Annotated in this window: 53 protein-coding genes (1 of these 53 running past the window's edge); 28 read left to right on the top strand and 25 right to left on the bottom strand. The window is 64.6% G+C overall.

Annotated elements, in window-relative coordinates; all coding sequences use genetic code 11:
• From folD to mtnN, 3 genes are all read left to right on the top strand, one after another.
• Window positions 1-432: the 3' portion of a bifunctional methylenetetrahydrofolate dehydrogenase/methenyltetrahydrofolate cyclohydrolase FolD gene (folD, locus tag LY622_RS02305; protein ID WP_234289414.1), read on the top strand. Its footprint begins 447 nt before the window's first position; the window shows 432 of its 879 coding nt (coding positions 448-879); its start codon lies off the left edge, out of view; it ends in the stop codon at window positions 430-432.
• A gap of 78 nt (window positions 433-510) precedes the next feature.
• Window positions 511-984 (top strand): S-ribosylhomocysteine lyase, encoded by a 474-nt coding sequence (locus LY622_RS02300; protein ID WP_234282585.1) that lies wholly within the window; start codon window positions 511-513, stop codon window positions 982-984.
• Window positions 985-1047: 63 nt separating this feature from the next.
• The gene (gene mtnN / locus LY622_RS02295; RefSeq protein ID WP_234289413.1) at window positions 1048-1779 is read left to right on the top strand and encodes a 5'-methylthioadenosine/S-adenosylhomocysteine nucleosidase; all 732 of its coding nucleotides are present in this window, start codon (window positions 1048-1050) and stop codon (window positions 1777-1779) included.
• A 79-nt stretch (window positions 1780-1858) separates the two neighbouring features.
• Here the strand turns inward: mtnN and LY622_RS02290 are convergent, their stop codons facing one another.
• The 3 genes from LY622_RS02290 to pyrC form a co-directional block, all read right to left on the bottom strand.
• Complete coding sequence (locus LY622_RS02290; RefSeq protein ID WP_234289412.1) at window positions 1859-2830, bottom strand: glycosyltransferase family 2 protein; 972 nt, start codon at window positions 2828-2830, stop codon at window positions 1859-1861.
• Complete coding sequence (locus tag LY622_RS02285) at window positions 2823-3707, bottom strand: polysaccharide pyruvyl transferase family protein (protein WP_234289411.1); 885 nt, start codon at window positions 3705-3707, stop codon at window positions 2823-2825. The genes LY622_RS02290 and LY622_RS02285 overlap by 8 nt, the downstream gene beginning before the upstream one ends.
• 233 nt (window positions 3708-3940) lie before the next feature.
• On the bottom strand, window positions 3941-4978 hold the full coding sequence (gene pyrC, locus LY622_RS02280) for a dihydroorotase (RefSeq protein WP_234289410.1): 1038 nt from the start codon (window positions 4976-4978) through the stop codon (window positions 3941-3943).
• Between the two features lie 226 nt (window positions 4979-5204).
• Here pyrC and LY622_RS02275 point away from each other — a divergent pair, with 226 nt between their 5' ends.
• Window positions 5205-5636 carry a hypothetical protein gene (locus LY622_RS02275; protein WP_234289409.1) on the top strand — a complete coding sequence of 144 codons (432 nt, stop codon included), beginning with the start codon at window positions 5205-5207 and terminating at the stop codon, window positions 5634-5636.
• A gap of 13 nt (window positions 5637-5649) precedes the next feature.
• On the opposite strand, the gene LY622_RS02270 is transcribed toward LY622_RS02275, so the two are convergent.
• The 5 genes from LY622_RS02270 to LY622_RS02250 form a co-directional block, all read right to left on the bottom strand.
• Window positions 5650-6897: an NAD(P)/FAD-dependent oxidoreductase gene (locus tag LY622_RS02270; protein WP_234289408.1), complete on the bottom strand. Its 1248-nt coding sequence runs from the start codon at window positions 6895-6897 to the stop codon at window positions 5650-5652.
• 192 nt (window positions 6898-7089) lie between these two features.
• Window positions 7090-7551, bottom strand: a complete 462-nt coding sequence (locus LY622_RS02265) for a tellurite resistance TerB family protein (RefSeq protein ID WP_234289407.1) — start codon at window positions 7549-7551, stop codon at window positions 7090-7092.
• 61 nt (window positions 7552-7612) lie between these two features.
• Entirely contained in the window at window positions 7613-8908 is a 1296-nt protein-coding gene (locus LY622_RS02260; RefSeq protein WP_234289406.1) for a TRAP transporter large permease, read from the bottom strand.
• On the bottom strand, window positions 8908-9447 hold the full coding sequence (locus LY622_RS02255; RefSeq protein ID WP_255761853.1) for a TRAP transporter small permease: 540 nt from the start codon (window positions 9445-9447) through the stop codon (window positions 8908-8910). The genes LY622_RS02260 and LY622_RS02255 overlap by 1 nt, the downstream gene beginning before the upstream one ends.
• Before the next feature lie 224 nt (window positions 9448-9671).
• A complete protein-coding gene (locus LY622_RS02250) occupies window positions 9672-10655 on the bottom strand; it encodes a TRAP transporter substrate-binding protein (protein WP_234289405.1) in 984 nt (327 codons plus the stop codon).
• Window positions 10656-10916: 261 nt separating this feature from the next.
• Here LY622_RS02250 and LY622_RS02245 point away from each other — a divergent pair, with 261 nt between their 5' ends.
• Window positions 10917-11687, top strand: coding sequence for an SDR family NAD(P)-dependent oxidoreductase (locus tag LY622_RS02245; protein ID WP_234289404.1), 771 nt, complete (start codon window positions 10917-10919; stop codon window positions 11685-11687).
• 6 nt (window positions 11688-11693) lie between these two features.
• Here LY622_RS02245 and LY622_RS02240 read toward each other — a convergent pair whose 3' ends face one another.
• Window positions 11694-12584 carry a LysR family transcriptional regulator gene (locus tag LY622_RS02240; protein ID WP_234289403.1) on the bottom strand — a complete coding sequence of 297 codons (891 nt, stop codon included), beginning with the start codon at window positions 12582-12584 and terminating at the stop codon, window positions 11694-11696.
• Between the two features lie 150 nt (window positions 12585-12734).
• On the opposite strand from LY622_RS02240, the gene LY622_RS02235 reads away from it, so the two are divergent.
• Together LY622_RS02235 and LY622_RS02230 are read left to right on the top strand one after the other, a co-directional pair.
• Window positions 12735-13940, top strand: coding sequence for a CaiB/BaiF CoA transferase family protein (locus tag LY622_RS02235; RefSeq protein ID WP_234289402.1), 1206 nt, complete (start codon window positions 12735-12737; stop codon window positions 13938-13940).
• A 19-nt stretch (window positions 13941-13959) separates the two neighbouring features.
• Window positions 13960-14895 (top strand): hydroxymethylglutaryl-CoA lyase, encoded by a 936-nt coding sequence (locus LY622_RS02230; protein ID WP_234282568.1) that lies wholly within the window; start codon window positions 13960-13962, stop codon window positions 14893-14895.
• Here LY622_RS02230 and LY622_RS02225 read toward each other — a convergent pair.
• Window positions 14892-15578, bottom strand: coding sequence for a GntR family transcriptional regulator (locus LY622_RS02225; RefSeq protein ID WP_234289401.1), 687 nt, complete (start codon window positions 15576-15578; stop codon window positions 14892-14894). The genes LY622_RS02230 and LY622_RS02225 overlap by 4 nt on opposite strands.
• A 183-nt stretch (window positions 15579-15761) precedes the next feature.
• Between LY622_RS02225 and LY622_RS02220 the strand changes: the two genes are divergently transcribed.
• From LY622_RS02220 to LY622_RS02190, 7 genes are all read left to right on the top strand, one after another.
• Window positions 15762-17315 (top strand): ABC transporter substrate-binding protein, encoded by a 1554-nt coding sequence (locus LY622_RS02220; RefSeq protein WP_234289667.1) that lies wholly within the window; start codon window positions 15762-15764, stop codon window positions 17313-17315.
• A 142-nt stretch (window positions 17316-17457) separates the two neighbouring features.
• Window positions 17458-18435 (top strand): ABC transporter permease, encoded by a 978-nt coding sequence (locus tag LY622_RS02215; RefSeq protein ID WP_234282565.1) that lies wholly within the window; start codon window positions 17458-17460, stop codon window positions 18433-18435.
• Entirely contained in the window at window positions 18432-19265 is an 834-nt protein-coding gene (locus LY622_RS02210) for an ABC transporter permease (protein ID WP_234282563.1), read from the top strand. Before LY622_RS02215 ends, LY622_RS02210 begins: the two co-directional genes overlap by 4 nt.
• 178 nt (window positions 19266-19443) lie before the next feature.
• Complete coding sequence (locus LY622_RS02205; RefSeq protein WP_234289400.1) at window positions 19444-21060, top strand: ABC transporter ATP-binding protein; 1617 nt, start codon at window positions 19444-19446, stop codon at window positions 21058-21060.
• A gap of 17 nt (window positions 21061-21077) precedes the next feature.
• On the top strand, window positions 21078-22469 hold the full coding sequence (locus tag LY622_RS02200; RefSeq protein ID WP_234289399.1) for an FAD-binding oxidoreductase: 1392 nt from the start codon (window positions 21078-21080) through the stop codon (window positions 22467-22469).
• 5 nt (window positions 22470-22474) lie between these two features.
• Window positions 22475-23395 carry a DMT family transporter gene (locus LY622_RS02195; protein ID WP_234289398.1) on the top strand — a complete coding sequence of 307 codons (921 nt, stop codon included), beginning with the start codon at window positions 22475-22477 and terminating at the stop codon, window positions 23393-23395.
• Between the two features lie 43 nt (window positions 23396-23438).
• Entirely contained in the window at window positions 23439-24551 is a 1113-nt protein-coding gene (locus LY622_RS02190; RefSeq protein WP_234289397.1) for a pyridoxal phosphate-dependent aminotransferase, read from the top strand.
• On the opposite strand, the gene LY622_RS02185 is transcribed toward LY622_RS02190, so the two are convergent.
• The gene (locus LY622_RS02185; protein WP_234289396.1) at window positions 24548-25972 is read right to left on the bottom strand and encodes a sigma-54 interaction domain-containing protein; all 1425 of its coding nucleotides are present in this window, start codon (window positions 25970-25972) and stop codon (window positions 24548-24550) included. The two genes, LY622_RS02190 and LY622_RS02185, sit on opposite strands and share 4 nt — an antisense overlap.
• Before the next feature lie 215 nt (window positions 25973-26187).
• Here LY622_RS02185 and speB point away from each other — a divergent pair, with 215 nt between their 5' ends.
• The 9 genes from speB to LY622_RS02140 all read left to right on the top strand — a co-directional run bounded on the left by speB (window position 26188) and on the right by LY622_RS02140 (window position 35474).
• A complete protein-coding gene (gene speB, locus LY622_RS02180) occupies window positions 26188-27138 on the top strand; it encodes an agmatinase (protein WP_234289395.1) in 951 nt (316 codons plus the stop codon).
• Between the two features lie 59 nt (window positions 27139-27197).
• Window positions 27198-28595 carry a YjiH family protein gene (locus LY622_RS02175; RefSeq protein WP_234289394.1) on the top strand — a complete coding sequence of 466 codons (1398 nt, stop codon included), beginning with the start codon at window positions 27198-27200 and terminating at the stop codon, window positions 28593-28595.
• Between the two features lie 9 nt (window positions 28596-28604).
• The gene (locus tag LY622_RS02170) at window positions 28605-30221 is read left to right on the top strand and encodes a 5-guanidino-2-oxopentanoate decarboxylase (protein ID WP_234289393.1); all 1617 of its coding nucleotides are present in this window, start codon (window positions 28605-28607) and stop codon (window positions 30219-30221) included.
• Between the two features lie 21 nt (window positions 30222-30242).
• Window positions 30243-31706 (top strand): aldehyde dehydrogenase family protein, encoded by a 1464-nt coding sequence (locus LY622_RS02165; protein ID WP_234289392.1) that lies wholly within the window; start codon window positions 30243-30245, stop codon window positions 31704-31706.
• A gap of 67 nt (window positions 31707-31773) precedes the next feature.
• Window positions 31774-32262, top strand: coding sequence for a GNAT family N-acetyltransferase (locus LY622_RS02160; RefSeq protein WP_234289391.1), 489 nt, complete (start codon window positions 31774-31776; stop codon window positions 32260-32262).
• Window positions 32263-32372: 110 nt separating this feature from the next.
• Window positions 32373-33368 (top strand): TRAP transporter substrate-binding protein, encoded by a 996-nt coding sequence (locus LY622_RS02155; protein WP_234289390.1) that lies wholly within the window; start codon window positions 32373-32375, stop codon window positions 33366-33368.
• Window positions 33369-33914 carry a TRAP transporter small permease gene (locus LY622_RS02150; RefSeq protein ID WP_234289389.1) on the top strand — a complete coding sequence of 182 codons (546 nt, stop codon included), beginning with the start codon at window positions 33369-33371 and terminating at the stop codon, window positions 33912-33914.
• Window positions 33911-35170 (top strand): TRAP transporter large permease, encoded by a 1260-nt coding sequence (locus tag LY622_RS02145; RefSeq protein WP_234289388.1) that lies wholly within the window; start codon window positions 33911-33913, stop codon window positions 35168-35170. The genes LY622_RS02150 and LY622_RS02145 overlap by 4 nt, the downstream gene beginning before the upstream one ends.
• Before the next feature lie 76 nt (window positions 35171-35246).
• On the top strand, window positions 35247-35474 hold the full coding sequence (locus LY622_RS02140) for a hypothetical protein (RefSeq protein ID WP_234289387.1): 228 nt from the start codon (window positions 35247-35249) through the stop codon (window positions 35472-35474).
• 57 nt (window positions 35475-35531) lie between these two features.
• Here the strand turns inward: LY622_RS02140 and LY622_RS02135 are convergent, their stop codons facing one another.
• The 9 genes from LY622_RS02135 to LY622_RS02095 all read right to left on the bottom strand — a co-directional run bounded on the left by LY622_RS02135 (window position 35532) and on the right by LY622_RS02095 (window position 44142).
• Window positions 35532-36134 (bottom strand): DUF938 domain-containing protein, encoded by a 603-nt coding sequence (locus LY622_RS02135; RefSeq protein WP_234289386.1) that lies wholly within the window; start codon window positions 36132-36134, stop codon window positions 35532-35534.
• 90 nt (window positions 36135-36224) lie between these two features.
• Entirely contained in the window at window positions 36225-37463 is a 1239-nt protein-coding gene (locus tag LY622_RS22610; protein WP_234289385.1) for a DUF418 domain-containing protein, read from the bottom strand.
• A gap of 40 nt (window positions 37464-37503) precedes the next feature.
• The gene (gene rluF, locus LY622_RS02125; protein WP_234289384.1) at window positions 37504-38529 is read right to left on the bottom strand and encodes a 23S rRNA pseudouridine(2604) synthase RluF; all 1026 of its coding nucleotides are present in this window, start codon (window positions 38527-38529) and stop codon (window positions 37504-37506) included.
• 132 nt (window positions 38530-38661) lie between these two features.
• Window positions 38662-38982, bottom strand: coding sequence for a cytochrome C oxidase subunit IV family protein (locus tag LY622_RS02120; RefSeq protein ID WP_234282541.1), 321 nt, complete (start codon window positions 38980-38982; stop codon window positions 38662-38664).
• A gap of 9 nt (window positions 38983-38991) precedes the next feature.
• On the bottom strand, window positions 38992-39699 hold the full coding sequence (locus LY622_RS02115) for a heme-copper oxidase subunit III family protein (protein WP_234289383.1): 708 nt from the start codon (window positions 39697-39699) through the stop codon (window positions 38992-38994).
• A gap of 10 nt (window positions 39700-39709) precedes the next feature.
• Window positions 39710-40375, bottom strand: a complete 666-nt coding sequence (locus LY622_RS02110; protein WP_234289382.1) for a cytochrome c oxidase subunit 3 — start codon at window positions 40373-40375, stop codon at window positions 39710-39712.
• A complete protein-coding gene (locus LY622_RS02105; RefSeq protein WP_234289381.1) occupies window positions 40372-42171 on the bottom strand; it encodes a cytochrome c oxidase subunit I in 1800 nt (599 codons plus the stop codon). Before LY622_RS02105 ends, LY622_RS02110 begins: the two co-directional genes overlap by 4 nt.
• A gap of 3 nt (window positions 42172-42174) precedes the next feature.
• Window positions 42175-43578: a c-type cytochrome gene (locus tag LY622_RS02100; protein WP_234289380.1), complete on the bottom strand. Its 1404-nt coding sequence runs from the start codon at window positions 43576-43578 to the stop codon at window positions 42175-42177.
• Window positions 43579-43605: 27 nt separating this feature from the next.
• Window positions 43606-44142, bottom strand: coding sequence for a DUF1269 domain-containing protein (locus tag LY622_RS02095; RefSeq protein WP_234289379.1), 537 nt, complete (start codon window positions 44140-44142; stop codon window positions 43606-43608).
• Window positions 44143-44462: 320 nt separating this feature from the next.
• Between LY622_RS02095 and hutC the strand changes: the two genes are divergently transcribed.
• Entirely contained in the window at window positions 44463-45179 is a 717-nt protein-coding gene (gene hutC, locus LY622_RS02090) for a histidine utilization transcriptional repressor HutC (protein ID WP_234289378.1), read from the top strand.
• An 82-nt stretch (window positions 45180-45261) separates the two neighbouring features.
• Here the strand turns inward: hutC and LY622_RS02085 are convergent, their stop codons facing one another.
• From LY622_RS02085 to LY622_RS02075, 3 genes are all read right to left on the bottom strand, one after another.
• Window positions 45262-46641, bottom strand: a complete 1380-nt coding sequence (locus LY622_RS02085; protein ID WP_234289377.1) for an FAD-binding oxidoreductase — start codon at window positions 46639-46641, stop codon at window positions 45262-45264.
• 15 nt (window positions 46642-46656) lie between these two features.
• Window positions 46657-47559, bottom strand: a complete 903-nt coding sequence (locus LY622_RS02080) for an alpha/beta fold hydrolase (protein WP_234289376.1) — start codon at window positions 47557-47559, stop codon at window positions 46657-46659.
• Window positions 47560-47763: 204 nt separating this feature from the next.
• Entirely contained in the window at window positions 47764-48252 is a 489-nt protein-coding gene (locus tag LY622_RS02075) for a hypothetical protein (protein WP_234289375.1), read from the bottom strand.
• A gap of 266 nt (window positions 48253-48518) precedes the next feature.
• Here LY622_RS02075 and LY622_RS02070 point away from each other — a divergent pair, with 266 nt between their 5' ends.
• Complete coding sequence (locus LY622_RS02070) at window positions 48519-48776, top strand: DUF4242 domain-containing protein (protein WP_234289374.1); 258 nt, start codon at window positions 48519-48521, stop codon at window positions 48774-48776.
• Between the two features lie 12 nt (window positions 48777-48788).
• On the opposite strand, the gene LY622_RS02065 is transcribed toward LY622_RS02070, so the two are convergent.
• Window positions 48789-51737, bottom strand: coding sequence for a helix-turn-helix transcriptional regulator (locus LY622_RS02065; protein ID WP_234289373.1), 2949 nt, complete (start codon window positions 51735-51737; stop codon window positions 48789-48791).
• 260 nt (window positions 51738-51997) lie between these two features.
• Window positions 51998-53326: a YjiH family protein gene (locus LY622_RS02060; protein WP_234289372.1), complete on the bottom strand. Its 1329-nt coding sequence runs from the start codon at window positions 53324-53326 to the stop codon at window positions 51998-52000.
• Window positions 53327-53675: 349 nt separating this feature from the next.
• On the opposite strand from LY622_RS02060, the gene hutI reads away from it, so the two are divergent.
• The 3 genes from hutI to hutU form a co-directional block, all read left to right on the top strand.
• Window positions 53676-54926 (top strand): imidazolonepropionase, encoded by a 1251-nt coding sequence (gene hutI / locus LY622_RS02055; protein ID WP_234289371.1) that lies wholly within the window; start codon window positions 53676-53678, stop codon window positions 54924-54926.
• The gene (hutG, locus tag LY622_RS02050) at window positions 54919-55908 is read left to right on the top strand and encodes a formimidoylglutamase (RefSeq protein ID WP_234289370.1); all 990 of its coding nucleotides are present in this window, start codon (window positions 54919-54921) and stop codon (window positions 55906-55908) included. Before hutI ends, hutG begins: the two co-directional genes overlap by 8 nt.
• Window positions 55909-55983: 75 nt before the next feature.
• On the top strand, window positions 55984-57671 hold a 1688-nt coding region (hutU, locus tag LY622_RS02045; RefSeq protein ID WP_234289369.1), incomplete at its 3' end, for a urocanate hydratase.

Raw genomic sequence — 57671 nt, 5'->3', positions numbered from 1 at the left:
CTGCAGGCCAGTGGCCTCACGGTACGCGGCCTCGATGCCACCGTCGTCGGCGCCTCCAACATCGTCGGCCGCCCCATGGCGCTGGAACTGATGCTGGCCGGCTGCACCACGACGGTATGCCACCGCTTCACCCGCAACCTCGAGGAGCACGTCAGGCGTGCCGAACTGCTGGTGGTGGCGGTTGGCAACCCCGGCCTGGTCAAGGGCGAGTGGGTGCGGGATGGCGCCATCGTCATCGACGTGGGCATCAACCGCGAGGAGGACGGCCGCCTGGTCGGAGACGTCGACTTCACCAGTGCGGCCGAGCGCGCCTCCTGGATCACCCCCGTGCCCGGCGGTGTCGGCCCCATGACCATTGCCTCGCTGCTGGAGAACACCCTGTTCGCCGCCGAGATGCATGACGCCATGGAACATGAGGCGCTGTCTGTCTGAGTCGAGCCTGCGCCTGACACGGGCGCGCACCTCGGGTAGAATACGCCCCTTTCCATTTTCCCAGCCCCGAGGCCGCCCATGAGCGACAAGATGAACGTCGAAAGCTTCAACCTGGACCACACCAAGGTGAAGGCTCCCTACGTGCGCCTGGCCGATATCAAGACGGGACTCAACGGCGACACGATCCACAAGTACGACATGCGCATCTGCCAGCCCAACCAGGAGCACATGGAGATGCCTTCGCTGCACTCCCTGGAGCACCTGATGGCGGAGCTGTCGCGCAATCACTCGGACCGTATCGTCGATATCAGCCCCATGGGCTGCCAGACCGGTTTCTATGTCGCGCTGATCAATCACGACGACTATGAGGACGTGCTGAACCTGCTGCAGAAGACCCTTGAGGACGTGCTTGAAGCCGACGAGGTGCCCGCCTGCAACGAGATGCAGTGCGGCTGGGCAGCGAGCCACAGCCTGGAAGGCGCCAAGCAGATCGCACGCGGCTTCCTTGCCAAGCGCGGCGAATGGACCCAGGTCTTCGCAGCCGAGGCCTGATAACGGCCCGACGGCTTCGGCCACGCCCCCTCCGACTCAGTGACACGGGAGACACCCCCTCAGATGAAACGCATCGGCATCATCGGCGCCATGGCCCAGGAGGTCGACCACCTCGCCTCGCTGCTGGAAGGTCGCCGCACCCGCACTCACGTGGGCTGCACCTTCCACCATGGCATGCTGCATGGCGTCGATGTGGTGATTCTGCAGTCAGGCATCGGCAAGGTGAATGCCGCCATCGGCACCACCCTGCTGCTGGATGTCTACAAGCCGGAAGCGATCATCAACACCGGCTCGGCGGGAGGCTTCGGTGAAGGCCTGGAAATCGGCGATGTGGTGGTATCCAGCGAGGTGCGCCATCACGACGTCGATGCCGTGGTATTCGGCTACGAGCATGGCCAGGTGCCCATGATGCCCGCGGCCTACCTGCCCGACGAGCGCCTGGTGAAGGTCGCCCGGGAGTGCGTCGAGGCGCTGGGTGAAGTGCGCGTGGCAGAGGGCCTCATCGCCACCGGCGATGTCTTCATGGCCTGCCCCGAACTGGTCCTGAAGACGCGCACGCGCTTTCCCACCATGCTGGCGGCCGAGATGGAGGCCGCTGCCATCGCCCAGACCTGCCACCTCTATGGCTGCCCCTTCGTGGTCATCCGCTCGCTGTCGGATATCGCCGGCGGCGGCGACAACCACCTCTCCTTCGAGGAGTTCCTGGAAAAAGCGGCTGCCCACTCCGCACGCATGGTCGAGGCCATGGTCTTGCATCTCGCCCGACACGTCGAACCCGAACCCGCCATCGGCTGAGCAATAGTGTCGACACCCAAGGATGGGCCGTTCTTGCCTCTTGTGGGTGCAACACTGGCAAGAGCATGCTGCACCCACTTCAGTGGCTAAGCAGCCTGCTCTTGCCTATATAACGCTTGATCATGACGCGCAGAGAACTGCTTAAGGCATGGAAGGCGATCTTCACCAACATCCACCGATTCCTGAAGCCCAGCATCATCGTCATAAGCAGCGATAGATCATAACGCACACCAGCCTTGCGACAGATACTCATGTACTTACCCGTAAAAAAGATCGCCCGTCGCCTGATATAATGCCGACAGTCACGATATGACGGGTTTCGGTACAGCATCAGCAGCGACTCGAGCAGTTGATGCAAGCCCTTCACGTGTTTCATGTTCTTGGGTATGGTCATGGTTGAACCATGACGAATTCTGCGCTGGAAGAAAACATCGTCAGTTACCACGTAACGTCTGGCAGAGAAAATCAATGGATAGAATATCTCTTCATCCTCGTGATAGTGCTCCTTGAATCTTAACTTTTCCGACCATATCGTGCGCCTGCTGATATAGAGGCAGGGGCTGCAGGTGCCACCACCATGCTTCTCAAACGCCGCAAGGAGGTCAACAGCTCTCACGTATTCGCCGTCGAAACCACGCTGGTAGCTACCAACGACGTCCAGTCTCTCCGCCCCCTCATCGAAAAACGTAGCGCCCGAAAAGAAGATAATGTCCGGATAGTTTCGAGTTTCTATGACAGACTGCATCCTCTCGATGAAATTGGGCTCCAGCAAATCATCGGCATCGAAGAAATAGATGTAAGTGCCGGTGGCTCGGGTTATTCCCAGGTTCCTGGCCCTACCCTGCCCCCGGTTTTCGGTCGAAATCAGCTCCGTCCGATAGGGATGAGGGTAGGCGCGAATCCGCTCCCAGGTCTCGTCCACACTTCCATCGTCAACGATGATGACCTGATACGGTCTCACCGTCTGGCTGGCTAGTGTATCGAACGCAGCATCGATATAAGGCGCCACATTGTACGCCGGAATTACAATGCTGATGGTCGGCTCACGCATGGGTATGCCCTCGCTCGAACCTGTTGAAGGGAAACGCGGCAATCAGATCCTCGGGATCGCCAAGATACCTTGCCACCCCGGCCTGCTTTGGTAATGCCGCTATGCATTCATCGGCCGCTACCTGATCCGTGATCAGCGTAATGCGGGAGTCTGGTGCGTCCGTGGTGCTGTAATAGTCATGAAACTTGAACTCACCCCCAACAAGGCCATCTGAGAACCGCACCCAGAGATTGGGGACTCGGTAGGAATCCGCAAGAATCAATCCATGCAGGGAGGAGGAAACGACCAATTCACATTGGCATATGTCATCGATGAACGGCTCGGGCTGCTGCCTCACATCGATCAGGCTGATACCGGGCAGGCTTGCCATGTAGCGGACAAGCGGCGTTTCCCGGTCCACATAGTGGGGCACCAGACCGATGCGATACGCTTGATCCGATCGTTTCGGTTCATAAAAGAGCGGCATTACAACCGCGGGATCCCCGATGGCCGCGGCTGCCACGTCGGCCCCGCTGGCCGCAAGCAACTGCTGCGTCAGCCTACCTCTCACGGCCAGAAATCTGGCACGTTCAAGAGTGTCACGCCCAGGCAGCCGCTCAGCATCGAGGATGCCGCTACCCCATACCAGGCTGCGACACCTCACCTCATGAATGATGCTACCCACTGCGAGCAAATGAACGACCACGTTGGAGCGAACCCGGTAGACCGGCCTGCCGGTAAGCTTTTGCACAAGATAGGGCGTAATCGCATCACCGACGTTCAACTGCCTGTCAAAATAAACGACCGGTACACTCCCCCTCGCCACGGTCAAAAGCAAGATCAGGTCACGGAGGCTCCTCAATGACCTACGCGCTTGCTTGGCAATCAATCGTCTCATGGCTTGTCACTTCCTTGACACAACCTCCTGGCTCCAGCGGTTTGACCGACTGGTATCTCGATGTGGACGAAAGATACGAAGAGTGAGGAAGAGCGCCTCCTGCGCTCAATCCTAACCATAGTCTACCCAGTCATACCCTGCAGGAAGAATGTCGACGACGAGACTCATGAAAAAAAATGACGCAGCGCCGCTACCTGGGCGACGCTTACGTCATCGTGGGAAGGCGATATCGATCACTCCTGCAAATGCCAGTCCAACGTCTCACCCGCCTTGAGCGGCACGATCCGGTGGCCCGTGACATAGGGCAGCGACGAGGGCAGCTGCCAGGCTTCACGCACCAGGGTGACCGTGTCGGCGTTGCGCGGCAGGCCATAGAAATCGGGGCCGTGGTGACTGGCAAACCCTTCCAGCCTGTCCAGGGCGCCAGCCTGCTCGAACGCCATGGCATACAGCTCGATGGCGGCCGGTGCCGTGTAGGCCCCGGCACAGCCACAGGCCGACTCCTTGTCACCCTGGGCATGGGGGGCACTGTCGGTGCCGAGGAAGAACTTGCTGCTGCCGGACGTCGCCGCCGCCAGCAGCGCTTCGCGATGGCGCTCGCGCTTGAGAATCGGCAGGCAGTAGTAGTGCGGGCGGATTCCCCCCACCAGCATATGGTTGCGATTGAACAGCAGGTGGTGGGCGGTGATGGTGGCCGCCACGTTGGCCGGCGCCTGGGCCACGAAGGCCGCGGCATCGGCGGTGGTAATGTGCTCGAAGACCACCTTGAGCGTCGGGTGCCGCTCGAGCAGCGGCTTCATGACCCGCTCGATGAAGACCGCCTCGCGGTCGAAGATATCGATCTCGCTGTCGGTGACCTCGCCGTGAACCAGCAGCGGCATGCCCAGCCGCGCCATGGCTTCGATTGCCTCGTCGCAATGCGCCAGGTCCGTCACACCGGAAGCCGAGTTGGTGGTCGCTCCGGCCGGATAGAGCTTGACGGCATGAATCATGCCACTGGCATGGGCGCGCTCGATCTCCTCCGCCGGCGTATCGTCGGTGAGATAGAGGGTCATCAGCGGCTCGAAACCGGAGCCCTGGGGCCGGGCCGCCAGGATGCGCTCGCGATAGGCCTGCGCCTGGGCCGTGGTGGTCACCGGGGGCGTCAGGTTGGGCATGATGATGGCACGGCCCATCTGCCGGGCAGTTGCGGGCACCACGGCCTGCAACGCCTCTCCATCGCGCAGGTGGAGGTGCCAGTCGTCGGGGCGGGTCAGGGTAATTGCGTTCACGGCATATCCTGTAGTCGGCTGTGATCGGCAGGGAATAGCGAGCGACAGTATATCGTAAGCCGCCGCTGGCTTGGCGCTCCAATGGCCAAGCGCTGCTGCAGCCGGCATGACCAATGGCATCCGGCCGTGGCGGCTGAACAATCTTCCGGGGTGAGGCCTCAAACCGCAGCAAGCCGAGTGGAATTGCCGTATCATCGACGCCGTTTTCACCGCAAGAGACGTTGCCATGCCCAGGGTTCGCCACTACGCCGATATCGTCGCCATTCTGGCCGGCCTGATGTGGATTCTGGTCTTCTGGTCGATCAGTGTTTCCGCCCGCCTCGACAGCATCGAGCCCACCCTGGCCGCCCTGCTCGCCCTGGGTGCGATGATACTGGTCAGCTTCGTCCACCGCCCCTTTCGCGTCCACCTCAGCCGCTATCACGTGCGCAAGCGCCGCACCGAAATGTGGATGCACATCCTGGCCCTGCCCATGGCCCTTACCCTGGTGCTCGGCGGTCTGATCGAATCGCTGATCGCCCCGCTGAGCGGACAGCAGAAGATGCTGCTGTTCAACGTTCTCGCCACCGCGGGCTGGGTTGTCTATGTCATGACCCTGGTGATCAAGTTCGTTCATCACCTGCTGAGAAGGCGCCGCCACCGTTCCGGCGGCACCTGAGAGGCGGCGACCTTCAGTTGCCGAAGCGATCGGCGCGGAATGGCGACATCTCCACCGCCGGCACCTCAGCCTCCATCATTTCGGCCAACACCCGGCCGGTGACCGGCCCCAGCGTGAATCCCTGATGGCCATGACCGAAGGCAAACCACAGACCCTCGTGCCGCGGGGCCGGACCGATGACCGGCTTCATGTCCGACAGACAGGGGCGCGCACCCTTCCAGGGCTCGGGGTCCAGGCGATCCCCCAGCGATGGATAGATCCTTCGAGCCTCCCGCTCGGCGGCGTCGAGCTGACCGTAGTGGGGCGGCGCATCGAGGGGCTTGAGCTCGGCACCGGTGGTCAGCCGGATGCCGGCACGCATCGGCGCCAGGATATAGCCGACTTCGGCATCGGCGATCCAATACCGCAGCCGGCGGGCCTCATCGACGGCGTAGTGCATGTGATAGCCCCGCTTGACGAAGGTCGGCATACGGTAGCCCAGGCGCTTCATCCAGCCGCCGACCCAGGGGCCCAATGCCATGACCACCTCCTGCGCCTCATGCACGCCCCCGTCGGTCTCCACCCGCCAACCCCGGCCATTCCGGCTGACATCCTGGATCTCGGCCTGGACGAAGCGGCCTCCCTCGCGCTCGAAGCTGCGCGCATAGGCCGCCACCAGGCCGCCCGGATCTTCGACACCCCATGAATTCGTCCAGTGGATCGCGCCGATGGCTCGATCGGCGAGCTGGGGTTCTCGCCGGTTCAGGCCGGCCCGGTCGAGCGCTTCATGGGTCACCCCGAAGCGCTCGGCCTCAAGGGCCTCCTGCCGGCGCGCATCCAGCCCGGCCTGGCTGCGATAGACCTCGAGCCAGCCGTCCTTCCTGATCATGTCCCCGGCATCCGCCGCCTCGATCATCGGCTCGTGCTCCTGGGTCGACAGCATGATCAGCGAGGCATATTCGGGAATGATGCGCGCATGACGCCGAGGCATGGAGTGGCGCCAATAGCCGAACAGTGGCCCGGCGGCTTCCAGCATGCCTCGGAGGTTATAGCGGATATCCACCCGGCGATTGGGCAGAACGGAAAGGAGCTTGCCCACCCCCTGGGGAAAGGGGTAGGGGCGGACGGCCTCGCGTTGAATCAGACCACCGTTGCCGAATGAGGTCTCCTGTCCCGGCGGGCGGCGGTCGACCAGCAGCACCGAGCGGCCGCGACGGGCCAGATGCCAGGCAATGGAAACACCGACCATGCCGGCGCCCAGTACGATGGTTTCGCGAGACATGCCTCTCCTCCAGGTTTGCGCAGACGGTGCCCCCGACTCCCGACCGAAGGCGAGGGCTCATTCTATCAGCGCCGCCGGCCCGGCGCCGACGCTTTCCCGCGCGCCCTGAGGCGGATCAAGGTATCGATCGAAGGCCGGGCTCAGGGGCCCGGTTCGCGTGGACAACGCATTGACTGGACAACCCGGGAGTGCCTAGGAGCGGCCCGCAGCGTTCTGAACCTGGAGCTTGGTGCGGATGAAGTCGGAGTGGCTGACGTGCAGCAGGTCGGCCAGCCCGCGGATACGGTGCTCCTCCAGGGCATTATGTCCCGCATCCGCGTAGGCCAGTACCCACATCATCCGGACCAGTTCACGGCGCTGGGCATAGGAGTAGTGCTGCTTGACCAGGCTGACGAACTGATAGTGATCCACCGACGTCTCGACCTCTTCCCTGGCCATCTCCATCAGCTCTTCGACGGCGGCGTCCTGCAGGTGAAAATGATGCTGCAGCAGCTGTCGCAGGGCATCGAGCTGCGCCTGGTCGGTGTGGTAGTCGGCGCGCATCACCTCGCACAGCAGCGCGGCGGCGGCCAGCTCCAGGGTCGGCGCAGGATCGGAGCTGGACTCCGGCTCGGCTAGGGCTTCCTGAAAGAACCGCGTGATGCTGGCAAGCATATCGATCTCCCGGCTGTATTCGGACATCAGACAGGCGTTTTAGGCTCGGCGTTCCCGCAGGTCAGTAGCCCATCACCCCCGGCAGCCAGGTAACCAGCCCAGGCAGGGCAATCAGGATCAGGATGGTCGCAAGTATCGGGATCAGGAACGGCAAGATCGAGATCACGATCTGGGAGTAGCGAAGTCGCGTGATACCCACCATCAGGAACAGCACCGTGCCGAACGGCGGCGTAATGACCCCCACCGAGAGGGTGATGACCATGACGATGCCGAAGTGGATCGGATCCAGGCCGGCGGCCAGCGCCGCTGGCACGACGATCGGCGTGAAGATGAGAATGCTCTCGATCACCGACATGAAGCAGCCCACCACCAGGAAGAACAGTGCAAAGGCGAGCAGCAGCATGATCGTCGGCATGTCGACGCCCGCCACCTGCCCGGCCAGCGCCTGGGGGATACCGATGCGCACCAGGATCCAGCCGTAGAAGCTGGAAACCGCGATGATCAGCAGAATGGCGGCGCTGAACATCAGGGTACGAACGAAGGAGGCATAGAGATCGCCAAGCTTGAGATCACGATAGACCAGCGTGCCCAGGATGATCGCATAGAGCGAAGCCACCGCCCCCGCCTCGGTGGGCGTGAAGAAGCCGGTCCAGATGCCGCCGACGATGATCGCCGGCATCATCAGCGGCAGTATGGCCCGCCTGCCGGTTCGGATGACCTCCTTGCCATCGAAGGGTGTCGCCGGCGGCATGGCCACCCGCTTGCCGGCACCCAGCACCAGCGTCATGCTCATCAGCAACAGTGCCATCAGGATCCCGGGCACCAGGCCCGCCATGAACAGGGCGCCGATACTGACATTGGCCAGCCAGCCGTAGACCACCAGCGCAATGCTCGGCGGCAGGATGGGGCCGATCACGCTCGATGCCGCCGTGATGCCGGCCGAATAGCCCAGGTCGTAGCCACGCTCCTTCATGGCCTTGATCTCGATGCTGCCGAGGCCGGCCGCATCGGCTACCGCCGTCCCGGACATGGTGGCGAAGATCGAGCTGGCCACCACATTGGCATGCCCCAGGCCACCCTTGGTAAAGCCGACCAGCGCCGTGGCGAAGTCGAAGATACGAGTGGTGGTCGAGCCGGTGTTCATGATGTTGGCCGCCAGGATGAACAGCGGAATTGCCAGCAGGGTGAAGTTGTTCAGCGTCTGCACCATGCGCAGCGAGAGCAGCTCCACCGGCAGGCCACTGGCGCCAGTGACACCCAGCGCGATGAAGGAGGTGATACCGATCGCCACCACCACCGGCAGGCCGATGGCCATCAGCAACAGCAGCCCGCCCACGAAAATCATCAGTTCCTGCATCAGTCCGCCTCCTGGGATGAACTCGCCACGGCGTTCCATTCCACCGGGCCACGCAGGGCCTGCCAGGTCGCCAGCAGCGTCATGCCGGCGAAGCCGATGAAGATGCCGTAATAGAGGTAGGTGAAGCTGATGCCCAGGGAAACGGTACGGTTATGGGCACTGGCCAGCGACATGGTCAGGGAGCCGTAGGCCGCCAGGCCGAAGAAGCCTGCCGAGAGCAGCGCCACGAGGCGGTACTGGATGTGCCGGGCCAGGCCCCCCATCCGATGGCTGAACAGGTCGACCAGCAGGTGCTCACCTCTCACCCAGGCGGAGAGTGAGCCGAAACCCACCGCGTAGATGGCCAGCAGGGTCGCGACCTCCTCCGTCCAGGGCATGCTGAGCCCGATGATGTCACGCACCACGATGGCGGCAACGATCAACACCAGCACCCCGGCCAACAGCAACACGCCCAGGGCGTCGCAGGTTCGCGTGATGACCTTGAGCAGGTGATAGGCCAGCCGGTCGACACCGCTGGTGGGGGGTGGGGATGTCGTCAAGATGGTGTCCTCCAGGCAGGAAACGCCAGCGGCGTCCCGTAGGGCGCCGCTGGCAGGATCGGTCAGTGACGGGAACGATCAGGGAAACACAGTACAAATGCCTACACGAGCGAATCGCTGCGTTGCGCGGTGCTCGGAATCCTCACATATACCCCATATGCTCCGGTTCCTGTGCTCCGGGCGCCTTGTGCTTCATCTCGCTCGGCAATTTGTTCAGCGATTCCCTAGTCGTCGCCGGCACCACCCAGGGCATCGTCCATCACCCCTTCGGCCATCTCGGAGAGGATGCGCTCGATGGCCGGCAGGCCAGCCTGACGGAACGGCTCGACATCGGGTTCGATGATGGTCATGCCGTTGGCTTGAAGCTGCTCGAGATAGTACTCGTCGAGCTCACGCTCCACCTCGGTGCCGTGCTGGCGAGCGACATGGATGGCCTCGGCGATCACGTCCTGGTCCTCGGCATCCAGGCCCTCCCACCATTGCTTGCTGGCCACCCAGTTCCACGGGAACATCACATGGCTGGTCATGATGATATGGTCCTGCACTTCCCACAGGCGGCGCGTATAGGGCGAAGAGAGCGAGTTCTCGTGACCGTCGACCTGGCCGGTCTGCATGGCGAGATAGATCTCGGGAGCCGGCACGTTGACCACCTGGGCACCGATCTCCTCCCAGACCTCGAGCCACACCGGCAGCGACGGCAGGCGCAGCCGGAAGCCGGAAAGATCGTCGGGGCTGTGAATGGCCTTGTTGGCGGTCATCTGCCGCGGGCCGCGGTGCTGGGTGCCGAAATACTTGATGCCGCCCTTCTCCTCGGCAATCTCGACCAGCCGCTGGCCGGAAGGGCTCTCCATGTAGGCGTCGACCTCGTCCCAGGTCGAGAACACGAAGGGAACGGTGATGGCGTCATACTCGGGGGCATACTGCTGACGCCAGTTGCCGCCGGTAATGGAAATCTGGGTCTGCCCCAGGTTGAGAAGCTCGAGGACGGAATTCTCGCCGCCCAGGGAGCCGGCCAGGAACGGGCGAACGTTGAAGCGCCCCGGGGCCTGTTCTTCCAGGTATTCGGCGAAACGTTCGACGGCGGCGCTTTCCGAGCCGCCCTCGCTCATGGTGTTGTTGACCTGAATCTCGATGGTGCTGGCGGCGGCAAAGGGGGCGGCACTGAGCATTCCCAGAGCGACCAACGAGCCTAGCAGTGACTTTCGCATCGTGCTCTCCTGACAATTATCGTTATTGAGGGCTTATCGTCGTGGTTTGATCTTGAAACAACCACGGGGCTGGCTCAAATCGGCTTTGATGAAGGCAGGCTTCGCCAATCGCGATGGCTGCTCAATGCCACACCATGCCACAGCCAGCGCCTCCAGGCCTTGAACACACGACCAAAGGCTAATACCAGAAGGGCCTTCATCGGCTGCCAATGGCGTGAGGAAGCCTCTCGATTGTCCATTACGCCATACGGAGCATTCATCATGCACGAAGCCACTTCCATTGCCTTCATCACCGGCGCGACCTCGGGAATCGGCCAGGCCTGTGCACACCGCTTCGCCGCTGCCGGATGGGGGCTGGTACTGACCGGACGGCGCGAATCACGCCTGGAGGCGCTACGCCAGGCGCTCGGCGACACGGTGCCGGTGCATGTCGCCCCACTGGACGTCACCGATCATCGGGCGATAGTAAAAGTGGTGAGCGACCTTCCGCCCCCTTTCGACAACATCCGCCTGTTGCTCAACAACGCCGGCGTGGCGCTGGGCAAGGGTCCGGCCCAGGAGGCCAGCCTGGAAGACTGGCACGCCATGATCGATACCAATATCAAAGGCCTGGTCAGCGTGACCCGGCTGCTTCTACCCCGGCTGATCGCCCACGGCGAAGGCGGCACCGTGATCAACATCGGCTCCATTGCCGGCCACACGCCCTACCCCGGCGGCCACGTCTACGGCGCCTCGAAGGCCTTCGTCGAGCAGTTCAGCTACAACCTGCGCTGCGACCTGAGCGGTACCGGGGTGCGCGTCACCGACCTGGCTCCCGGCATGACCGAGAGCGAATTCACGCTGGTGCGCATGAAGGGCGATCAGGACAAGGTCAAAGACTATTATAGTGGAACCCGTTCGCTCCAGCCGTCCGACGTGGCCGAACAGGCGTTGCATGTCGCCGAACTCCCCGCCCACGTCAACATCACGCGGCTCGAGGTCACCCCGCTGTGCCAGCAGTGGTCGCCCTTTACCATCGTGCGCGACAGCTGAGCCGGCTCAGGCCGGGGCCGTGAGATGATCCACCAGGTGTCGCGCGATAACCGGCAGGGCATCGTACTGCCGGACGCCGATCACCAGCTCACGCCTGGCCCAGTCATCGCTCAGGGGGATGCTGCTCAGCTGCAGATCCCCCAGCTCGCGATAGATGGTCCGCTCCGGCAGCACGCCGACCCCCATGCCATGATGGATCATGCGGCAGATGGCATCGAAGCTGCGCACCTGGATGCGCATGCGCAGCGTCTTTCCCGCACGCACCGCCTGCTCATGCAGCAGGGACTGCAGGGAAGTGTCCTGCTGAAGGCCGATGAAATCGTGATCGGTGGCCTCGTGAAGATAGATGGACGACCGATCCGCCAGCGGATGATCGCGTGGCGTCATCAGGACCAGCCGGTCGCTGCGATAGGGCAGCAGTTGGAGGGTGTCGCAGGCAACATGCCCGGCGAAGATGCCCACGTCGGTCAGGCCATCACGAACGGCGGCGATCACCTCCGAGCTGATACGCTCCTGAAGGTCGATCTTGATCTCGGGGTAGAGCCGGGAGAAGGCGCTCAGGTCCTGGGGCAGAAAGGCAATGATGGCCGAGGTGTTGGAATGGATACGTACGTGCCCCCTCACGCCCTCGCCATATTCGCTCAACTCTGCCTGAAGGCGCTCAATGTCCTCAAGAATGCGGCGTGCGTGATGCAGGAAGGCATGCCCTGCCGGGGTCAGCTCCACGCCTCGAGGCCGGCGATACAGCAGCGAGGTGCCGACCAGCGACTCGAGATCGCTGATGCGCTTGCTGACTGCCGCCAGCGCCATGTGCTCCCGCTCCGCCGCTGCGGTCAGCCGGCCTTCATCGGCAATCGACACGAAGAGCTTGAGCGTCATGAAATCAAAGCGTCGCACGGCTTGGTATCCTCCGGGCCGGTTACGGGGCAACCCGTGGATCTTACGCCATGTCTTCGCCATGGACGAACCCTGACTTCCCCTTTGCTGAATTGTTGCCACCCTTCAGGTCCCGCATCCTGAAGGGCATCTGTGCAAGGAGTGCTTACCATGACGAACCCGCAAGACCGTCGCCTGCCGCTCGAAGGCTTGAAGGTTCTGGAACTCGGCCAGCTGATAGCCGGCCCCTTTGCCACCAAGCTGCTCGGCGAGTTCGGTGCCGACGTGATCAAGATCGAGCCGCCGGGAACCGGCGATCCACTTCGCAAATGGCGAATGATAGAGGATGACACCTCGCTCTGGTGGCACGTCCAGACACGCAACAAGCGCTCGCTCTCGCTGGACCTGCGCAGCCAGGAAGGCCAGGCCCTGGTGCGCCGTCTCGCCGTCGAAGCCGACGTGCTGGTGGAAAACTTTCGCCCCGGGACCCTGGAGGGCTGGGGGCTAGGCTGGGAGGCGCTCTCGGCCATCAACCCGGGATTGATCATGGTGCGCGTCTCCGGCTATGGCCAGACCGGCCCCTACCGGGACAAGCCCGGCTTCGGCGTGATCGGCGAAGCCATGGGCGGGCTGCGCTACCTCACCGGCCACCCCGGCGAGCCCTCGGTTCGGGTGGGCGTCAGCATCGGCGACTCGCTCTCCGCCCTCTATGCCGTTATCGGCACCCTGCTTGCGCTACAGGAGCGCGCCCGCAGCGGGCAGGGCCAGGTCATCGACGTCGCGCTCTACGAATCGGTCTTCGCCATGATGGAGAGCCTGCTGCCGGAATATGACGCCAGCGGCGAGATCCGCGAGCCCAGCGGCAGCGCCCTGCCCGGCATCACCCCGTCAAACGCCTACCGCTGCCGAGGGGGCGACTATGTGCTCATCGCCGGCAACGGCGACAGCATCTTCAAGCGCCTGATGGGGGTGATCGGCCGGGACGACCTGGCCCAGGAGCCGGCTCTCGCCCATAACGACGGACGCAGCCGGCAGGCCGAACGCATCGACGGCGCGATCGAAGCCTGGACTCAGGCTCGCGCGCGCGACGAGATCATCGAAAAGCTCGAAGCCGCCCGAGTCCCCGTCGGCTACCCCTATACCGCCGCCGATATCGCCAGGGATCCTCACTACCTGGCCCGGGAGATGATCCAGACCTTCGTCCGACCCAATGGCAAACCGCTCAAGGTGCCCGGTGTCCTCCCCAGGCTGAGCGCCACTCCCGGAAGGCTCGGAAACGGCGGCCCGTCGCTCGGACAGCATACCGACGAGGTGCTGGACGAGCTCGGTATCGATGACGAGACCCGGGCCAAGCTGCGCCAGGCAGGCATCATCTGAAGAATCCCAGGAGAGCCCCATGACACGCTTGCAGATCAACGAGGTGGCACCCCGCGACGGCCTGCAGATCGAAGCCGCCTTCGTCCCCACGGCAGACAAGATCCGCCTGATCGACGCCCTGTCGGCCACGGGTCTGGCACGTATCGAGGCGACTTCGTTTACCTCACCGAAGGCCATTCCCCAACTGCGGGACGCCGAAGAGGTCGTGCGCGGCATCCGGCGCCGGGAAGCGGTAGGTATTACCGTACTGGTCCCCAACCTGCGCGGCTGCGAACGAGCACTCTCCTGCGGCGTGGATGAGATCAACCTGGTGATGTCGTCGAGCGACTCCCACGGCCTGGCCAATCTTCGCATGACGCCGGCCCAGTCGCTGGAGCGCTTCGCCGCCATTCTCGAAGTGACGGCCGGAAGCGGCGTGTTCGTCAACGCCTCCCTCTCCACCGCCTTCGGCTGCCCCTTCGAGGGTGAAGTGCCGCCTGCACGCGTGCGGGAGCTGGTCGGGGAACTGATCGATATCGGCGTCGACGGCATCACACTCTGCGACACCACCGGCATGGCCAATCCGGCGCAGGTCGGCAGGCTGTGCGAAGACGTGCTGGCGCGCTGGCCGGACACGCCCTTCACTCTGCACTTTCACAATACCCGGGGCATGGGGCTGGCCAACGCCCTCGCCGCCTGGCAGGCGGGAGTCACCCGCTTCGATGCTTCGCTGGGTGGTCTGGGTGGCTGTCCCTACGCCCCCGGCGCCACCGGCAACGTCTGCACCGAGGACCTGGTGCACATGTTCGAGCAGATGGGCGTCGATACCGGCGTCGACCTGGATGCGCTGCTGGCCGTCTCGGCCACCCTACCCGCCCTGGTCGGCCATGAGACGCCCGGGCAGGTGGTCAAGGCGGGCAAGGCGGATCGCCGCTACCCCATGCCCCGAATCACTAGGCCGACGCCGAACCCCTAGGCCACGGTCTCGCCGATTCCCTGGACGACATAGTCCCGCGCCACGCCGATGTGGTAGTCGATGGCCTCGCGGCAGCGGCCGGGCTCCCCGCTGGCCAGGGCGTCGAGCAGCAGCCAGTGGGAGGTCGAGATGCTGTCGGGATCGGCATGGGTCTTGCCGATCAGCGCAATACAGAGCCGCAGTTCGTGGGTAATGTCGTCGAAGGCCTTGAGCAGGCGTCGGTTGCCGGCAAAGGCGATCACCATGCGATGGAAGACCAGATCCTCCTCGATCTTGCGGCTCTCGTTGTCGCCGGCGGCCACCTCGCACATCACCTCGACCTGGCGGCGCAGCGCGCCCTCCTTGTCCGCATCGAAATCACCCACCAGGCGCGCCATGGCGTGTCGCTCCAGGCACAGCCGCAGGTCGAAGATGTCGTTGAGTTCGGCGGCGTCCAGCGCGCGGACGAAGAAACCGCGACGGGGCTGTGACACCAGCAGGCCACGGCTTTCCAGCAAGCGTGCCGCCTCGCGTACGGGGGCGCGACTGACGCCCAGGTCGCGGGCCAGTTGCACCTCCGACAGGCGTTCACCTGGCGCAAATTTCTGGCTGATGATCGCCTGGGTCAGGTAGTCCGCCACCTGCTCCACCAGGTTGCGCTGCTGAATGACCGTGGAATCACCAATGGCGTTGGATGACGACATGCTGACTAGGCTCTTGAAGGGGGATTGAGCCTAGAGTATGACGCAACCTCGCAATCTGTCGACTGTCGACAGTTTGGCGAACCGCTGCTATGGTCAAAAGGATTGCTCGAAAACGTCATCAATCACTCCGTATCGATACAACAAGACAGCAACGACAAAACAAGAAGGAAAGCGATAATGATGATGAAGACACCGTTGGCCAGCGCCATCGCCGCCTTGGCCTTGACGTCCACGTTCGCCATCGCCGAGGAGCCCCGGTCCGGCGGCACCATCAACACCATCATCCAACCCGAACCGCCGGGCCTGGTGCTGGGCATGGTGCAGAACGCGCCGACCCGCGTGGTGGCCGGCAACATCTACGAGGGCCTGCTGCGCTACAGCACCGACCTCGAGCCGATGCCGCAACTGGCCGAATCCTGGGACGTCAGCGACGATGGCCTGACCTGGACATTCCATCTACGCGAAGGCGTACTCTGGCACGACGGCGAGCCGTTCACCTCCGCCGACGTGGTCTTCTCCGCCGATGTCTTCCACCGCGAGCTGAACCCCAGCGCCCGCGCCGTCCTGCAGCACGTCGAGAGCATCGAGGCGACCGACGACCATACGGTGGTCTTCACCCTCTCCGCCCCCTTCGGCCCCTTCCTGCTCTCCTTCGAGGCCGGCACCTTCACCATGGTGCCCAAGCATCTCTATGAGGGCACCGAGTTCCGCGACAACGAGCACAACAACCACCCCATCGGCACCGGTGCCTTCAAGTTCGAGAACTGGGATCGCGGCACCGTCATCCAACTGGTCCGCAACGACGACTACTACGAGGACGACCTGCCCTACCTGGACGGCATCAACTGGCACATCATTCCCGATGGCGCCTCCCGTGCCGTGGCCTACGAGAACGGCACCGTCGACGTCCTGCCCAACGGCACGGTGGAGAACTTCGACATTCCGCGCCTGGCCGCCATGGACAACACCTGCATCACCGACGAGGGCCACGAATACTTCAGCCCCTTCGCCATGCTGTGGATGAACAATCGCGAGGGGCCCACCGCCGACAAGCGCTTCCGCCAGGCGGTGATGTACGCCATGGATCGCGACTTCGCCCACAGCGTACTGTGGAACGAGCTGGGCCAGGTGCCTCTCTCGGCGTTCGGCTCCAACGCCCGCTTCCAGCACGACGGCCTGGAACCCTACGACCACAACCCCGAGCGGGCCCGTGAGCTGCTCGACGAGATGGGCTATGACGGCGAGGAAGTGCGCCTGCTGCCGCTGCCCTACGGCGAGACCTGGACCCGCTGGGCCGAGGCCGTGCAGCAGAACCTTCGCGAAGTCGGCGTCAACGTACGCACCCAGTCCACCGATGTGGGCGGCTGGAACCAGCGCCTCTCGGAGTGGGACTACGACATGGCCTTCACCTTCCTCTATCAGTACGGGGACCCGGCACTGGGCATCACGCGCTCCTACCTTTCGGACAACATCGAGAGGGGCTCGCCCTGGAACAACGTCGGGGGCTACGAGAACGAGCGGGTCGACGAACTGTTCAACGAGGCCGCCACCGCCTTCCCCGATGAAGAGCGTGAAGCGCTTTACCACGAAGCCCAGGAAATCCTCCATGAGGATGTTCCAGTCGGCTGGCTGATGGAGCTCGGCTTCCCGACCATCTACCGCTGCGACGTGAAGAACCTGGTCACTTCCGGCGTCGGGGTCAACGACGGCTTCAAGGATGCCTGGCTAGACCGCTAGGCCGCTAGACCAACGCAGCGTGACGGGGGCGGCCAGGCCGCCCCCGCTGTTCCCGGTAAGCACTGATCGAAAGCACTGATCGATGGGCGGTGTCCGAGCGCGACATGGATCCGGGCTTTCATCCGATTGTTGAGGCTCCCGCATGCTCTATGCACGCTTGATCCTGATGCGGCTGCTCAAGGCCGTCGTCGTCCTGTTCATGATCGTCATCTTCAATTTCTTCCTGATCCAGATGGCACCCGGCGATCCCGCCGCCATCCTGGCCGGCGAAGCCGGTGCCACCGATCAGGAGTTCCTGCGCCAGCTGCGGGAGCGCTTCGGCCTCGACCAGCCACTCTATGTACAGCTATGGCGCTATGTCTCCGGCATCGCCATGCTAGATTTCGGCTACTCCTATCGCCAGCAGATGCCGGTTCTCGACCTGATCCTGGCCCGCCTGCCCGCCACCCTGCTGCTCACCGGCACCGCATTCGTACTGTCGCTGGCACTCGGCATACTGGCCGGCTCCATGGCGGCGGCCCGGGTCAAGAAGCCTTCCGGCTCCATCATCATGGCGCTGGCACTGATCTTCTACGCCACCCCGCTGTTCTGGGTCGCACTGATGGCAGTGGTGCTGTTCTCGGTCTATCTCGACTGGCTGCCTGCCTACGGCATGTACACCGTGGGCGCCGGACTCGATGGTTTCGCCCTGGTACTCGACGTGGCCAAGCACCTGGTGCTGCCCGCCACCACTCTGGCGCTCTTCTTCATGGCCATCTATACCCGCATGACCCGGGCGTCCATGCTCGAGGCCAGCCAACAGGACTACGTCAAGACCGCTCGTGCCAAGGGCCTCAGCCCCAGGGTCATCCAACGACGCCATATCCTGCGCAACGCCCTGCTGCCGATCATCACCCTGGCCGGCCTGCAGGCGGGCCAGATGGTGGGTGGCGCCATCCTCACCGAGACCGTGTTCGCCTGGCCCGGTATCGGCCGCCTGATGTACGAGGCCCTGATGCAGCGGGACTACAACTTGCTGCTGGGCATCTTCTTCTTCTCGGCCGCCCTGGTCATCGTCTTCAACATCATCACCGACCTGGTCTATCGCCTGGCGGATCCGCGTATCAAGGAGGGCTCATGAGCTTCTTCGCCCGTTTCGCCCAGAACCGGGGTGCCCTGATCGGCCTGATCATCCTGATGACGATCATCCTGATGGCCCTGTTCGCCCCCTTCCTCTATCCCGACTCCCCCTGGCGCATGGTCCAGCGCCCCTTCCTGGCACCCATGGAGGTGGATGGCTTTCTGCTGGGCACCGATACCATGGGCCGCGACGTCGCCGCCGGCATCATGCATGGCGCCTGGGTATCGCTGCTGATCGGGCTGGTCTCGACCGCCGTGGCGCTCATCATCGGCGTGCCGCTGGGTGCCATCGCCGGCTACTACGGCGGCCTGATCGACGATGGCCTGATGCGCTTCACCGAGTTCTTCCAGACCATTCCCAACTTCGCCCTGGCCATTGTGCTGGTGGCGATCATGCAGCCCAGCGTGACCTCCATCGTGCTCGCCATCGCCATCGTCAGCTGGCCACCGGTGGCCCGCCTGGTACGGGCCGAGTTCATGTCGCTGCGCCACCGCGAATACGTGGAAGCGGCCCGTCTCGTCGGCCAGACCAACCGCACCATCATCCTGCGCCAGATCCTGCCCAACACCCTGTCGCCGATCATCGTGCTCGCCTCCCTGATGGTGGCCACCGCCATCCTGCTCGAGTCGGCACTCTCCTTCCTGGGGCTCGGCGATCCCAACGTGATGTCCTGGGGCTACATGATCGGCGCCGCCCGCACCGTGATTCGCCAGGCCTGGTGGCTGAGCTTCTTCCCCGGTCTGGCCATCCTGCTGACGGTACTGGCACTCAACCTGGTGGGTGAGGGTCTCGATGACGCCCTGAACCCGAAACTTTCCCGCGAACGCTGATAAGCGCCGTATCAGTCATCAAGGGAAGCACTGAACAAATTGCCGAGCGAGATGAAGCGCAAGGCGCACGGAGCACAGGAACCGGAGCATATGGGGTATATGTGAGGATTCCGAGCACCGCGCAACGTAGCGATTCGCTCGTGCAGGCATTTGTGCAGTGTTTCACAAGGAGAATCCCATGAGTGAACCCGTACTCAGCATTCGCGGCCTGACCATCGCCCTGCCCAAGGGCGCCGACCGTGCCTACGCTGTGGAGGACGTCAGCTACGACGTGGAACGCGGCGAGATCATGTGCGTGGTGGGTGAGTCCGGCTCGGGCAAGTCCATGGCGGCCAACGCCCTGATGGGCCTGCTGCCCAAGGGCGTGCGCCCCACCGCCGGCGAAGTGATCTTCGATGGCCAGGACCTGTTGACGCTCACCGAGAAGCAGCATCGCAAGCTGCGCGGCCTGCACATTGGCATGATCTTCCAGGAGCCCATGACCGCCCTGAACCCCTTGATGCGGGTCGGTGCCCAGATCGCCGAGGTCTTCGAGGCCCACGGCAAGTACAACGGCAAGGAGCGCCAGGCCCATGCGCTGGCACTGCTTGAGGAGGTAGGCATTCCCCAGCCCGACAAGGCCATTCGGGCGTACCCCTTCCAGCTCTCCGGTGGCCAGCGCCAGCGGGTGATGATCGCCATGGCGCTGGCCCTGGAGCCGAAACTCCTGATCGCCGACGAACCCACCACGGCCCTCGACGTGACGACCCAGGCGCAGATCCTGGAACTGATCCGGGACCTGCAGAAACGTCGAGGCATGTCGGTGATGTTCATCACCCACGACTTCGGCGTGGTGGCCGAGGTCGCCAATCGGGTCTGCGTCATGCGCTACGGCCAGATCGTCGAGCTCGGTTCGGCCGAGGAGGTCCTGGAAAACCCGCAGCACGAGTACACGCGGGCCTTGATCGAGGCGATACCCAGCAACATCATTCCCGAAGCCCGCGGCGGCGAGCGGCCCGCCCCCCTGCTGGAAGTGAAGGGGCTGAACAAGGTCTTCCGTTCCAAGGGCGGCCTGTTCAAGGCGGCGCGGGAGGTCCGCGCCCTGGATGACGTCTCTTTTAGCCTCGCGCCCGGCGAGACCGTCGGCATCGTCGGGGAGTCCGGCTCCGGCAAGTCGACCCTGGGCCGCTGCGTGGTACGCCTCGAACGCCCCGACAGCGGTACGCTCTCGCTGGCCGGCACCGACTTCACCACCCTGACCGGCGAAGAGCTGCGCCGCCAGCGCTGGCGCGTACAGATGATCTTCCAGGACCCCTATGCCTCGCTCAACCCACGCACCCGCGTCGGCTATGCCATCGCCCAGGGTCCCATGGCCAACGGCGTGACCCGGGAACAGGCCATGAAACAGGCCGGGGAGCTGCTGGACCTGGTGGGGCTAGGCGCCGTCGCCGTGGACCGCTTCCCCCACGAGTTCTCCGGCGGCCAGCGCCAGCGCATCGGCATCGCCCGGGCGCTGGCCCTGAACCCCGAGTTGATCGTCGCCGACGAGGCGGTATCGGCGCTGGATGTCTCGATCCAGGCCCAGATCCTGGAGCTGCTGGAGGACCTCAAGCAGAAGCTGTCGCTGTCACTGCTCTTCATCACCCACGACCTGAGGGTGGCGGCCCAGATCTGCGATTACATCATCGTCATGCAGCATGGTCGCATCGTCGAGCAGGGCACTGCAGAAGCGGTATTCCTCTCGCCCCAGGAGGCCTATACCCGCGAGCTGCTCGAGGCCATTCCCGGCCGCGACCATGAGCTGGAAAGCGCGTGAATCAACAAGGATACCCAATGAAAGCCCTGCTCAAGGAGATCGAAGCCCTGGTCGGTCCCGGTAACGTGCTGACCGGAGCCGACGTCGCCCAGCGGCGGGTCGACTGGATGACCGGTGCACCCTGCCAGGCAGGAGCGATCGTGCGCCCCGCCGATACTCGCGAACTCTCCGGCGTCATGCGCCTGTGCCACGATGCCAGCCAGCCGGTGGTGACCCATGGCGGCCTGACCGGACTGGTGCATGGAGGAGAAGTCTCCCCCGACGAAGTCGCCATCTCGCTGGAACGGATGACCGCCATCGAGGCCATCGACCCGGTGGGCGGCACCATGACCGTACAGGCCGGCGTACCGCTCCAGCGGGTACAGGAGCTGGCCGACGATCACGATCTCCAGTTCCCGCTGGACCTGGGAGCGCGTGGCTCCTGCACCATCGGCGGCAATATCGCCACCAATGCCGGCGGCGTGCGGGTCATTCGCTACGGCATGATGCGCCAACAGGTGCTGGGGCTGGAAGCCGTGCTGGCCGACGGCACCGTGGTAAGCTCCATGAACCACATGCTCAAGAACAACGCCGGCTACGACCTCAAGCAGCTGTTTATCGGTAGCGAAGGCACCCTCGGCATCGTGACCCGGGCGGTGCTCCGCCTTCAGCCGAAGATGAGCAGCGAACAGACCGCGCTGGTGGCCTGCCCCTCCTTCCAGGCACTCACCGGCCTGCTACAGCACATGGGCCACACCCTGGGGGGCAGTCTCGGTACCTTCGAGGTCATGTGGCGCAACCACTACGCCCTGCTCACCGTGGAGAGCGGCCGGCATACGCCGCCGCTGCCTACCGACTCCCCGTTCTATGTGATCGTCGAATCCCTCGGCGTCGACGACGAGGCCAACGCCGCCAGCTTCGGCCAGGCGCTGGAGTCCGCTTTCGAGGCCGGCCTGATCGTCGACGCCGTGCTGGCCCAGTCCGACAGCCAGCGTCGCGGCATCTGGGATATCCGCGAGGACATCGAGGGGCTGATCCTTAGCCTGGCGCCACTGTTCACCTTCGACGTCAGCCTGCCCATCCCCGAGATGGAGGCCTACACGGTTCGGCTGGAAGCCGACCTGCGCCGGGACTGGCCCCAGGGACGCATGGTGGTGTTCGGCCACCTGGGCGATGGCAATCTGCACGTCTCGATCAGCGTCGGGAGCGACGCGCCAGACACGCGTCGGGCGGTGGAGCGACTGGTCTACACCCCGCTGGCCGAACTGGGTGGTTCGATTTCCGCCGAGCATGGCGTGGGCCTGGAGAAACGCGACTACCTGGCGCTATCGCGCACTCCCGAGGAGATCGCCTTGATGCGCACCCTGAAGCAGGCGCTGGACCCTCGCAACCTGCTCAATCGCCACAAGGTGCTGGCCCCGGAGGCCTAGGCGCCATGTCGGCTCCCGCCTCGCCCGCCCTGCTGCAACGCAGCGGCATCTCCACGGCGCTGCTCATCGTCGCCATCGGCCTGTTCTGGGGGGGCAACTGGCCCGCGGTACGCTTCAGCCTGATGGATATCCCCCCGTTCAGCCTCAGGGCCATTGGCTTTACCGCCGGTGCCGTAATGCTGCTCGGCTGGGCCTGGGCAAGAAAACTGCCGCTGGCCATCGATGCCGACGAGTGGCCCTGGCTGGCGGTTGCCGGCGTGTTCACCATCCTCGGTTTCAACGTCGGTACCGCCTTCGGCCAGCTGCACATGCCCACCTCCCAGGCCGCCATCATCGCCTTCACCATGCCCTGCTGGGCGCTACTGATGGCGATTGGCCTGCTCGGCGAGCGGGTCACCCTGCGACAGTGGCTCGGCCTGGGGCTTGGCCAGGCCGGCCTGCTGTTACTGCTGGGGCCGGCCGCCTGGCAGGCCGGCTTCGATGGGCTCGTCGGTCCCCTGTTCGTGCTCTGCGCCGCCCTGTCGTGGGCCTTGGGCACCGTACTGATCAAGCGCCGCGGCGGCTGGCAGGGGCACCCGGTCGTCATCACCGGCTGGCAGTTCGCCATCTGTGCGGTACCGATGCTGGTGCTGTCGGCGGGGATGGAATCGCCACCGCCACCCACCGAATGGCGGGCCACCACCTGGCTGGGGCTGGGGTATCATCTGCTCTTTGCCATCTGCCTGGCCCAGATGCTGTGGTTTCGCAACGTCAACCGGCTGTCCATCGGCCAGTCCACCATCAGCACCCTGATCATCCCGGTGGTCGGGGTGGGCAGCGCCGTCTTGCTGCTGGGCGAGCCCTTCACCCTGCAGATCGCAGTGGCGCTGGTCCTGACCCTGTCAGCCGTGGCGATCGTCATGACACAGCGAAAGGCAACGGCATGACGCCAGACCGCATCCTTCATTCATCATCCAACGGGAGACCCGCATGCCCCGCTTCCCCGACCACCTGACCCGCTCCGGCCCCAGCAACCCCTTCCCCGGCATCAAGGTGCTGGAGCGACGCATCGGCCGCGAGATCCCTCACCGGCTGGGCTCCAACGAAGGCCTGGACATGCCCCACCGTGCCCTGCGCGAGCGCTTCGGCGATGCCATGGTCGAGCATGTCTACTGCTACGGTGATTCGGAGGCGCTGGGGGTACGGCAACGGCTCAATGCCCTGCACGGCTTCCCGCTGGAGGCGACCCTGGTGGACGCCGGCGCCGACAGCCTGATCGCACTGGCCCTGCGCACCACCGCCACAGCGGGCTCCGCGGTGGTCAGCGCCGGCGGCACCTATCCCACCTTCGGCTACTTCGCCCGGGGCCAGGGCTGCCGCCTGATCGAGATACCCTACGAGGAACGACCGGGTGTTCTCGCCCCGGACCTCGATGCTCTTCTCCACACTGCATGGAAAGAGCAGGCCCGCCTCGTCTATCTCGCCAACCCCGACAACCCCAGCGGCCACCTGCACGGCGACGACGCCATCCGCCGGCTGCGTGCCGACCTGCCCGACGACTGCTGGCTGCTGCTCGACGAGGCCTATCACGACTTTCGCGATGACGCCGACTCGGCCTTCAGCCGCGAGGTGCTGCCAGGGGTGATTCGCCTGCGCACGCTCTCCAAGGCCCATGGCCTGGCCGGCCTGCGGATCGGCTATGCCATCGCCGAGCCCGACACACTCGAGATGATGATGAAGGTGCGTATCCACTATGCGGTCTCGACCCTGACCCTGGCCGCGGCCGAGACGGTACTGGATCACAACGAGGAGGTGCGTCAGCACGTCAACGACGTCAAGGCACGCCGCCAGCGGCTCGCCGATCATTTCGCAGCCATCGGGGCCGAGGTGCTGCCCAGCGCCACCAACTTCATCGCCCTGCGCCTGCCGAGCGCCGAGCTGGGCGAACGACTCAACCGCGAGCTGCTGGAGGCCGGCCGACTCATCGCCCGCCCCGCCCACCCGGACCTGGGCCATATCCTGCGCATCACCGCGGTGGAAGACGCCCTGCAGCCGGGCCGATTCGAAATCCTGGAGCAGGCGTTGTCGGAGCTGAACCGCTAGCTGACAGCGGGGCGGATCCGCAGCCCATGGCGCTGCAGCTTGCGCACGACACTGGGCTGACTGATGCCCAGCCGCCCGGCCATGGCATAGGTACTCGGCAGCTGTTCACACAGTGCCGCCAACACCTGGCGTTCGGTCCGGGCGAGATACGCCTTCAGCGACTCGTCCTCCGCCATTGCCAGGGGGGCATGGGCAACGGCAGCGGCATCATTGGTTGCAGCATGACCCGCGGGCTGTCCCAGGGTAGGGGCTTCGATCACGTCGCCGGCGCTGGAAAGCCAGGCGCGCTCGAGCCAGTTCTCCAGCTCGCGGACGTTGCCCGGCCAATCGCTGCCCATCAGCTCCGACCAGACGCTGCCGTGCAGCAGCTTCTGGCGGCCATAGCGCTGGTTGAGGCGATCAAGGCAGGACTCCACCAGCGCCGGTATGTCCTCGCGGCGCTCCCGCAGCGGTGGCAGCGTCACGGGGATCACGTTGAGCCGGTAGTAGAGATCCAGCCGGAAGGCCCCCTCCTCGACCCGGCTCGCCAGGTCCTGGTTGGTCGCCACCACCAGTCGAAAATCGACCCGCCGCGGCCGGGTGTCCCCCAGTCGGGTGACGGTGCCATCCTGGATCACCTTGAGCAGCTTGGTCTGCATCAGCAGCGGCAGCTCGCCCAACTCATCGAGAAACAGCGTGCCACCCTCGGCCTGCTCCAGCAGGCCGGCCTTGCCCTGCCGGGCGGCGCCGCTGAAGGCCCCCGGCTGGTAGCCGAACATCTCCGACTCGAACAGGTTCTCGGGAATGGCACCGCAGTTGACCTCGATGAAGGGCCCGTCGCCGCGACGGCTCCAGCGATGCAGCTGGCGAGCGAAAGCGGTCTTGCCGACCCCGGACTCTCCCAGCATCAGCACGGTGGCATCGGATGGCGCCACGCGCTTGAGCAGCAGCGCCAGCTCACGCATCACGCTGCTGCGCACCTGCAGTGCCTCCAGCATCTCATCCAGCTCGCCATCCTGCTCCGTCGGCCCCGGCTGGCTGCGCCGAAGATGCTCGCTGAAGCGCTTCTGGAGCAGGGCATACTCATCCTGCAGCAGCTGAAGGTCGGTGAGATCCCGGGAGCGGCTGACGATACGCTCCAGCCTGCCATCGACGAACACCGGATGGGCCTCGGCGATGACCCGCCTGCCGGTCCCGGTGACCTGCATCAGCTGGGCCGGCTTGCCCGTGCGCATCACCTCCATGCTGATCGAGGGCTTCAGTACGCCGCTTGCCTCCAGCGCCTGTACCGTACTACTGGTCAGCGCTTCCCGAGACATCCCGTAGACCGCGGCGGCTCCGGGGCTGACATCGAGCACCCGGCCGCTGCCGTCAACGATGAAGAAATGGTCGTTGGCGGTCTCGACGATGGTCTGCACGACCCGCGCATCGATCTCACTCATATCGGTTCCTGGTTATTCTGAAGACAATGCAGTATTGCATCACGGATTCAATATTGCATCGAATCCCACCGCATTCGATGCGCGGATGAATCACTTGCGAACACGGAACGCCGACCGGCCGGGACGCACGCCAGCTGGCATGAAACATGCATCTCTATCACTACAAGCACCCATGCCACTCAGCGCCCTCTCAGCCAGCACAACCGGAGTTCCTCATGCCCGAGTACAATCAGCCCCTCGGCGGTAACCAGATGCCCCGCTTCGGCGGCCCCGCCACCATGATGCGCCTGCCCGCCCAGCCGACGGCTGAGGGTCTTGATGCCGCCTTCATCGGCATCCCCCTGGACATCGGCACCTCGAACCGGCCGGGCACCCGGCTCGGCCCGCGCCAGATTCGCGACGAATCGCGCATGCTGCGCCCCTACAACATGGCTACCCGGGCCGCGCCCTTCGACAGCCTGCAGGTCGCCGATATCGGCGATGTGCCGATCAACACCTTTCACCTGCCCAAGAGCGTCGACATCATTACCGACTTCTATGACCAGGTGCTGGCCCATGGCTGCATCCCGCTCACCCTGGGCGGGGAGCACACCATCACCCTGCCGATACTGCGCGCCATCGCCAAGAAGCATGGGCCCGTGGGATTGATTCATATCGATGCCCATGCCGACGTCAACGAGCACATGTTCGGCGAGCCCATCGCCCATGGGACGCCGTTTCGCCGCGCCCAGGAAGAGGGCCTTCTGGCGGCAAACCGCGTGGTGCAGATCGGCCTGCGCGGCACCGGCTACTCCGCCGAGGATTTCGACTGGTGCCGTCAGCAGGGCTTTCGCGTCGTCACCGCGGAGGAGTGCTGGAACAGGTCGCTGGCGCCGCTGATGGCAGAGGTGCGCGAGCAGATGGGCGATGGCCCCGTCTATATCAGTTTCGATATCGATGGCCTCGACCCCTCGGTCGCCCCCGGCACCGGCACCGTGGAAATGGGTGGCCTGACCTCGGCACAGGGCCTGGAAATCGTCCGTGGAGCAGCGGGGTTGAACATCGTCGGCGGCGACCTGGTCGAGGTATCGCCGCCCTACGACCCCAGCGGCAACACCGCCTTGATGGGCGCGACCCTGCTCTACGAGATGCTCTGCGTACTGCCGGGCGTCACCCGCCGCGGCTGAGGCCCCAAGGCAATTTCAGCACTCCGGATTCAACGACAACAAGCCTGAGGAAAAACAGCATGTCTTCCACTGAATCGACTTCCGAAGAGACGGCCGCCCCTAAGCCGATGGAGCGCCAACCGCTGGACCGCCGCAACCTGCTGCGCTTCCTGATCCCCTCCCTGATCGGGGTCAGCCTCTTCCTGATCCCCTTCCAGGTCGGCGATACCATCAATATCGGCATGGGCCTGATGGCCGATGGCCTCAAGGCGCTGCTCGATGGGGCCCTGCCGGCCATCGCCGTGGCCGTCCTGACGGTCTCGGTGCTCGCCACCCTCTACGTCAAGCTGGGCAAGCCCGCCTGGGCGGAAAAAGGGGTGCTGCGCGACATGTTCCATGTCGGCCCGGTATGGTTCGGCATGCGCATCCTCGGCGCCGCCTTCGCGCTGATGACCTTCTTCCAGTTCGGCCCCGAGTTCGTCACCGCCCCCTTCACCGGCGGCGTGATGCTCAACGACCTGGCCCCGGTGCTGCTCACCTTCTTCTTCTTTGCAGCCCTGCTGCTGCCCTTCCTGGTCGAATTCGGCTTCATGGAGTTCATCGGCAGCCTGGTGCGCAAGCCCTTTCGAGTGATCTTCAACCTCCCCGGACGCAGTGCCATCGATGCCACCGCGTCCTGGATGGGCTCGGGTACCGTGGGGGTATTGATCACCACCCAGCAGTACGAGAAGGGTTTCTACAACCGCCGCGAAGCCTCGGTGATCGCCACCAACTTCTCCGTTGTCTCCATCGCCTTTGCCCTGCTGATCACCAGCTTCGTCGATCTCAACCACATGTTCGTCCAGTTCTACTTCACCGTGGTGGTGTCCGGACTGATCGCTGCCGTGATCGTGCCGCGGCTGCCGCCCCTGTCGCGCAAGCCGGATACCTATTACGAGCCGGTAGGCTGCCAGCTGGCCGAGAAGCGCACCGAAAACGTAGGCCTGTGGCGCTACAGCCTCGACCAGGCAATGCGTCGTGCCGAGCATGCCCCCGGCCCCCGGGAGCTGGCACGCAACGCTCTGTTCAACGTCGCCGATATCTTCCTCGGCCTGCTGCCGCTGGTATTCGCCATCGGCACCGTGGCGCTGATACTCGCCGAATTCACGCCGCTGTTCACCTGGCTCTCCTACCCCATGGTGCCGGTGCTCGAGCTGCTGCGCATTCCCGAAGCCGAGGCGGCCGCACCCGCCACCCTGGTCGGTTTCGCCGACATGTTCCTGCCGGCGGTGCTGGCCACCAACATCGAGAGCGAGCTGACCCGCTTCGTGATCGCCTGCCTGTCGCTGACCCAACTGATCTACATGTCGGAAATCGGTGCCCTGCTGCTGAAGTCGAAGATTCCGCTCAAACTGTGGGAACTGCTGGCGATCTTCCTGCTGCGCACCGCGGTGACGCTGCCGATCATCGCCTTCATGGCCCACACCTTCTTCTTCTGAGGTAACACGATGGCAACCGATACCCTGACCTGCGCCAGCCTCCTCCTGACGCTCCTCAACAAGCGTTATGAGGTCGACACCGTCTTCGGCATTCCCGGGGTGCACACCATCGAACTCTATCGGGGCCTGGAGGCCAGCGGCGTCCGCCACGTCACACCGCGTCACGAGCAGGGTGCCGGCTTCATGGCCGACGGCTACGCACGGGCTACCGGTCGCCCGGGGGTATGCCTGATCATTACCGGCCCCGGCATGACCAATATCGCCACCGCCATGGGGCAGGCACTCGCCGACTCGGTGCCGATGCTGGTGATCTCCAGCGTCAACCGCCGTGACACCCTGGGACGCGGCCAGGGGCGGCTGCACGAACTGCCGAGCCAGCAGCAGCTGCTGGCCGGGGTTTCGCGCTTCAGCCATACGCTGCTCGACCCCGCCGCCCTGCCCGAAGTGCTGGCACGGGCCTTTGCCGTGTTTCGCAGCGAACGGCCCGGCCCGGTACATATCGAGATCCCCATTGACCTGTTCGATGCCCCGGCAGCAGCACCTCGCACCTGGCAGGCACCGGCACTCTATCGTCCGGCACCGGACCCCCAGGGCCTGGCGTTGGCGGCGCAGTGGCTACACCGGGCCGAGCGGCCCCTGATACTGCTTGGCGGCGGCTGCGCCGATGCGCCCGAAGCGGCACGGGCCCTGGTGGAGCGCCTTGATGCCCCGACGGTCACGACCATCAACGCCAAGGGGCTCCTCGGGCGCTCGCACCCGCTGGACCTGGGGGCCAATGCTGCCCTGCCGGCGGTCCGCGAGCTGGCCCACGGAGCCGACGTGATTCTCGCCGTGGGCACCGAACTCGGCGAGACCGACTACGACGTGGTCTTCGACGACGGCTTCGCCCTCACCGGCCAGCTGATCCGCATCGACCTCGACGCCCAGCAGCTGGTGCGCAACCAACCCTTGGCCCTGGGCCTGGTGGGCGATGCCGGCCACAGTCTTGCGCTGCTGCTCGACCACTTCCCTCACCCCTTGGCCAAGGGCGGCGCCGAACGCACGGCCAGTACGCTGGCCGCACTCGGGCTGGTAGAGGACCCCGCCTTCGCCCCCTTCGTGCCCCTCTATGGGGTACTGCAGGAGGCCTTGCCCGACGCCATCCTGGTCGGCGACTCCACGGCACCGGTCTATGCCGGCAACCACCTGGTCTCCCAGCCTGCGCCGCGGCGCTATTTCAACGCCTCCACCGGTTACGGCACCCTGGGCTACGGTCTTCCGGCGGCGCTGGGTGCCCAGCTCGCCCGCCCCGACCTGCCGGTGGTCGCCCTGGTCGGTGACGGCGGCGTCATGTTCACCCTCTCCGAGCTTGCCACCGCCGTGGAAGAGCGACTGCCCGTCGTCATCCTGCTGTGGCACAACGCCGGCTATGAGGAGATCCGACGCTATATGGACGCCCATGGGGTCGAGCGCATCGGTGTCGACATCCAGGCGCCGGATTTCCTGGCCCTGGCCCGCGGATTCGGCTGCCTTGCGACCCATGTCGACAGCCCCGGCGCACTGGCCCAGGCATTGGCCAGCCGCCCGTTCGACGGCCCCTTCCTGATCGAGGTGGATGCCGCTGCCTGGAAGCAGGCCATCGGTTAACCAACCAAGAAGAGAATCCTCATGCAATGCCTTGACCAGCAATTCGTCGATAACCATTGGGTGGCCTCCCGGGGCGAACGGCGGCTGACGGTGACCAACCCCTACACGGAGACGGTGATCGCCGAGGTCACCTCCGGCGATCCCGCCGATGTCGAGGCCGCCGTGGCCGCCGCACGGCGAGCCCTGCCGGCCTGGCAGGCTCTCTCCGGCGCCCAGCGGGCAACCTACCTCGAGGGCTTCGCCGATGCCCTGACCCGCCGCCGCGACGAGATGGTTCGCCTTTCCTCCACCAACAACGGCAAGGTGCTCGCCGAAGCCGGTATCGACCTGGACGATGCCATTGCCTGCTACCGCTACTATGCCGGCCTGGCCCGAGCGCTGGACGCCCGTCAGGGCCGGCGCGTGGAGCTGGAAATGGGAGGCGTGCAGGCTCGCTGCTATCACGACCCGGTGGGCGTGGTGGGACTGATCACGCCCTGGAACTTCCCCCTGGTGACCAGCGCCTGGAAGCTGGCACCGGCCCTGGCGGCGGGCTGCACGGCGGTACTCAAGCCCTCCGAGGTGACCCCGCTGCCCGAACGCACGCTAGCCGAGATCGCCCAAGAGGTCGACCTGCCCCCCGGTGTGCTCAACCTTGTGTTCGGCGATGGCGAGGGCGTCGGCGCGCCGCTCGCCGCTCACCCCGGTATCGACAAGGTCTCCTTCACCGGCAGCAACCGGGTCGGCGAAGCGGTGATGCGGGCCGCCGCCGAGCGTACGGTCGGTGTCTCCCTGGAACTGGGCGGCAAGTCGCCGATCATCGTGATGGAGGATGCCGACCCCGACCAGGCCGCCGACTGGGTCATGGCCGGCATCTATTTCAATGCCGGCCAGATCTGCTCGGCCACCTCGCGCCTGATCGTCCATGAAGCCGTCGCCGAGCCGCTCTATGCCGCCCTGGCGAAGCGTATCGACGCCCTGGTGCTGGGGAACCCGCTTGACGAAGACAGCCACATGGGCCCACTGACCAGCGCGCGCCAGCGCGAGAACGTGCTGAACTATTTCGCCATGGCCGAGCGGGAGGGGCTAGTGGCCGTGCGCGATGCCAGGCATCGTGAGCTGCCTGGCCAAGGCTACTTCGTGGCGCCCACCCTCTACCGCGACGTGCCGATCGAGAGCCGGCTATGGCGAGAGGAGATCTTCGGCCCGGTGCTCTGCGGACGCAGCGTCGCCACTGAGGAGGAAGCCATCGCCCTGGCCAACGACAGCGAGTTCGGCCTGGCGGCCACGGTAATCAGCGACGACCCCCGGCGGGCTTCCCGAATCGGTCGTCAGCTGCAGGCGGGCAGTATCTGGCTCAACAGCGAACAGCTGGTACTGCCCCAGACCGGCTGGGGCGGCTTCAAGCGCAGCGGTATCGGCCGGGAGCTGGGCCCCTGGGGCCTTTCCGCCTACCTTGAGGTGAAGCACCTGATCGGGCCCACCGACGGTGATGACGAAACTTGAATTACCCTTTGCTGATCGACATGGCGTAAAATAGTGGGCCGATGCTTGGTGTCAAGGAGGAAACCGCATGATCCGCATCCGTCCCTACCAGCCCGACGACTGGCCCGCCATGTGGGAATTCATGGCGCCGGTCCTGCATGCCGGCACCACCTATGCGGTGCCACGCGGGATCAGCGAGTCCGACGCCTACCGCATGTGGGTGGAGCTACCCCGCGCGGTCAGGGTGGCCGAAGACGCTGCGGGCAAGGTGCTCGGCACCTATTACCTCAAGCCCAACCAGCCCGGCCCCGGTGATCACGTCTGCAACTGCGGCTATCTGGTCGCCGAACATGCCCGTGGCCAGGGCATCGCCGGCAAAATGTGCCAGGACTCCCTTGGCCTAGCCCGCGAGCTGGGTTTCACCGCCATGCAATACAATATCGTGGTGGCGACCAACGAGGTCGCTATCCGGCAGTGGCAGAAGTACGGTTTCTCCATCGTCGGCACCCTTCCCTGTGCCTTTCGCCATCCCGAGCAGGGCTTGGTGGATGCCCACATCATGTACCGCCTCCTGTGAGGGAAGGCGGAGCGACGCTTTTGTAACCATTTGGTGTCATTGCCGTTGACCCCCTCGGGCGCCCTGGGGCATGCTCGGTGACGAATTGTCCCGAGAGAGGAAGAACGACAATGAAAATTGCAGCACGCGCAACGCTGGCTCTGGCCGTCTCCCTGGCCATGGCAACCTCCGCCCAGGCCTCCGACTTCGAGGACATGGACCCGGTCACCCTGCGCCTGGCCCATGTGGTCAACGAGCAGGACGGCTTCCATATCGCCGCGGTGAAGTTCCAGGAACTGGTCGCCGAGCGCACCGAGGGTGCGATCACCATCGACATCTACCCCAATGCCTCACTGGGCGACGAGCGCACCCTGCTCGAAGGCATGCAGATCGGCACCGTGGACATGGGCGTGATCACCAACGGGCCGGTGGCCAACTTCGTCGAGGAGATGGCGGTATTCGAGCTCCCCTTCCTCTTCCCCTCGCCCGAAGCCGCCTATGAGGTCCTCGATGGTCCCATCGGCCAGGAGCTGCTCGACAAGCTTAGCGAGGTGAACCTCAAGGGCCTGGCCTACGCCGAACGCGGCTTTCGCAACCTGACCAACAGCGAGCGTGAGGTCCGCACCCCCGCCGATATCGACGGCTTGCGCATCCGCGTGATGGAGAACCCGGTCTATACCGATACCTTCAGCGAGCTCGGCGCCAACGCCATCCCCATGGCCTGGACCGAGGCGCTTACCGCCATGCAGCAGGGCACCATCGACGGCCAGGAAAACCCGGTCAACGTCATCCACTCGTTCAAGCTCAACGAGACCCAGACCCATATGACGCTGTCGCGGCACACCTATGCGCCGGCGATCTTCGTCATGGGCATGCCGGTCTGGAACGGCCTGCCGGAGGCAGCTCAGGACGTGCTGCGCCAGGCCGCCCAGGAAGCCGCCGAGCATGAGCGTCGCTACAATGCCGACATGGAAGCCGAACAGCTGGAAGAGCTCCGCGCCGCCGGCATGCAGATCGTCGACGACGCGGACCTCGAAGCCTTCCAGGCTGCCGTGGCACCGGTCTACGAGAAGTACGGCGAGCAGTTCGGCGATTACCTGCCCCGCATCCGGGAGGCGCTGGAGTAAGTGCCGAACCGGCTCCAATCGCTGCTCACCCCCCTGCAGCGCATTGAGCACGTCCTCGATGCCGTCATTCAGCCCGTGGTCTTTGCGGGCATGGCGGCATTGATCGGCGTGATCACCCTGCAGATCGTCTCGCGCGTGTTCTTCTCCGCCGTCGGCTGGACCGAAGAGGTCGCGCGGTTCCTGCTGGTGTGGATCACCTTCCTTGGCGCCACGCTGGCCTTCCAGCGCGGCCGCCATATCGCCGTGACCTTCGTGGTCGAGGCGCTGCCCGGCCGACTGCAGCAGCTATTGCGCCTGGCGGCCGTGCTGGTCGTTCTCGGCTTCATGATCGCGCTGATCATCATCGGCCATCGCTACATGCAGGTGCAGAGCTTTCAGAAATCGGCTTCGCTGCGCCTCTCCATGACCTATGTCTACGCCATCATCCCCATCAGCGCCGCCATCATGGCCTGGTACGCCCTCGTCGACCTGGTCGAGCTGATCGTCCAGGGCCCCAATACGGCCGCCGGCATCGGCAGCGGAACCGCCGAGGAACCCCCGCCATGACGGGCCTGCTGTTCGCGCTGTTCTTCCTCTTCATGCTGGCCGGGGTACCCATCGCCCTGGCCATCGGCGCCAGCACGCTGCTGGCCCTCAACGCCCAGGGCGTGCCGCTGATGGTGGTCACCCAGCAGATGTTCCAGGGCATCAACTCCTTCGCCCTGGTGGCGGTTCCCATGTTCATCCTCGCCGGCGACCTGATGGCACAGGGCAAGGTGAGCGAGAAGCTGGTCGACTTTGCCGATTCGCTGTTCGGCTTCCTCAAGGGGGGGCTGTCGATCGTCTCGGTATTGGCCGGGATGTTCTTCGCCGCCATCTCCGGCTCCGGTGCCGCCACCACCGCCGCGGTGGGCTCGAGCCTGGTGCCGGAACTACGCAAGAAGGGCTACGATCCCGCATCGGCGGCCAGCCTGATCGCCGCCAGCGGCACCATCGGCGTGGTGATACCGCCCTCGGTGCCGATGATCATCTATGCGGTGATCGCCCAGCAGTCGGTGTCCAAGCTGTTCCTCAACGGCTTCATTCCCGGCCTGGTCATGGGGCTGGGGCTGATGGCGATTGCCATCACCCAGGCCTACCGGCGCAACTACCCTCGCGGCACGGCGCTCTCCCTGGCCACCATCTGGCGCACGCTGAAGAGTGCCAGCTGGGGGCTGATGACCCCGGTGATCATTCTCGGCGGCATCTTCTCCGGCATCTTCACGCCCAGCGAGGCGGCGGTGGTGGCGGTCAACTACGCCCTGCTGGTGTCGCTCTTCGTCTATCGCGACCTGAAGATTCCCGACGTCTACCGCATCCTGATCCGCTCGGCGATCACCACCTCGGTGATCATGCTGGTCATCGCCACCTCGGCGGTACTCAGCTGGACGCTGTCGAGCTGGCAGGTGCCCGGCGCCATCGCCCAGGCGGTGCTGTCGATCTCCACCAACCCCTACGTGATCATGCTGCTGGTCGTGGCGGTGATCCTGCTTACCGGCGTATTCATCGAGACGGCCAGCGCCCTGATCATCCTGACCCCGGTGCTGTTGCCGCTGGTGCTCCAACTGGGTATCGACCCGATCCACTTCGGCCTGATCATCGTGGTGGGGCTGGCCATCGGCATGATCACCCCCCCGGTGGCGATCAATCTCTATGTTGCCTCGTCGGTGACCCAGCTGCCGCTGGAGCGCATCACCCGCGCCATCATTCCCTATCTCCTGGGCCTGATCGGGGTGCTGCTGCTGGTGGTCTACGTGCCGATCATGCTGGGCATCTCGGGGTAACCGGGGCCAGGCGCTTGACGCCCGCCCCTCATGGCCTCAGGCTTGCCGCATCAGCCTCTTTTTGAAGGGATTCATCGTGATTCGAGCGACTCATTTCCTGCCAGCCTCTGGCACGCTGCTGGCCATTGCCCTGCTCGCCGGTTGCACCACCTATACCTTCCAGGACGGCAGCCGGGAGACCCTCTGGGGCGTGCCGGCCGAGGAGGAGAGCCGGCGCTATGAGGAGGACCGCCAGGCCGAAGGCGTTCGCTACCGCATTCCGGGCCAGATCGAGGAAAGGCCTGGAGCGGACGCCGACGAGTAAGCCATGGCGACCCCGCTACGGGTACCGGAATACGCCTCCTGACTCAACGACACTGGCTCAATGGGACCGGCGCAGCACCACGCTGAGATTATTGGCCGGCATCTCGACCACGCGCTCAAGCACCAGGCCATGGCGTTCGGCTTCCGCGGTCACCGCTTCCAGATCGCGCACCCCCCAGCGGGGATCGCGTGCCTTGAGGTCGGCATCGAAGGCTTCGTTGCTGGGCGCCGTATGGCGCCCTTCCCGCCGGTAGGGGCCATAGAGATAGAGCACACCGCCCTCGGTCAATCGCCTTCCGGCACAGGCCATCAGCGCCTCGGTGACCTCCCAGGGCGAAATATGGATCAGGTTGATCGCGACAATGGCGTCGAACGGCCCCGCCGGGCAGAGCGTCGTCACGTCCAGCGCCAGTGGCGGAAGCAGGTTGGGCAGCCCGGCGTGCTCCCGCCACGCCTCGATGGAGCGACGGGCATGGGCATTCGGGTCGCTGGGCTGCCACTCCCATCCCGGCATCGCGCCGGCGCAATGGATGCCGTGTTCGCCACTGCCGCTGGCCACTTCCAGGATGGTCGCCTTCTCGGGCAGCACGTCCTGCAACACGTCCAGGATGGGCTGGCGATTGCGTGCTGCTGCAGGGCTCATTAGACGAGCGTTGTTCATGACACCTCGGCGCGTTTCCGACATTTACGCCACGATAGCAGCCTTTACCCGATCGTGCGTATCATCTGAGAACGCGATCGCCTGCAATCGTTATTGTCGACGAAACGGTTGACGCTCTCCGTAGGTCAGGGAGCGCCATAGCCACTCCAGTGGCCCCGAGCGAAAGTGGTGCAACCAGATCGGCGCCAGCAGCAGCTGCAACAGCCAGATGGCCAGCACGATAGCGATCTGTCCCGTCCGCTCGACCTGGCCGAATAGCGCCAGCCCCTGGCCATAGAAGAGCAAGACGCCGATGACGGTCTGCAGGATATAGAGAGTAAAGGCCATGCGCCCCACGGCGGCCAACCGCCTCGTCAGCCAGCGGAGTGCCCCATGGCGAAGCAGCAGCACGACAGCGGCCACCCAGCCGAGGCTGACCGGCAGGCTGCCCCAGTAGTTGAACTGGCTGCCATGGAAGAGAGATTCCGGCCCCCAGCCATTGGCAAAATTCCAGGCAACACCATAGCCCACCAGCGGCAGGCCAATGAGCCACCCCGCCATCAGCAGGCGCCAGTAGGTCGCACTGGAAGCCTGGCCACTCAGCACGCCGAGCCGGTACAGCCCCATACCGATCAGCATCAGACCCGCCGCCCGCCAGAAACCCCAGACGATCAGGACAAAGGTCTGCGCTTCGGCGGTGATCGGCGCGCGATGTGCCAGCTGCTCGAGCCAGCCGCCACGATAAATCGCGATCTCCTCGGCCAGAGCCGCTGGCGCAGGACGCCACTCCGCCTCGAAGGCGGCCAGCTGCGCCTCCGGCCACAGTCTCATCGACCAGCCGAAATAGAGAAACAACAGCGAGGATACTGACAGTAGTGCGAGGCCCAGGACGAACAGAGCGCGTGGAGATAAATTGCGGAAGGGAAACAGCGCGAAGCCGCAGACGGCATAGAGAAACAGGATATCCCCAAACCACAACAGGTACCCATGGGCAGCGCCGAAGAGCAGCAGCCAGGCATTTCGTCGATAGTGCAGCCCTGCCGCCGACTTCCCTCGTTGCCTGGCATGGTCGGCAAACAGCACGATGCCGGCACCGAAGAGCATCGAGAAGATGGCCATCATCTTCTCATCGGCGAACAGATGGCTCAGCAGCCAGACCCCGAAGTTGGCGCCGGTCAGGTCGCCCCACGCAGTGGGATTGGTATAGGCCGCCATTGGCATGGCGAAGGCCTGGATATTCATGACCAGTATGCCAAGCAGGGCAAAGCCACGCAGCACGTCCAGAGAGTGCACGCGACCGCCCGGCGCCAGCGACGGCCCTGCCTCCCCAGCTTCAGTGGTTCCCTGCACTGCGAGCCCTCCCTTGCTCACTCCACCGCCTGAGGCGGACCTACCGCCCCGGCTTCGCCCGGCGTGGTCTGCCCGCCCTTCCCGGTTGGCCGCCGGTCGACCGGGGTTTCTTCTGGAGGGAGTTCTGCTTTCTGGCGTTGGCCTTCTGCTTCGGCCCGGCCCCCTTGCCTGCGCTTCCACCTGTTGACGACCTGGCCTTGGACCCCTTGCCCGTGGTGCGACCGCTCGAGGACGCCTTGCCTTGGTTGTCACGCCTGCTCGCGGCCGCTCCCCCCTTGGCGACCTTGGCTGTCTTGCGCTTGCCCGGCGCCCTGGCCGCCGAAGATTTCCTGCCCTCGGCAGCAGAGGCTGAGCTCTCGGTCAGCGCATTGATCGTGTCGATCTCTTTCGCGGTCAGGTCGCGCCAGTCCCCAAGCGCCAGCCCCTTGAGCGACACGTTCATTATCCGGATTCGCTCGAGCCTGGTGACCTCGTAATCGAACTTTTCGCACATGCGCCGAATCTGGCGATTCAGCCCTTGCACCAGCGTTATATTGAAAACGAAGGTCGACTCCTTGACGACCTTGCACGGCTTCGTCACCTCGCCAAGGATACGCACGCCGGAACTCATGCCCACGATGAAGTCATCGGTAATCGGCTTGTTGACGGTGACCCGATACTCCTTCTCATGATTGTTGCTGGCCCGGAGTATCTTGTTGACCAGGTCACCATTGTTGGTCAGGAAGATGAGTCCCTGTGAATCCTTGTCCAGCCGGCCGATGGGGAAGATACGCACCCCATGCTTGACGAAGTCGACGATGTTGTCCTTCTCGCTCGGCTCGGTGGTGCTGACGATGCCCACCGGCTTGTTCAGGGCGATGAAGACAAGGTCTTCGGCTTCCTGAGGCTCGATCAACTGGCCGTTGACCTTGACCTCATCCCCCGGGAACACCTGGTCGCCCGTCTTGGCTCGCTTGCCATTGAGGAACACGTTGCCCTGCTCCACATAGCGGTCGGCCTCCCGCCTGGAGCACATGCCGCTTTCACTGATGAACTTGTTGATACGTGTCGAAGAACTGAAGGCCATGGCACTCTTACCAGAAGGAACGCGGGTGACTGTCAGGCATTCAAGCATGCTACGCCTTGTGGGCGAAAGGCCCATAAGGCGTCAATGTATCAGCACAGCGGTCACGTCCAGCAGACGTTATCAATGCGAGCGTCAGTTGACGAAGAGCGCCAGACGCGAACTCAGCGTGTAGTTCGCTTCCATGGCCATCAGGGCGGCGAGGAACAGCAGCACCCCCGGGGGCACCAGCACCGTATAGATGATCGATAGGCGTTCCCAGGCCATGTGCATGAAGAAGGCCACGATCAGGCCGGCCTTGAGCAGCATGAACAGGGTGATCAAGCCCCACTTGGGCAAGCCCTCCAGGCCGGAGACATCGACCAGGTAGGAGAGCACGCTCAGCACGAACAGCCAGAGCCATACGCGCAGGTAGACGCGCAGCTCAGGCTGGTGATGACTGTTGTGTTGGTCCATGCCGACCTCCTACCACAGATAGAAGAACGCGAAGATGAATACCCACACCAGGTCGACGAAATGCCAGTAGAGTCCCAGGCTCTCGACCATCCCGTAGTTGCCCTTGCGGCCGGTGAGGAAGCCGGGTCGCTGGCCATCCAGCGAACCGCGCATCACCTTGACCGCCATGATCACGATGAAGATCACCCCGATGGTCACGTGGGTACCGTGAAAGCCGGTGATCAGGAAGAACACCGCGCCGAACTGGGCCGCCCCCCAGGGGTTCTCCCAGGGCCGCACGCCCTCTCCGATCAGGATCGCCCACTCGAAGGCCTGCATGCCAACGAAGCTGGCCCCCAGCAGCGCCGTGATCAGCAGCAGCACGGCGGTCTTGCGACGATCGTTGGCGTAACCGTACTTCACCGCCAGCGCCATGGTGCCGCTGCTGCTGATCAGGATGAAGGTCATGATGGCGATCAACAGCAGCGGTATCGACTGCCCCGCGATGGTCAGCGCGAATACCTCGCTGGCATCCGGCCAGGGCTCAACGGTGGACATGCGCAGCACCATGTAGCCGACCAGGAAGCAGGCGAAGATGAACACATCGCTGAGGATGAAGAGCCACATCATCGCCTTGCCCCAGGGCACGTCGAACACCCGCCGCTCCGCCGACCAGTCGCGGATCAGGCCGGTCGCCCCCTCGCCGTGCGGCGAGCCTTCAGAGTGAGGAGTCGCCATGCTCATGCCCTCATGTCATCAGCAGCAGGGCAAACAGAATGCCCCACACCACCAGCAGGAAATGCCAATACAGCGCGCATAGCTCGATGCTTGGCAGCACCGCCCGGGGCGTCGCGCCCTGCTGCAGCTGGAACAGGCTGCGGGACCAGGCGAACAGGCCACCCAGGAGATGCAAGGCGTGCAGCGCCGTGAGCAGGAAGAAGAACGCATTGGCCGGGTTGGCGGCGAGATAGACACCGGCGACCTGCAGCTGCCACCAGGCCAGCGCCTGGCCCAGGATGAAGGCAATGGTGAAACCACCGCCCATCAGCAATCCACGCCGCAGACGCCGCGCATCTTCCCGGCGCGCAGCCTGCCAGGCCGCCTGCAGCGCCACGCTGCCCAGCACCAGGCAGGCGCTGTTCCACCACAGCAGGCCGGGCACCGCCAGCGGCTGCCAGTCGTGGCCCATGTCGTGGCGCATCAGATAGGCGCTGATGGTCAGCGCAAACAGCGAGGTGGCCACCGCCAGAAACACCCCTAGCCCCACCCGGGATGCGGTAACCCCCACCGGCATTTGACGGCTGCTCTTCCCCGCGGGCTGTGCTTCCCATGGCCGCACGTTGATCGAATGGCTGAACAACCAACCGCCGAAGATGGCCATCATCATGGCAATGAAAACCAGGGTCACGGTCATGACGTCCGCCTCCCCCGGGTGTCGCTTGTCGAATCGGTCCGCTCGACCTCCTCGGGGGCCATGTTCTGCGGGAGATAATCCTGCTTGGCACCGGGCACGCTGTAGTCATAGGCCCAGCGATAGACCACCGGCAGCTCGGCTCCGAAGTTGCCGTGGCGCGGCGGGGTGTGTTCGGTCTGCCACTCCAGGGTGGTCGCCTGCCAGGGATTGGGTCCGGCCTCGCGGCCGCGGAAGTAGCTGCGCACCAGGTTGTAGAAGAACACCAGCTGCACCAGGGCAACGATAATCGCCGCCACGCTCATGAAGGCGTTGAGGGCCTGCATCGAGTCGGCAATGTATCCCGTTTCGCCATAGCCGTAGTAGCGGCGCGGCACGCCGGCGAAGCCCATGAAGTGCATGGGGTAGAAGATCGCATAGGTGCCGAGGAAGGTGACCCAGAAGTGGATCTTGCCCAGGGTGTCGTCGAGCATGCGGCCGGTGATCTTGGGGTACCAGTGGTACATCGCCCCGAACACCACCAGCACCGGTGCCACCGCCATCACCATATGGAAATGGCCGACCACGAAGTAGGTATCCGCCAGCGGTACGTCGACGGTGACGTTGCCCAGGAACAGGCCGCTGAGCCCACCGTTGACGAAGGTGAAGATGAAGCCGATGGCGAACAGCATCGGCACCGTCATGCGGATGTTGCCGCGCCACAGCGTCAGCACCCAGTTGTAGACCTTGATCGCCGTGGGCACCGCGATGATCAGGGTGGTGGTGGCGAACAGGAAGCCAAAGTAAGGGTTCATGCCGCTGATGAACATGTGGTGGGCCCAGACCACGAAGCTGAGCACGGCGATGATGATGATCGCCCACACCATCATGCGGTAGCCGAAGATGTTCTTGCGCGCGTGGGTGGCGAGGATGTCGGAGACGATGCCGAAGGCCGGCAGCGCGACGATATACACCTCGGGATGACCAAAGAACCAGAACAGGTGCTGATAGAGCAAGGGGCTGCCGCCCTCATGGATGGAGTGCTCGCCGAGGTTGAGCATCTCGGGCATGAAGAAGCTGGTACCCAGCAACATGTCGCAGAGCATCATCAGGATCGCCACCAGCAGCGCCGGAAAGGCCAGCAGCGCCATCACGGTGGCCATGAAGATGCCCCAGATGGTCAGCGGCAGCCGCATCAGCGTCATGCCGCGGGTACGCGCCTGCAATACCGTGACCACGTAGTTGAGCCCGCCCATGGTGAAGCCGGCGATGAACACCGACAGCGAGGCCAGCATCAGCAGGATGCCACCGTCGATGCCGGGCGTACCGGGGCTGATCGCCTGGGGTGGGTAAAGCGTCCAGCCGGCGCCGGTGGCCCCGCCCGGCACGAAGAAGCTGGCCATCAGGATCAGCACCGCGGCCAGGTAGAACCAGTAGCTGAGCATGTTGAGGTAGGGGAAGGCCATGTCCCGCGCGCCGCACATCAGGGGGATCAGGTAATTGCCGAATGCGCCCAGGAAGAGTGCGGTAAGCAGATAGACCACCATGATCATGCCGTGCATGGTGACGTACTGCAGGTAGCTGGCCGGGTCGATCAACGAGAAGGTGTTGGGAAACCCCAGCTGCAACCGCATCAGGATCGACAGCACCAGTGCCACCAGCCCGATGGCGATGGCGGTGATGCCATACTGGATGGCGATCACCTTGGCATCCTGGCTCCACACGTACTTGCCGAGGAAGGTCCTGGGGTGCACCAGCTCCATGTTGTCGAACTCGCCCGCCTGAGCGTGGGGCACGCTGTGCTGTCCATGGTCGGCCATCGATCACTCCTCTCCGTCACCGGCGTTCACCACCGCTACCGTCATTGCGGGTTGCGGCAAGGTGGCGATATAGGCCACCACGTCGTTGACCGCACGCTCATCGACCAGCACCTGGGCCATCTCGACCATCTGGTTGCCGTAGGGATCCTCCCGGTGGCGACCGCGCACGCCCTCACGAAAATTCTGCAGCTGCCGCCTCAGGTACCAATCCGGCATCCCCGCCAGGCGTGGGCCGTTGGTGGCACGAATCCCCTCACCCTGCTGGCCATGACAGTTGGCGCAGGTGCGATAGCGGCGGGCGCCGCGCTCGGGGTCGCCGGCATCGAGGGTAGCCTCGAGCGGCTGATCGGGCAGAGTCGTGATATAGGCCGCCACGTCGGCAATCGCCTGGCGATCCGGCAACATGGTGGCGAAGGGGCGCATCTGGATTCCGTAGGTGTCGTCCTCATGGGTGCCGCGAGCCCCGCTGCGGAACAGCTCGAGCTGACGTTCCAGGTACCAGGCGTCAAGCCCCGCCAACTTGGGCGCGTTGAGGTCCTGGTTGCCCTGCCCCTCGGCGCCATGGCAAGCGGCACAGCTGGTATACCCCGACGCCCCCGCCTCGGGGTCGCCGGGCTCAAGCGCAGCGAACTCGGCGTAGGTAGGCTGGTCGGCGAGCCAGGCATCGAACGTCTCCTGCTCGACCACCTCGATGCGCCCGCGCATGGCGAAGTGGGCAATGCCGCACAGCTGCGCGCAGACGATCTCGTACTCCCCGAGCACGGTCGGCGTGAACCAGAAGTAGGAGGTCTGCCCCGGCACCATGTCCATCTTGGCGCGGAAGTTGGCCACCTTGACGTTGTGCAGCACGTCCTTGGAGCGCAGCACCATCTTCACCGGCCGGTCGACCGGCAGCAGCAGGTGTGGTGCGGTGATCAAGATGTCGTCATGCCCCGCAGGGTCGTCGACCATGCCGAAAGGATTCCGGTCATCGATGAAGCGATTGTGGGCCGCCCCGAAACGACCATCCTCACCGGGAAGACGAAAGCTCCAGTGCCACTGCTGCCCCACCACCTCCACCTCGTGGGCATCCTCCGGGGGTGAAACGAAGGAGGCCCAGACCACCAAGCCGGGTGCCAGCAAGCCGGCGATGCCGAGCGTGGTCAGGCCGGTCAGCCACAGCTCCAGCGACTTGTTCTCGGGATCATACTGGGAGCGCCGCCGCCTGCTGAACCGGTAGCGGATGATCACATAGGCCAGGAACAGGTTAACCGCCAGGAATACCGCACCGGTGACCCACAGGGTGATCTGGATGGTATCGTCGATCGTCCCCCAGTTGGAGGCCAGCGGGGTGAGGTACCAGGGGCTGACGAAGAAGAACAGCACAGACCCCATCGCCAGCACGATGACCGCAACCGCAATTGCCATGGCCTACCTCCTTCCCCGCCCCTTGCCCTATACGCCGGTCCCGCAATGGTGCCGGCGCTCTTCCGGTGTGACCTTGTCGATGATGACCTCGGGGTGATGGCGGTGAATCACGGAGTAGATACTCGACTCACGCTCGTTGGGGACGTCCACCATCATCAGGTAGGCACCGTGCTCGATCTCGTCCTCGTACTTGTCCACCTTCACGTCGTGCACCGACACGCCGACCATGGTGCTGGTCCAGACGCCGAACAGGCCACCAAAGATGCCCATTCCCACGATCAGGGCGGCGATACCCATATTGGTAAAGCCTTCGCCCAGCACGTAGTAGGCCACTACGCCGAGCGCACACCCCAGAGGAACACCGAACAGCGCGCCACGCACCGCGGCGTGGCCCACATCCGAGGTCTGAAGCAACGTCGCACTGTTGACGCCACGCTCCTTGAGCTTCAGCCAGTTACGGCCGGTGACATGAACTTCCTTGCTGGTCAGGCCCAGGTCGCTCAGCTCATGGGCGATATTGACGGTGGTATCCAGGTCAGGGGAAAGAAAATAGAGGCGCTGCATGGCATGCCCTCCTCACTCAGTCAGGGGAGACGCAGCGCGACAGGGTGCACATTCACTGTGCAACGCACTTCCTTTATTATTTATCCCTAAAACATCACGGCGTCTTTTATGTGGTTGACCCGATCAGTCGGTTATTTCCTATATCAAGGTTGTCTATATTTCCTTTTTGAGCAAGCTCCTTTTATATCGATCATGACTAAGCTGCTGGGCTCCTCCTCCCCCCTTGGGGTGTGCCCGCCGCTGCCGGCAGGTAAACTGCTCCTGGTTCGCTGACCGTTTCATTCGACCCGTTTCATTCGACATAGGACTTGGCGCCGACCATGGGCAGTTCCCCTCCGCTCTACCTGCAGATCCAGCAGCACCTGCTGGAGAAGATCAACGGCGGCATATGGCCGGCGCACCATCAGATCCCCCCCGAGGAGCAATTGGCACGCGACTTCGGTGTCAGCCGGATGACCGCCAACAAGGCAATACGCGACCTGGTACAGCAGGGCTACCTGATTCGCCAACCGGGGCTCGGCACCTTTGTCACCGACCGCAAGGCGGAGTCGTCACTGGTGGAGGTACACAATATCGCCGAGGAGGTGCGCAGCCGCGGTCACGGCTACAGTAACGAGGTGCTGTGCAGCGAAGCGATTGAAGCCGATGACGAAGTCGCGCTGCGCCTCGGCGTACGCCTGGGCACACGGGTCTTTCACACCCTGATCGTGCATTGCGAGAATGGCGTGCCGATCCAGCTCGAGAACCGCTACGTCAATCCTCGCTGGGTGCCGGACTATCTCGATACCGACTTCACGTGTCACACCCCCAACGAGGTGCTGGTGGCGGCCTGTCCGATCAGCGATATCGAACACGTGGTCGAGGCGGTGCTGGTGGATGAGGCCACCGCACGCCATCTGGACACCGACACGACCCGCCCCTGCCTGAGCATGATTCGCCGCACCTGGTCCGGCGACCATCTGATCAGCTACGCCCGGCTGATCCACCCCGGCGAACGCTACAAGCTGCGCTCGTCGGTGCGTCCTGAGCGACGCTGACCAACCTGACGGCGCAGGCCGACCTCGGCCGGTGGAGCCCCCTGATCGAGCACCGCCCAGCAAGCGCTACGGCCGGCGCCCGCTAGCCGGCCGGCGGGATGTTGTGATTGCCCCGGAACAGGTTGCCGGGATCGTACTCGGCCTTGATGCGCGCCAGCCGCGCGTAGTTATCGCGGTAGGTGGCCCTGACCCGCTCCTCGCCCTCGTCGTTCATGATGAAGTTCACATAGCCGCCGCCGGCGGAATAGGGGTGCAAGGCGTCCCAGTAGTCCTTGGTCCAGCGGGTGATCCTGTCTCGATTGGCGGGATCGGGATCGACGCCGACGATGACCTGCGACCACCTCGCCTCACGGTGGCTGAACGCGGTGTCATGACGCCCGACCCTGTGCACGGCACCGTCGACCGGGTACAGGTGCATCGTCGACAGTGGGGTCGGAACCTCCGCATATTCGACATGACGCTCGATGGCCGCATCGCTGAGCTCGGTGACGAAATCGCCGCGCCAGTACCACTGCAATCCAGGTTGATAGAGGCCATCGAAGGCACTCTGCAGCATTGGATAGGGCATCGGCTGAACGCCGTGCAGGGCCGGAGCGGCGGGCTCATGGACGGCCGCCAGGAGTCGTTCGGCCTCCTCCTCGGGCCCGGTATGGCACCAGACGATGCCGCACATCCGTTTATTGTGCAGATGTTCGGGGAACGGCGGTGCCGGCGGCACGCTCAGTAAAGCGAAGAAGCCGTTCAGCGACTCGGGCGCGGCGGCGATGAAGTCGCGGTACCAGCGCAGCACGGCGGCCGAGTGCTCCAGCTCCCACAGCGTCGGGCCGGCGTTCACGATGTTCACCGGATGCAGCTGGAACAGGAACGAGGTCGCCACGCCGAAGTTGCCGCCGCCGCCGCGGATGGCCCAGAACAGCGCCGGATGCTGGGTCTCGCTCACGGTGACGAAGCGCCCGTCGGCCAGCACCAGGTCGGCCTCCAGCAGATTGTCGATGGTCAGCCCGTACCGGCGGCTCAGATGGCCGTGGCCACCGCCCAGGGTGAGCCCCCCCACCCCGGTGGTGGAGATGATGCCGCTGACCGTGGCCAGGCCGAAGGCGTGGGTGGCGTGATCCACATCGCCCCAGGTGCAGCCCCCCTCGACCCGGGCGGTGCGCATGGCGGGATCGATGCGAATCCCCCGCAGGGCCGAGAGATCGATCACCAGGCCGTCGTCGCAGCCGCCCAGCCCGGCACCGTTGTGGCCGCCGCCGCGCACCGCCAGGGGCAGCCCCTGCTCGCGGGCGAAGTGGACCGCACGGATCACGTCGGCCACATTTCCGCAACGGGCGATCAGCCGCGGGCGCTTGTCGATCATGCCGTTGTAGAGCCGGCGGGCCGACTCGTAGTCGGGATCCCCGGCCTGGAGCAATGCGCCGCGCAAGGCAGCCTGGAAGGTATCCCGTGCGGTATCGGTACTCATGGCAGTGCCCTCCTCTCAATGCTCGGCCAGAAAATCGAGAATGGCGGCCGTAAAGTCCTCGACGGCATTGAATGTCCCATCGTGATTGACGCCGGGAATCACCTGTACCTCGGCCTGGGGCTGGCACTGTGCCATGGTGTCGGCGACCGATTCATAGTAGACGTCGGCATGCTCCCCCCTCAGGACCAGGGTGGGCTGCTCGATGGATGCCAGATCCTCGCAGCTGATGGCAGGTGGCGTCATGCTCATCTGGAGCGGTACCGTGCGGGCGTTGTCCAGCCAGATGGTGCGCATGTACTCGGGTTCCTGCTCGAAACCGCCCGGCGACCGCTGGAACACGGCCTCGATAAACAGCTTGGTGGCCTGCTCCGCATCGCCGGCCTCCAGGGCCTCCATGGCGGGGCCGTACTTGTTGCCCTCCTCTTCGATGGCGGCCTGGCGTTCCTCCGGCAACTCGGCGACCAGCGAGGGGACATGCGGTTCATAGTGCACCATGCCGCGCACCAGTTCCGGGTACTCCAGCGCCACCTGCGGGGTGATCTGACCGCTGTACGACCAACTGACCAGATAGACCGGCCCGGCATCCAGCGCCTGGATGAACGCTGCCAGATCGGCGGCATGGGTCTCGCTGGAGAACTGCTCGCCGTCGTCCGGCCAGGGCTCGGTGCCGAAATAGCGCTGGGTATAGGCGATGAAGCGGTGCTCGCGGGCGATGGCCTCGCGGTACGGTTCCCAGGCCCGGTGATCGACAATCGCCGCAGGCACGAACACGACGGGCCTGCCTTCTCCCTCATCGATATAGTGAAGGGTGACGCCATTGACCTCCACTGTGGAGGTCTGCTCGGCAATAACGGCAGATGATGATCCTGCCAGCACTAGTGCGGCAGTCACTATCGGAAAAGAGAACAACCGGCACATGACACTCCCCCTTCGATCCCATCGATCGAGCATTGATTACAGGGTGAGTCTAGAGCGCCATATCGGAAACCACATCGGCAGAGCTGACTATTTTCGAGACGACACCCGATCAGGAAATAGTCAAAATTGACTATCGCAACACGGTGACAGCGACATACCCGGCCTTCGGAAGGCCGGGTATGTCGCTGAAGAGTCCTGAGGCGATCATTCACTGATGGCCACGCTTCCTGTGCTTCCTGGCCCACCGGCAGTAAGCTGAGGCGCTTGATCGGCACTGTCTATCCGTTGGCCACGCGGACAGAGGACCAGGCGCTGTAGCGGGGTCGGATAGGCATCCTCGTTCCCACTGCACCGCTGTGCATAGGCCGGCGCCTCCGGCTCGCCCACCATGACCACCGAGCCGGCATCATTTCGGACGGTGAACTGCACCGGCAGACCACGCTCGATCAGGGACAGGGTATAGCGCTGGCCGGGCTCGAGGTAGGCGATATGGCGCATCAGAACCTCCTCTTCACCCACCCAGGTGGTGACGACTTCATAGCCACCACCTCTCTCGGCGTAATACATCACCGCGTGTTGATCATCACCTCCCAGTCGATAGGCATGGATGGGCTTCAATATCTGCTCGGCGGCCACTCCGAAGGCAAGTACCAAAGCGGTAACCATGGCACAGATGACAGTAATAGTTTTCATGGCATTATTCTCCTAAGGCTTGTTCACACGCCTGCAATGGACGCGTAAAACAAGCCTAGGGGGCGCCCGACTTCGCAACATCGACAGAACGGATCATTTTCCGGCCCCAAGCACAAAATCTCGAATGGTCAGGGTTGGCCATCGACTCGAGCCATGACGCACGCTCACACGGATATCGCGGCAAATGCTGCATGTTCCCCGCTCACCGGTGGACCTATAGTGAAATGACCATTCGTGCTTTACCTGACCGCAGGGAGGAATAACTTATGCCCCTCTTTCTTATCGAGCGGAATTTTGCCGAACAGCTCGAATTCACCACCGACTCGGTAAGGGAAGTCACCGAGATCAATCAGGAGATCAGCGTGCACTGGTTGTTCTCCTTCCTCAGCGCCGACAAGAAGAAGACCTACTGCCTCTATGAAGCCACGGATCCCGAGGCCATTCGCGAGGCGGCCCGACGAGCCGGGGTGCCGGCCGATGTGATCGTCGAGGTCGACCAGATAAACCCTGAGGCTTATGTCTGAGAGAAGCCGAGCCTACTCTTCGACCAGGCCATGCCGGATAGCATAGGCCGCCGCCTCGGTGCGGTTGGCGGTGTGGGTCTTGGCCAGGATGTTTCGCACATGATTGGCGACGGTATTCGGGCTGAGAAAGAGTCGCTCGGCTACCTCACGGTTACTCCGACCGGCAGCGAGCAATTGCAATACCTGCACTTCTCGCCGGCTCAATCCGTCCGGATAGACCGGTCGGGTCGAGAGTGTTTCCCGTAACGCGTCACAGCGCCGTGCCAACTCCCCCATACCGAGTTCGCGGGCGGTCAGCAACGCCGCTTCCACCAGTGCCCGCGCCGGTTCGGGCTGCTTGCGTTGCGCCAGCAACCGGGCGTAGTGGTATCGATCGTGGGCCAGCCAGGGCCATCCCTCGGTGCGTTCATCCATGGCCAGTGCGGTCTGGAAATGACGCTCGGCGGTGTCCCACTGCTTCAGGGTGACGGCCAGCATGCCGAGAAACCGGTCTGCCGAACCGTAGCAGGCGGTATGGGCGCCGGAGACGATGTTGCGGCCGACATAGGGCAGCAGATAGCGGTACAGGGTGGCGGCATGCCCGGCCTCGTCGAGACGGGCACACACTTCTGCCAGGTAGGTGATACTGGTCGACCACATGGCATCGCGGGACACGGCCTTGAGCTCATCGGTCATGAGGTACTTGAACTCGATACGCGCCTCCTCCATCAGCTCCAGGTCGGCATACAGCACGGCCAGTCCCGGTCGCCATGCCGCCGCCTCGGGAGTATTCCGCACGAAATGGCTTAGCACCGGCTGGAGCTCGCCCAGCCGGCCCTGCTCCCGGCGCAAGGTAAACATCTGCATGCCGAACACTCCCTCGGCATGGTCCGGGGAAAAGCGTCGGCCCACGATCAGGTTTTCCCGCGCTTGCTGCTCGGCCTCGGCGAAGCGCCCCCGGTGAGTGGTCAACATGGCCTGGGCACTCAGGCCGACGGCCTGCAGAAACGGCTGTCGCCAGGCATTGGCCACCCGCTGGTGCAGGTCGAGCACGGCCCGGGCGCTGTCGATATCCCCGTATTCCATCAGATCCCCGATGTACCAGCCGGTCATGTCACCGACCGCCCATTCCGGGTGCCCCGCCTGATGCACCAGCTCCAGCGCCTCGCGTGCTGCGGCCAGGCGCTCATCCAGGTGCTCCGGCCACGAGCGTGCCGGAACGATGGCGCTGAGTGCCTCGAACAGAGTGAGTGGATCACCCAGCCGGCGCGCCAGCCGGGTCGCCTGTTGGAGAGCCGCATGGGCGGCCTGGGGCCGGTCGCAGTAGATATTGGCCCGACACAGCGCCGCCAGCAGCTCGGCCCGCAAACGCTCCGCCGATGGGTCCAGGGCCGCCAGAGCTTCCTCCAGCAGGGCTACCGCCTGTTCGCCGTGACGACCGATCCGCCAGCCGACGCTCTCGTAGCCGAGTGCGGCCCGGGCCAGCATGGCGACGGCCCACTCGGCGGTTGGGCCCGCGTGTCGAGCCAGTTCGGCGGCCTGCACGAAGATGTTCAGGGATCCATCGGCACGCCCGCCGGCCCGGTTGCGGGCTTCCGCCAGGGCCAGCAACAAGCGGCAGCCGCGCTCGCTGTCCTGTGGCAGGTACTGCTCCTGCAGTTGCAGGGCCAGATGGTAGAAATGCACCGCCTCCTCGTAGGCCAGCAGCGTATCGGCCCGGGCGCCGGCGCGTTCGGCATAGTCGATGGCCTGCCCGGCCGTGCCGATGGCCGCCGCCTGGGCGAAGTGGTGGGCCAGCTGAGGCAGGCAGGCAGGCAGGTCCTGGTGGTGCAACGCCTCCAGCCGCTCGCCGACCCGCTGGTGCAGGCGCATTCGTCGGGTGGTCGACAGCTCCTCGTACAGGGTTTCGCGGATCAGTGCATGACTGAACTGGAAACGCCCCGGCTGAGGGAGCTCCTCGACGATGTGAGCCTCCAGCGCCTCGTCCAGGATATCCAGTAACTCGGTTTCCGGCAGTGCCAGGCCGGCCAGCAGTTCGAGTTCGAAGCGCCGGCCGATCACCGCGGCCATGCCCAGCAAGCGGTTGCAATCGCGCGACAGCCGATTCAAACGCTGTCCGATGATCTCGTGGATGCCCGCCGGGATACGTGGCACCACCCCGTCCGGAGGCAGACCCTCCTGCAGCAGGTGGCGGGACAGCTCACGCATGAACAGCGGATTGCCTTCGCTGTGCTGGTATATCGCTGTCGATACGACGGACAGCGGGAGGGCCCCGGCCAGCGAGACAAGGAACAGTTCGGTTTCATCGCGCGACATGCCGCTCAGCGGTAGGCGCCGGCAGTGAGGCAGACGGGACAGTTCACCGAGGGTATCGGAGAGTGGATGCTGACGGCTCAGCTCGATGTCACGGAAGCTGCCGAGCAGCAGCAGAGGGCTGGCCGCGATCTCCCGGGCCAGGAATTCCAGCAGCTTGAGCGAGGCGGTATCGGCCCAGTGAAGATCGTCCAGAATCAGGACCAGAGGCTGGTCCCGTGAGGCCCGTTGCCAGAATCGCGTGAGGGTATCGAGCAGCCGAAAGCGGGCCTGGGCCGGATCATCGATGGGCGGCGGCTCTACCAGGTCAGGCAGGCGCTGCCTGAGTTCCGGTAGTAGTTCGGCGATCACTCCGGCATCGCTGCCCGGAATTTCACCCGACAGGGCCGAATCGGCCTCCCCCAGCCAGCCGCGCAGCAGCTGCAACCAGGGCCAGTACAGCGGTGCGCCCGGTTCCTCGTAGCAACGCCCCCACAGCACCCTCAGCCCTTGCTGCTCGGCCCGCGTGGCGAGTTCCTGCGCGGTACGGGTCTTGCCGATGCCCGGGTCACCACTGAGCAGCAGGAGCCCGCCCTGCCCGGTAGCACATTGCGCCAATGCCTCATCGATGGCGGCAAGCTCACCCTTGCGGCCAACGAACTCCTCCACCGACCCCATGATATGCGTCAATGCAACACCGCACCTGTCGCAGCAAGCGACCCCGTCCCGGTTGTTCCAGCCGCAATGGTGACATTGCATGGCGTCACTCGCGGGCTCTCGAACTGTCGTCCTTGAATCATAGCCCAGTATATCGGCAGACCCGCCGTAGACCGCACGCTAAACGACGACAACGACGGTGCTTCTCGAGCGGTGGCCTCGGTAGCCACGTTCCGGGCGCCGCCCGGCCGTTCCCCCGGCCCGGCGGCGCTCGTGGGGACTCGCAGGGCGGCTCAGCCAGCCAGCGCCTGAACCAGGTAGCCCGCCGGCACGGCGAGCAGCAGGCTCAGCGCCACGCGAATGAACCAGATCACCACGATGCGCCCCACCGAGAGCGGAATGCTGGTGGAAAGGATGCAGGGAATCGAGGCGGAGAAGAACAGCACGCCCGAGACCGAAACCACCCCGGCGGCGAAGCGCGCCACGAAATCGGCTTCCGCCATCAGCAGCGCGGGCAGGAACATCTCTGCCAGGCCCGAGGCCGCCGCCTGGGAGAGTGCCGCGGCATCGTCCAGTCCCCAGATGGCCACGAAGGGATAGAACAGCCAGCCCAGCCACTCGAACAGCGGCGTGTACTTGGCCAGCAGCAGGCCCAACAGCCCCACCGACATGATCGACGGCAAGATGCTGATCGCCATCACCAGGCCTTCTCGCACGTTGATCGACACGCTCCTGGCCAGGCTGGGAGCCTTTTCGGCAACGGCGAGGCCGGTATGCCAGGCCGTAGAGAGCCGCTTGCCCGGTATCGACTCCGGTTCACCATCGGTCTTGCTATTGTCCATGCCACGCAGGGGCGGCAGGCGCACGGTGATCGCCGTGACGATGAAGGTGATCAAGAGCGTCAACCAGAAGTAGAGATTCCACACGCTCATCAGGTCGAGGGTACGCGCCACGATGATCATGAAGGTGGCCGAGACCGTGGAGAAGCCGGTAGCGATGATCGCCGCTTCCCGGGCCGAGTACTGCCCCGCCTGGTAGACCCGGTTGGTAATCAGCAGGCCGATGGAGTAGCTACCGACGAAGGATGCCACGGCATCGATGGCCGAGCGCCCGGGAGTGCGCCAGATCGGCCGCATCACCGGCTGCACCAGCACACCGATCAGCTCCAGCAGGCCATAGCTGATCAACAGCGCCAGGAAGACGGCACCGATGGGCACGATCAGCCCGACGGGAATCACCAGCCGCTCGAACAGGAACGGCAGCATGTCGGGCTCATGCAGGAAGCCAGGCCCCCAGCCGGTCATGGCCATCAGTGCCGCGGCCACCCCGGCCAGCTTGAGCAGCGTGAAGATGCGCTCGGTGAGGCTACGATTCCAGTAGCCCTTGGCCAGGGGGTAGGCGGCACCGGCAACGATCAGCGCCAGGGCATAGAAACCGCTGAAGTCCCCCAACAGGGTACGCGCCCCGGTGACCATGTGGTCCAGCAGGATGGTCGTTCGTTCGCCGATGGTCACCGGCACGAAGAAGATCAGGATACCCAGCGCACTGGGTATGAACAGCTTGAGTACGGTCATCAGCGATGGTCGACGGCGACTCTGTGCCGTCTGCTGAGGGATCGTCATGGAATCCCCTCCTCTTGTTGTCGTCGGAATGTCGTGACACGCCACGGTGCCGGTCGGGTGTCGATACGGCCTGTCATTAATGTATATACAATAAGATGAATCGCCCAGCCAGGACAACCCGCGGAATCACGCCTATACTTTCGTCGTAGCCTTGACGGATGCCAATAGAATCACGAGGACGACAATCCATTATTATTGTTATCTAACAAATAGATAGATAAATAACGCAAGGAGGAATCTTACGCCGAACACCGGCAACACCCCGGAATGGCGCCGCCATACTTGACGCGAGGACGGCCATCGTTTAAATGTATATACATTACATCGACCATCATCAGCAGGAGGCCCCATGACCGGCACCCCGCAGAAGCGCAAACTCTGGCGAGACGTCATCCTCTTCGATGGCCTCGACACCCTGCCCGAGCCGATGGCGGTCATGGTCGAAGGCGACCGTATCGGTCGTGTCGTGCCGATGACCGAATTCGACGAGGCCACCGCAGCCGGCTGTGAGGAGATGGCCCGCGGCGGTGTGATGACCCCTGGCCTGGTCGATTGCCACACCCATCTGGTATTCGGCGGCTCTCGAGCCGATGAATTCGAGCAGCGCCTGGAAGGCGCCAGCTACGAGGAGATCGCGCGAGCCGGCGGCGGCATCCTCAGCACGGTGAACGCCACCCGGGCAGCCACCGAAGCCGAGCTGTTCGAAGCCGCCCGGCCGAGGCTGGAGGCGCTGATGCGGGACGGCGTCACCACCGTGGAGATCAAGTCCGGCTACGGCCTCACCGTTGCCGACGAACTCAAGATGCTGCGGGTGGCACGTCGCCTGGGCCAGGAGCTGCCGGTGCGGGTGGTCACCACCCTGCTTGGCGCCCATGCCCTGCCCCCGGAATTCAGGGACGACAGCGACGGCTATATCAGCCTGGTATGCAACGAGATGATCCCTGCCGCCGCCACCGAAGGATTGGCCGACGCGGTGGACGTGTTCTGCGAGAAGATCGCCTTCTCGGTCCCCCAGTGCGAACGGGTGTTCCAGGCCGCCAAGGCCCACGGCCTGTCGATCAAGGCCCATGCGGAGCAGCTCTCCAACCTGGGTGGCAGTGCCGCCGCGGCGCGCTTCGGGGCACTCTCCGCCGACCATATCGAATTTCTCGACGAAGCCGGTGTGGAAGCCCTGCGCGAGGCCGGCAGTGTCGCCGTGCTGCTGCCCGGCGCCTTCCACACCCTGAGGGAGACCCGGCTGCCCCCCATCGAGGCGTTGAGGGCCGCCGGAGTGCCAATGGCGGTGGCCACCGATGCCAACCCGGGCAGCTCGCCGATCTTCAACCCCACCCTGATGCTCAATTTCGCCTGCACCCTGTTCCGGCTGACGCCACGGGAGGCGCTGGCCGGCATGACCGCCCATGGCGCCCGGGCCCTAGGGTTTCATGAAGAGCGGCTTGGTCGAATCGAGGAAGGCGCCCCGGCCGACCTCTGCCTGTGGCACGCCGACACCCCCGCCGCCCTCGCCTATGCCATACAGCCCGGCCGCCTGCGCCAGCGGGTGTTCGCGGGTAGCGTCAGTGAACCGGAACGAGACGAAGGAGAACGCCGCCATGTCTGAGTGGATCGATATGTCGCCCTGGGCAGGGCGTGAGGACCCGGAGCCGAACAGCCTGCGCTGGCATCAGGTGATCGAACCCCTGCCCGCCGGCAACCGGGCGGCGAACGCTCCTGCCGGCATCGCCCTGCTCGGCTTCGCCTGTGACGCCGGAGTGGCGCGCAACCACGGGCGCATCGGCGCCGCTGGCGGCCCCCGCGCCATACGCAAGGCGCTGGCCAACCTGGCCTGGCACCATGGTGCGTCCGCCTTCGATGCCGGCGATGTGGTCTGCCACCCCCATGGCAGCGACGACGGCATGGAAAGCGCTCAGTCGCGGCTCGCCGGGAGGGCCGCCGCGCTGCTCGACGCCGGTCATCTGCCGGTGGTGCTCGGTGGCGGTCATGAAGTGGCCTATGGCAGCTGGTCGGGCCTGGCTCGTCACCTGGAAAACGCGGCGTCCGGCAAGAAGGCGCCGGTCATCGGCATCATCAACCTCGACGCGCACTTCGATCTTCGCAACCCGCTTCTCACCCCAGGCCAGCGCGGCTCCTCGGGCACGCCCTTCGCCCAGATCGCCGACGAATGCGAGCGCCGCGGCTGGCCGTTCCGCTACGCCTGCCTCGGCGTGAGCAGGGCCAATAACACCGCGGCCCTGTTCGAGCGCGCCACCGAGTTCGGCGTGCTGGTGCGCGAGGATCACGAGATCACCGCGGCAAGCCTCGATGGCATCGGCGACGAACTCGACGCCTTTATCGCCGACTGCGACCGGATCTACCTGACCATCGACATGGACGTGCTGCCGGCAAGCGAAGCCCCCGGTGTCAGCGCCCCCGCCGCCCATGGTGTATCGCTGCCCCTGCTGGAGCGCCTGGCCGTGCGCGTACGCGATAGCCACAAGCTGGCCTTGGTCGACCTGGCCGAACTGAACCCAGGCTTCGATATCGACGGCCGCACCGCCAAGGCGGCAGCGCGGCTGATCCATCAACTGACGCTCGCACCCTGATCCGGCCTGAGGGCATAAGGCCAGGCATCAGACCCAAGAGACACGAAAAGTCACGACAATAGACAGGAGACGACAATGAACAGCCACCAGGCCCCCACAACCGACCCCCGTCACGATCCCAGCCGCCGGATCGCCGCCCCCACCGGGACTGAACTCAGCTGCAAGAGCTGGCTCACCGAAGCCCCCATGCGCATGCTGATGAACAACCTTCACCCGGACGTGGCAGAGCGCCCCGAGGACCTGGTGGTCTACGGCGGCATCGGTCGTGCCGCCCGGGACTGGCAGTGCTTCGACGCCATCGTCGAGACCCTCAAGCGCCTGGAGGACAACCAGTCGCTGCTGATCCAGTCGGGCAAGCCGGTGGGCGTGTTCGAGACCCACAGGGACGCCCCGCGGGTGCTCATCGCCAACTCCAACCTGGTACCGGCCTGGGCCAACTGGGAGCACTTCAACGAGCTGGATAAGCAGGGCCTGATGATGTACGGCCAGATGACCGCCGGCTCATGGATCTACATCGGTTCCCAGGGCATCGTCCAGGGTACCTACGAGACCTTCGTCGAGGCCGGGCGCCAGCACTACGACGGAAAGTTGGCCGGGCGCTGGATCCTCACCGCCGGCCTCGGCGGCATGGGCGGCGCCCAACCCCTGGCCGCGACCCTGGCCGGGGCCTGTTCGCTGAATATCGAGTGCCAGCAGACCAGCATCGATTTCCGCCTGCGCACCCGTTACCTGGACGAGCAGGCCAGCGACCTGGACGACGCCCTGGCGCGCCTCGAGCGCTACACCGCCGAGGGCAAGGCGGTTTCCATCGGCCTGTGCGCCAACGCCGCCGACGTGCTGCCCGAGCTGGTGAAGCGTGGCGTGCGCCCGGACATGGTCACCGACCAGACCAGCGCCCACGACCCGCTGCATGGCTACCTGCCGTCGGGCTGGAGCTGGGACGAATACGTGGCCCGGGGCAAGACCGAACCCGAGGCGGTGACCAAGGCCGCCAAGCAGTCCATGGCGGTGCATGTGCGTGCCATGCTCGACTTCCAGGCCATGGGCGTGCCGACCTTCGACTACGGCAACAATATCCGCCAGATGGCCCAGGAAGAGGGCGTGGAGAACGCCTTCGACTTCCCCGGCTTCGTACCGGCCTATATCCGCCCGCTGTTCTGCCAGGGCATCGGCCCGTTCCGCTGGGTGGCGCTCTCCGGCGACCCGGAGGACATCTACAAGACCGACCAGAAGGTCAAGGAGCTGATCCCGGACGACCCGCACCTGCACAACTGGCTCGACATGGCCCGGGAGCGGATCGCCTTACAGGGCCTGCCGGCGCGGATCTGCTGGGTCGGCCTGAAGGATCGCGCCCGCCTGGGCCAGGCCTTCAACGAGATGGTTGCAAAAGGAGAGCTCAAGGCACCCATCGTCATCGGCCGCGACCACCTGGACTCCGGCTCGGTGGCCAGCCCCAACCGCGAGACCGAGGCGATGATGGACGGCAGCGACGCCGTCTCCGACTGGCCGCTGCTCAACGCCCTGCTCAATACCGCCGGCGGCGCGACCTGGGTCTCGTTGCACCACGGCGGAGGCGTGGGCATGGGCTATTCACAGCATGCCGGGGTAGTGATCGTCGCCGACGGCACGGACGAAGCCCACGCGCGCCTGGGCCGGGTGCTGCGCAACGACCCGGGCACCGGGGTGATGCGCCACGCGGATGCCGGGTACGATATTGCCAAGCAGTGCGCCCGCGACAACGGCCTCGACCTGCCGATGCTGGA

The organism is Halomonas alkalisoli, assembly GCF_021412585.1.
Lineage (GTDB): Bacteria > Pseudomonadota > Gammaproteobacteria > Pseudomonadales > Halomonadaceae > Halomonas > Halomonas alkalisoli.
This window is presented reverse-complemented; position numbering and strand designations above follow the sequence as displayed.

Excerpts from the sequence above, each read along its gene's own strand:
- LY622_RS02075 (WP_234289375.1), bottom strand. The coding sequence starts at position 48,252 with ATGAAAACTATTACTGTCATCTGTGCCATGGTTACCGCTTTGGTACTT.
- LY622_RS02080 (WP_234289376.1), bottom strand. The coding sequence starts at position 47,559 with ATGTGCCGGTTGTTCTCTTTTCCGATAGTGACTGCCGCACTAGTGCTG.
- LY622_RS02155 (WP_234289390.1), top strand. The coding sequence starts at position 32,373 with ATGAAAATTGCAGCACGCGCAACGCTGGCTCTGGCCGTCTCCCTGGCC.
- mtnN (WP_234289413.1), top strand. The coding sequence starts at position 1,048 with ATGAAACGCATCGGCATCATCGGCGCCATGGCCCAGGAGGTCGACCAC.
- LY622_RS02110 (WP_234289382.1), bottom strand. The coding sequence starts at position 40,375 with ATGACCGTGACCCTGGTTTTCATTGCCATGATGATGGCCATCTTCGGC.
- LY622_RS02260 (WP_234289406.1), bottom strand. The coding sequence starts at position 8,908 with ATGCAGGAACTGATGATTTTCGTGGGCGGGCTGCTGTTGCTGATGGCC.
- rluF (WP_234289384.1), bottom strand. The coding sequence starts at position 38,529 with ATGGCCTTCAGTTCTTCGACACGTATCAACAAGTTCATCAGTGAAAGC.
- LY622_RS02210 (WP_234282563.1), top strand. The coding sequence starts at position 18,432 with ATGAGCTTCTTCGCCCGTTTCGCCCAGAACCGGGGTGCCCTGATCGGC.
- LY622_RS02195 (WP_234289398.1), top strand. The coding sequence starts at position 22,475 with ATGTCGGCTCCCGCCTCGCCCGCCCTGCTGCAACGCAGCGGCATCTCC.
- LY622_RS02105 (WP_234289381.1), bottom strand. The coding sequence starts at position 42,171 with ATGGCCGACCATGGACAGCACAGCGTGCCCCACGCTCAGGCGGGCGAG.
- LY622_RS02205 (WP_234289400.1), top strand. The coding sequence starts at position 19,444 with ATGAGTGAACCCGTACTCAGCATTCGCGGCCTGACCATCGCCCTGCCC.
- LY622_RS02235 (WP_234289402.1), top strand. The coding sequence starts at position 12,735 with ATGACGAACCCGCAAGACCGTCGCCTGCCGCTCGAAGGCTTGAAGGTT.
- LY622_RS02220 (WP_234289667.1), top strand. The coding sequence starts at position 15,762 with ATGAAGACACCGTTGGCCAGCGCCATCGCCGCCTTGGCCTTGACGTCC.
- LY622_RS02215 (WP_234282565.1), top strand. The coding sequence starts at position 17,458 with ATGCTCTATGCACGCTTGATCCTGATGCGGCTGCTCAAGGCCGTCGTC.
- hutG (WP_234289370.1), top strand. The coding sequence starts at position 54,919 with ATGTCTGAGTGGATCGATATGTCGCCCTGGGCAGGGCGTGAGGACCCG.
- LY622_RS02145 (WP_234289388.1), top strand. The coding sequence starts at position 33,911 with ATGACGGGCCTGCTGTTCGCGCTGTTCTTCCTCTTCATGCTGGCCGGG.
- LY622_RS02165 (WP_234289392.1), top strand. The coding sequence starts at position 30,243 with ATGCAATGCCTTGACCAGCAATTCGTCGATAACCATTGGGTGGCCTCC.
- LY622_RS02070 (WP_234289374.1), top strand. The coding sequence starts at position 48,519 with ATGCCCCTCTTTCTTATCGAGCGGAATTTTGCCGAACAGCTCGAATTC.
- LY622_RS02120 (WP_234282541.1), bottom strand. The coding sequence starts at position 38,982 with ATGGACCAACACAACAGTCATCACCAGCCTGAGCTGCGCGTCTACCTG.
- speB (WP_234289395.1), top strand. The coding sequence starts at position 26,188 with ATGCCCGAGTACAATCAGCCCCTCGGCGGTAACCAGATGCCCCGCTTC.
- LY622_RS02265 (WP_234289407.1), bottom strand. The coding sequence starts at position 7,551 with ATGCTTGCCAGCATCACGCGGTTCTTTCAGGAAGCCCTAGCCGAGCCG.
- LY622_RS02275 (WP_234289409.1), top strand. The coding sequence starts at position 5,205 with ATGCCCAGGGTTCGCCACTACGCCGATATCGTCGCCATTCTGGCCGGC.
- LY622_RS02100 (WP_234289380.1), bottom strand. The coding sequence starts at position 43,578 with ATGGCAATTGCGGTTGCGGTCATCGTGCTGGCGATGGGGTCTGTGCTG.
- LY622_RS02095 (WP_234289379.1), bottom strand. The coding sequence starts at position 44,142 with ATGCAGCGCCTCTATTTTCTTTCCCCTGACCTGGATACCACCGTCAAT.
- LY622_RS02190 (WP_234289397.1), top strand. The coding sequence starts at position 23,439 with ATGCCCCGCTTCCCCGACCACCTGACCCGCTCCGGCCCCAGCAACCCC.
- LY622_RS02230 (WP_234282568.1), top strand. The coding sequence starts at position 13,960 with ATGACACGCTTGCAGATCAACGAGGTGGCACCCCGCGACGGCCTGCAG.
- LY622_RS02250 (WP_234289405.1), bottom strand. The coding sequence starts at position 10,655 with ATGCGAAAGTCACTGCTAGGCTCGTTGGTCGCTCTGGGAATGCTCAGT.
- LY622_RS02200 (WP_234289399.1), top strand. The coding sequence starts at position 21,078 with ATGAAAGCCCTGCTCAAGGAGATCGAAGCCCTGGTCGGTCCCGGTAAC.
- LY622_RS02285 (WP_234289411.1), bottom strand. The coding sequence starts at position 3,707 with ATGAGACGATTGATTGCCAAGCAAGCGCGTAGGTCATTGAGGAGCCTC.
- LY622_RS02170 (WP_234289393.1), top strand. The coding sequence starts at position 28,605 with ATGGCAACCGATACCCTGACCTGCGCCAGCCTCCTCCTGACGCTCCTC.
- hutI (WP_234289371.1), top strand. The coding sequence starts at position 53,676 with ATGACCGGCACCCCGCAGAAGCGCAAACTCTGGCGAGACGTCATCCTC.
- LY622_RS02245 (WP_234289404.1), top strand. The coding sequence starts at position 10,917 with ATGCACGAAGCCACTTCCATTGCCTTCATCACCGGCGCGACCTCGGGA.
- LY622_RS02290 (WP_234289412.1), bottom strand. The coding sequence starts at position 2,830 with ATGCGTGAGCCGACCATCAGCATTGTAATTCCGGCGTACAATGTGGCG.
- hutC (WP_234289378.1), top strand. The coding sequence starts at position 44,463 with ATGGGCAGTTCCCCTCCGCTCTACCTGCAGATCCAGCAGCACCTGCTG.
- LY622_RS02115 (WP_234289383.1), bottom strand. The coding sequence starts at position 39,699 with ATGGCGACTCCTCACTCTGAAGGCTCGCCGCACGGCGAGGGGGCGACC.
- LY622_RS02175 (WP_234289394.1), top strand. The coding sequence starts at position 27,198 with ATGTCTTCCACTGAATCGACTTCCGAAGAGACGGCCGCCCCTAAGCCG.
- LY622_RS02270 (WP_234289408.1), bottom strand. The coding sequence starts at position 6,897 with ATGTCTCGCGAAACCATCGTACTGGGCGCCGGCATGGTCGGTGTTTCC.
- LY622_RS02060 (WP_234289372.1), bottom strand. The coding sequence starts at position 53,326 with ATGACGATCCCTCAGCAGACGGCACAGAGTCGCCGTCGACCATCGCTG.
- LY622_RS02160 (WP_234289391.1), top strand. The coding sequence starts at position 31,774 with ATGATCCGCATCCGTCCCTACCAGCCCGACGACTGGCCCGCCATGTGG.
- LY622_RS02225 (WP_234289401.1), bottom strand. The coding sequence starts at position 15,578 with ATGTCGTCATCCAACGCCATTGGTGATTCCACGGTCATTCAGCAGCGC.
- LY622_RS02300 (WP_234282585.1), top strand. The coding sequence starts at position 511 with ATGAGCGACAAGATGAACGTCGAAAGCTTCAACCTGGACCACACCAAG.
- LY622_RS02085 (WP_234289377.1), bottom strand. The coding sequence starts at position 46,641 with ATGAGTACCGATACCGCACGGGATACCTTCCAGGCTGCCTTGCGCGGC.
- LY622_RS02135 (WP_234289386.1), bottom strand. The coding sequence starts at position 36,134 with ATGAACAACGCTCGTCTAATGAGCCCTGCAGCAGCACGCAATCGCCAG.
- LY622_RS02185 (WP_234289396.1), bottom strand. The coding sequence starts at position 25,972 with ATGAGTGAGATCGATGCGCGGGTCGTGCAGACCATCGTCGAGACCGCC.